The organism is Streptomyces tamarix (assembly GCF_032423885.1).
Classification (GTDB): Bacteria; Actinomycetota; Actinomycetes; order Streptomycetales; family Streptomycetaceae; genus Streptomyces; species Streptomyces tamarix.
In genome coordinates this window covers 1-56,812 of record NZ_JAWCTQ010000023.1, presented here as the reverse complement: position 1 = coordinate 56,812, position 56,812 = coordinate 1, and the positions used below count along the sequence as shown (strand labels likewise).

General features: G+C 73.4%; 51 protein-coding genes (1 of these 51 cut by a window edge). 19 read left to right on the top strand and 32 right to left on the bottom strand.

The window, feature by feature from the left end:
- Together RND61_RS18980 and RND61_RS18975 are read right to left on the bottom strand one after the other, a co-directional pair.
- Positions 1 to 756: the 5' portion of an aldehyde dehydrogenase family protein gene (locus RND61_RS18980; protein WP_315879187.1), read on the bottom strand. Its footprint begins 645 nt before the window's first position; 756 of the gene's 1,401 nt are visible here — the first part of the coding sequence; it begins with the start codon at positions 754 to 756; the stop codon falls past the left edge of the window.
- 7 nt (positions 757 to 763) lie between these two features.
- Positions 764 to 2,140, bottom strand: a complete 1,377-nt coding sequence (locus RND61_RS18975) for a glutamine synthetase family protein (RefSeq protein WP_315879186.1) — start codon at positions 2,138 to 2,140, stop codon at positions 764 to 766.
- A gap of 78 nt (positions 2,141 to 2,218) precedes the next feature.
- On the opposite strand from RND61_RS18975, the gene RND61_RS18970 reads away from it, so the two are divergent.
- From RND61_RS18970 to RND61_RS18960, 3 genes are all read left to right on the top strand, one after another.
- A complete protein-coding gene (locus RND61_RS18970) occupies positions 2,219 to 2,941 on the top strand; it encodes a FadR/GntR family transcriptional regulator (protein ID WP_315879185.1) in 723 nt (240 codons plus the stop codon).
- Between the two features lie 132 nt (positions 2,942 to 3,073).
- Positions 3,074 to 4,585 carry an ethanolamine permease gene (gene eat / locus RND61_RS18965; RefSeq protein ID WP_315879184.1) on the top strand — a complete coding sequence of 504 codons (1,512 nt, stop codon included), beginning with the start codon at positions 3,074 to 3,076 and terminating at the stop codon, positions 4,583 to 4,585.
- Entirely contained in the window at positions 4,582 to 5,304 is a 723-nt protein-coding gene (locus RND61_RS18960; protein WP_315879183.1) for a gamma-glutamyl-gamma-aminobutyrate hydrolase family protein, read from the top strand. The genes eat and RND61_RS18960 overlap by 4 nt, the downstream gene beginning before the upstream one ends.
- Before the next feature lie 182 nt (positions 5,305 to 5,486).
- Here RND61_RS18960 and RND61_RS18955 read toward each other — a convergent pair whose 3' ends face one another.
- A complete protein-coding gene (locus RND61_RS18955) occupies positions 5,487 to 6,389 on the bottom strand; it encodes a LysR family transcriptional regulator (protein WP_315879182.1) in 903 nt (300 codons plus the stop codon).
- Positions 6,390 to 6,459: 70 nt separating this feature from the next.
- Between RND61_RS18955 and RND61_RS18950 the strand changes: the two genes are divergently transcribed.
- Complete coding sequence (locus RND61_RS18950) at positions 6,460 to 7,626, top strand: TDT family transporter (RefSeq protein ID WP_315879181.1); 1,167 nt, start codon at positions 6,460 to 6,462, stop codon at positions 7,624 to 7,626.
- Here the strand turns inward: RND61_RS18950 and RND61_RS18945 are convergent.
- Both RND61_RS18945 and RND61_RS18940 read right to left on the bottom strand, forming a co-directional pair.
- A complete protein-coding gene (locus RND61_RS18945) occupies positions 7,553 to 8,272 on the bottom strand; it encodes a helical backbone metal receptor (RefSeq protein ID WP_315879236.1) in 720 nt (239 codons plus the stop codon). The genes RND61_RS18950 and RND61_RS18945 overlap by 74 nt on opposite strands.
- On the bottom strand, positions 8,272 to 8,829 hold the full coding sequence (locus RND61_RS18940) for a helix-turn-helix domain-containing protein (protein WP_315879180.1): 558 nt from the start codon (positions 8,827 to 8,829) through the stop codon (positions 8,272 to 8,274). The genes RND61_RS18945 and RND61_RS18940 overlap by 1 nt, the downstream gene beginning before the upstream one ends.
- Before the next feature lie 137 nt (positions 8,830 to 8,966).
- Between RND61_RS18940 and RND61_RS18935 the strand changes: the two genes are divergently transcribed.
- From RND61_RS18935 to RND61_RS18925, 3 genes are all read left to right on the top strand, one after another.
- Positions 8,967 to 9,875, top strand: coding sequence for a 5'-3' exonuclease (locus RND61_RS18935; protein ID WP_315879235.1), 909 nt, complete (start codon positions 8,967 to 8,969; stop codon positions 9,873 to 9,875).
- A 49-nt stretch (positions 9,876 to 9,924) separates the two neighbouring features.
- Positions 9,925 to 10,764 carry a siderophore-interacting protein gene (locus tag RND61_RS18930; RefSeq protein WP_315879179.1) on the top strand — a complete coding sequence of 280 codons (840 nt, stop codon included), beginning with the start codon at positions 9,925 to 9,927 and terminating at the stop codon, positions 10,762 to 10,764.
- A 206-nt stretch (positions 10,765 to 10,970) separates the two neighbouring features.
- Positions 10,971 to 12,527 carry a hypothetical protein gene (locus RND61_RS18925; protein ID WP_315879178.1) on the top strand — a complete coding sequence of 519 codons (1,557 nt, stop codon included), beginning with the start codon at positions 10,971 to 10,973 and terminating at the stop codon, positions 12,525 to 12,527.
- Positions 12,528 to 12,638: 111 nt separating this feature from the next.
- On the opposite strand, the gene RND61_RS18920 is transcribed toward RND61_RS18925, so the two are convergent.
- Positions 12,639 to 13,289, bottom strand: coding sequence for a MerR family transcriptional regulator (locus tag RND61_RS18920; protein ID WP_315879177.1), 651 nt, complete (start codon positions 13,287 to 13,289; stop codon positions 12,639 to 12,641).
- 122 nt (positions 13,290 to 13,411) lie between these two features.
- On the opposite strand from RND61_RS18920, the gene RND61_RS18915 reads away from it, so the two are divergent.
- Together RND61_RS18915 and RND61_RS18910 are read left to right on the top strand one after the other, a co-directional pair.
- A complete protein-coding gene (locus tag RND61_RS18915; RefSeq protein ID WP_315879176.1) occupies positions 13,412 to 14,401 on the top strand; it encodes a hypothetical protein in 990 nt (329 codons plus the stop codon).
- On the top strand, positions 14,398 to 14,838 hold the full coding sequence (locus tag RND61_RS18910) for an ABA4-like family protein (protein WP_315879175.1): 441 nt from the start codon (positions 14,398 to 14,400) through the stop codon (positions 14,836 to 14,838). The genes RND61_RS18915 and RND61_RS18910 overlap by 4 nt, the downstream gene beginning before the upstream one ends.
- Before the next feature lie 57 nt (positions 14,839 to 14,895).
- Here RND61_RS18910 and RND61_RS18905 read toward each other — a convergent pair whose 3' ends face one another.
- The 11 genes from RND61_RS18905 to RND61_RS18855 form a co-directional block, all read right to left on the bottom strand.
- The gene (locus RND61_RS18905) at positions 14,896 to 17,724 is read right to left on the bottom strand and encodes a DEAD/DEAH box helicase (protein WP_315879174.1); all 2,829 of its coding nucleotides are present in this window, start codon (positions 17,722 to 17,724) and stop codon (positions 14,896 to 14,898) included.
- Between the two features lie 193 nt (positions 17,725 to 17,917).
- On the bottom strand, positions 17,918 to 18,862 hold the full coding sequence (gene tatC, locus RND61_RS18900; protein WP_315879173.1) for a twin-arginine translocase subunit TatC: 945 nt from the start codon (positions 18,860 to 18,862) through the stop codon (positions 17,918 to 17,920).
- Positions 18,863 to 18,948: 86 nt separating this feature from the next.
- Positions 18,949 to 19,230: a Sec-independent protein translocase subunit TatA gene (gene tatA / locus RND61_RS18895; RefSeq protein WP_315879172.1), complete on the bottom strand. Its 282-nt coding sequence runs from the start codon at positions 19,228 to 19,230 to the stop codon at positions 18,949 to 18,951.
- Positions 19,231 to 19,369: 139 nt separating this feature from the next.
- Positions 19,370 to 19,609, bottom strand: a complete 240-nt coding sequence (locus RND61_RS18890) for a hypothetical protein (RefSeq protein ID WP_315879171.1) — start codon at positions 19,607 to 19,609, stop codon at positions 19,370 to 19,372.
- Between the two features lie 18 nt (positions 19,610 to 19,627).
- Positions 19,628 to 19,900, bottom strand: coding sequence for a hypothetical protein (locus RND61_RS18885; RefSeq protein ID WP_315879170.1), 273 nt, complete (start codon positions 19,898 to 19,900; stop codon positions 19,628 to 19,630).
- A gap of 82 nt (positions 19,901 to 19,982) precedes the next feature.
- Positions 19,983 to 20,939, bottom strand: a complete 957-nt coding sequence (locus RND61_RS18880; RefSeq protein ID WP_315879169.1) for a helix-turn-helix transcriptional regulator — start codon at positions 20,937 to 20,939, stop codon at positions 19,983 to 19,985.
- 58 nt (positions 20,940 to 20,997) lie between these two features.
- Positions 20,998 to 21,984: a helix-turn-helix transcriptional regulator gene (locus RND61_RS18875; protein ID WP_315879168.1), complete on the bottom strand. Its 987-nt coding sequence runs from the start codon at positions 21,982 to 21,984 to the stop codon at positions 20,998 to 21,000.
- A gap of 191 nt (positions 21,985 to 22,175) precedes the next feature.
- Positions 22,176 to 22,547, bottom strand: a complete 372-nt coding sequence (locus tag RND61_RS18870; protein ID WP_315879167.1) for an FKBP-type peptidyl-prolyl cis-trans isomerase — start codon at positions 22,545 to 22,547, stop codon at positions 22,176 to 22,178.
- Between the two features lie 42 nt (positions 22,548 to 22,589).
- Positions 22,590 to 23,579, bottom strand: coding sequence for an FKBP-type peptidyl-prolyl cis-trans isomerase (locus RND61_RS18865; protein WP_315879166.1), 990 nt, complete (start codon positions 23,577 to 23,579; stop codon positions 22,590 to 22,592).
- A gap of 187 nt (positions 23,580 to 23,766) precedes the next feature.
- The gene (gene pafA, locus RND61_RS18860) at positions 23,767 to 25,128 is read right to left on the bottom strand and encodes a Pup--protein ligase (protein ID WP_315879165.1); all 1,362 of its coding nucleotides are present in this window, start codon (positions 25,126 to 25,128) and stop codon (positions 23,767 to 23,769) included.
- Between the two features lie 9 nt (positions 25,129 to 25,137).
- Positions 25,138 to 26,421, bottom strand: a complete 1,284-nt coding sequence (locus RND61_RS18855; protein ID WP_315879234.1) for an MFS transporter — start codon at positions 26,419 to 26,421, stop codon at positions 25,138 to 25,140.
- 155 nt (positions 26,422 to 26,576) lie between these two features.
- Between RND61_RS18855 and RND61_RS18850 the strand changes: the two genes are divergently transcribed.
- The gene (locus RND61_RS18850) at positions 26,577 to 27,605 is read left to right on the top strand and encodes a LacI family DNA-binding transcriptional regulator (RefSeq protein ID WP_315879164.1); all 1,029 of its coding nucleotides are present in this window, start codon (positions 26,577 to 26,579) and stop codon (positions 27,603 to 27,605) included.
- Positions 27,606 to 27,669: 64 nt separating this feature from the next.
- Here RND61_RS18850 and prcA read toward each other — a convergent pair whose 3' ends face one another.
- The 6 genes from prcA to arc all read right to left on the bottom strand — a co-directional run bounded on the left by prcA (position 27,670) and on the right by arc (position 33,578).
- Positions 27,670 to 28,437, bottom strand: a complete 768-nt coding sequence (gene prcA, locus RND61_RS18845) for a proteasome subunit alpha (protein ID WP_315879163.1) — start codon at positions 28,435 to 28,437, stop codon at positions 27,670 to 27,672.
- A gap of 35 nt (positions 28,438 to 28,472) precedes the next feature.
- Positions 28,473 to 29,318, bottom strand: coding sequence for a proteasome subunit beta (prcB, locus tag RND61_RS18840; protein ID WP_315879162.1), 846 nt, complete (start codon positions 29,316 to 29,318; stop codon positions 28,473 to 28,475).
- Complete coding sequence (locus RND61_RS18835; RefSeq protein WP_315879161.1) at positions 29,270 to 29,446, bottom strand: endonuclease domain-containing protein; 177 nt, start codon at positions 29,444 to 29,446, stop codon at positions 29,270 to 29,272. The genes prcB and RND61_RS18835 overlap by 49 nt, the downstream gene beginning before the upstream one ends.
- 232 nt (positions 29,447 to 29,678) lie before the next feature.
- Positions 29,679 to 29,897, bottom strand: a complete 219-nt coding sequence (locus tag RND61_RS18830) for a ubiquitin-like protein Pup (RefSeq protein WP_023589517.1) — start codon at positions 29,895 to 29,897, stop codon at positions 29,679 to 29,681.
- 141 nt (positions 29,898 to 30,038) lie between these two features.
- Entirely contained in the window at positions 30,039 to 31,550 is a 1,512-nt protein-coding gene (gene dop, locus RND61_RS18825; RefSeq protein WP_315879160.1) for a depupylase/deamidase Dop, read from the bottom strand.
- A gap of 261 nt (positions 31,551 to 31,811) precedes the next feature.
- Positions 31,812 to 33,578 carry a proteasome ATPase gene (gene arc, locus RND61_RS18820; RefSeq protein WP_315879159.1) on the bottom strand — a complete coding sequence of 589 codons (1,767 nt, stop codon included), beginning with the start codon at positions 33,576 to 33,578 and terminating at the stop codon, positions 31,812 to 31,814.
- 254 nt (positions 33,579 to 33,832) lie between these two features.
- On the opposite strand from arc, the gene RND61_RS18815 reads away from it, so the two are divergent.
- Positions 33,833 to 34,144 carry a ferredoxin gene (locus tag RND61_RS18815; RefSeq protein ID WP_315879158.1) on the top strand — a complete coding sequence of 104 codons (312 nt, stop codon included), beginning with the start codon at positions 33,833 to 33,835 and terminating at the stop codon, positions 34,142 to 34,144.
- A 7-nt stretch (positions 34,145 to 34,151) separates the two neighbouring features.
- Here RND61_RS18815 and RND61_RS18810 read toward each other — a convergent pair whose 3' ends face one another.
- The 3 genes from RND61_RS18810 to RND61_RS18800 all read right to left on the bottom strand — a co-directional run bounded on the left by RND61_RS18810 (position 34,152) and on the right by RND61_RS18800 (position 37,144).
- Complete coding sequence (locus tag RND61_RS18810) at positions 34,152 to 34,724, bottom strand: hypothetical protein (RefSeq protein ID WP_315879157.1); 573 nt, start codon at positions 34,722 to 34,724, stop codon at positions 34,152 to 34,154.
- Between the two features lie 223 nt (positions 34,725 to 34,947).
- Positions 34,948 to 35,835, bottom strand: a complete 888-nt coding sequence (locus RND61_RS18805; RefSeq protein WP_315879156.1) for a tRNA (adenine-N1)-methyltransferase — start codon at positions 35,833 to 35,835, stop codon at positions 34,948 to 34,950.
- Positions 35,836 to 35,890: 55 nt separating this feature from the next.
- Entirely contained in the window at positions 35,891 to 37,144 is a 1,254-nt protein-coding gene (locus RND61_RS18800) for a site-2 protease family protein (protein ID WP_315879155.1), read from the bottom strand.
- A 116-nt stretch (positions 37,145 to 37,260) separates the two neighbouring features.
- Here RND61_RS18800 and RND61_RS18795 point away from each other — a divergent pair, with 116 nt between their 5' ends.
- Both RND61_RS18795 and RND61_RS18790 read left to right on the top strand, forming a co-directional pair.
- Complete coding sequence (locus RND61_RS18795) at positions 37,261 to 38,121, top strand: RecB family exonuclease (protein WP_315879154.1); 861 nt, start codon at positions 37,261 to 37,263, stop codon at positions 38,119 to 38,121.
- A gap of 9 nt (positions 38,122 to 38,130) precedes the next feature.
- Entirely contained in the window at positions 38,131 to 38,802 is a 672-nt protein-coding gene (locus tag RND61_RS18790; RefSeq protein WP_189537148.1) for a response regulator, read from the top strand.
- Positions 38,803 to 38,892: 90 nt separating this feature from the next.
- Here RND61_RS18790 and RND61_RS18785 read toward each other — a convergent pair whose 3' ends face one another.
- The 4 genes from RND61_RS18785 to metH all read right to left on the bottom strand — a co-directional run bounded on the left by RND61_RS18785 (position 38,893) and on the right by metH (position 47,015).
- Positions 38,893 to 40,482, bottom strand: coding sequence for an ABC transporter substrate-binding protein (locus tag RND61_RS18785; protein ID WP_315879153.1), 1,590 nt, complete (start codon positions 40,480 to 40,482; stop codon positions 38,893 to 38,895).
- Positions 40,483 to 40,520: 38 nt separating this feature from the next.
- Positions 40,521 to 42,122, bottom strand: coding sequence for an ABC transporter substrate-binding protein (locus tag RND61_RS18780; RefSeq protein ID WP_315879152.1), 1,602 nt, complete (start codon positions 42,120 to 42,122; stop codon positions 40,521 to 40,523).
- A gap of 473 nt (positions 42,123 to 42,595) precedes the next feature.
- A complete protein-coding gene (locus tag RND61_RS18775; protein WP_315879151.1) occupies positions 42,596 to 43,297 on the bottom strand; it encodes an HAD family hydrolase in 702 nt (233 codons plus the stop codon).
- Between the two features lie 202 nt (positions 43,298 to 43,499).
- Complete coding sequence (gene metH, locus RND61_RS18770) at positions 43,500 to 47,015, bottom strand: methionine synthase (protein WP_315879150.1); 3,516 nt, start codon at positions 47,013 to 47,015, stop codon at positions 43,500 to 43,502.
- A gap of 239 nt (positions 47,016 to 47,254) precedes the next feature.
- Here metH and RND61_RS18765 point away from each other — a divergent pair, with 239 nt between their 5' ends.
- The 5 genes from RND61_RS18765 to RND61_RS18745 all read left to right on the top strand — a co-directional run bounded on the left by RND61_RS18765 (position 47,255) and on the right by RND61_RS18745 (position 53,225).
- A complete protein-coding gene (locus RND61_RS18765) occupies positions 47,255 to 48,019 on the top strand; it encodes an IclR family transcriptional regulator (protein WP_315879149.1) in 765 nt (254 codons plus the stop codon).
- A gap of 431 nt (positions 48,020 to 48,450) precedes the next feature.
- Positions 48,451 to 49,209 (top strand): MIP/aquaporin family protein, encoded by a 759-nt coding sequence (locus RND61_RS18760; protein ID WP_315879148.1) that lies wholly within the window; start codon positions 48,451 to 48,453, stop codon positions 49,207 to 49,209.
- Positions 49,210 to 49,254: 45 nt separating this feature from the next.
- Positions 49,255 to 50,787, top strand: coding sequence for a glycerol kinase GlpK (glpK, locus tag RND61_RS18755; RefSeq protein WP_315879147.1), 1,533 nt, complete (start codon positions 49,255 to 49,257; stop codon positions 50,785 to 50,787).
- A gap of 6 nt (positions 50,788 to 50,793) precedes the next feature.
- Entirely contained in the window at positions 50,794 to 52,404 is a 1,611-nt protein-coding gene (locus RND61_RS18750; protein WP_315879146.1) for a glycerol-3-phosphate dehydrogenase/oxidase, read from the top strand.
- A gap of 149 nt (positions 52,405 to 52,553) precedes the next feature.
- Positions 52,554 to 53,225 (top strand): FadR/GntR family transcriptional regulator, encoded by a 672-nt coding sequence (locus tag RND61_RS18745; RefSeq protein WP_315879145.1) that lies wholly within the window; start codon positions 52,554 to 52,556, stop codon positions 53,223 to 53,225.
- 31 nt (positions 53,226 to 53,256) lie between these two features.
- On the opposite strand, the gene RND61_RS18740 is transcribed toward RND61_RS18745, so the two are convergent.
- Both RND61_RS18740 and RND61_RS18735 read right to left on the bottom strand, forming a co-directional pair.
- On the bottom strand, positions 53,257 to 54,024 hold the full coding sequence (locus tag RND61_RS18740; protein ID WP_315879144.1) for an SDR family NAD(P)-dependent oxidoreductase: 768 nt from the start codon (positions 54,022 to 54,024) through the stop codon (positions 53,257 to 53,259).
- Positions 54,017 to 55,366: an enolase C-terminal domain-like protein gene (locus tag RND61_RS18735; protein WP_315879143.1), complete on the bottom strand. Its 1,350-nt coding sequence runs from the start codon at positions 55,364 to 55,366 to the stop codon at positions 54,017 to 54,019. The genes RND61_RS18740 and RND61_RS18735 overlap by 8 nt, the downstream gene beginning before the upstream one ends.
- A gap of 256 nt (positions 55,367 to 55,622) precedes the next feature.
- Between RND61_RS18735 and RND61_RS18730 the strand changes: the two genes are divergently transcribed.
- Positions 55,623 to 56,783, top strand: a complete 1,161-nt coding sequence (locus RND61_RS18730) for a PAC2 family protein (RefSeq protein WP_315879142.1) — start codon at positions 55,623 to 55,625, stop codon at positions 56,781 to 56,783.
- Positions 56,784 to 56,812: the final 29 nt, after the last annotated feature.

Sequence of the window (56,812 nt, the reverse complement as noted above, 5' to 3'; positions counted from 1 at the left end):
GAAGACGATGTTGGGGTTCTTGCCGCCGAGTTCGAGGGTGACGCGCTTGACGCGGGCGGCGCACGCGGCCATGACGCCCTTGCCGACGCGTGCGGATCCGGTGAAGACGATCTTGGCGACGCCGGGGTGTTCGACGAGGGCGGCGCCGGTGACGGGGCCTTCGCCGGGGAGCACCTGGAAGAGGTGTTCGGGCAGGCCGGCGTCGAGGGCGAGTTCGGCGAGGCGGAGCGCGGTGAGCGGGGTGGCCTCGGCGGGTTTGAGGAGGACGGCGTTGCCCGCGGCGAGGGCGGGGGCGGTGCCCCAGGCGGCGATCGGCATGGGGAAGTTCCAGGGGGCGATGACGCCGACCACGCCGAGGGGTTCGAGGAAGGTGACGTCGATCCCGCCGGGTACGGGGATCTGCCGGCCGGTCAGCCGCTCCACTCCCCCGGCGGCGTAGTCGAGGAGGTCGCGGACGTTGCCGGCCTCCCAGCGGGCGTTGCCGATGGTGTGGCCGGCCTCGCGCACCTCCAGGAGGGCCAGTTCCTCCAGGTGGTCGTCGACGGTGGTGGCGAAGCGGCGCAGGAGCCGGGCGCGGTCGGCGGGGGCGGCGGCGGCCCAGGCGCGCTGGGCGCGGGCGGCGCGGGCGACGGCGGCGTCCACGCCGGCGGCGGTGGTGGCGGGGACGGCGGCGACGCGGTCCCCGGTGGCGGGGTTCAGGACGTGGAGCTCGGTGGCGGGGTCCGGGACGTGGGGCCCGGTGGTCTCGGTGGTCAAGGCGGCCTCACATGCGTTCGAAGGAGCGGCGCAGTTCCCAGTCGGTGACGGCGGCGTCGTAGGCGGCGAGTTCGACGCGCGCCATGTTCAGGTAGTGGGCGACGACGTCGTCGCCGAAGGCGGCCCGGGCGAGGGCGCTGTCCTCCCACAGCGCGGCTGCCTCGCGGAGGGTGGTGGGGACGTGCGCGTGGCCGCCGGCGTAGGCGTTGCCGGTGCAGGGCGGGGGGAGTTCGAGGCGCTGCTCGATGCCGTGCAGGCCGGCGGCGACGAGTCCGGCGACGGCGAGGTACGGGTTGACGTCGCCGCCGGGGAGGCGGTTCTCGAAGCGGGTGGAGGGGCCGCGGCCGACGACGCGGAGGGCGCAGGTGCGGTTGTCGTGGCCCCAGGCGACGGCGGTGGGGGCGAAGGACCCGGGCTGGAACCGCTTGTAGGAGTTGATGTGGGGGGCGTAGAGGAGGGAGAACTCGCGGAGGGCGGCGAGCTGTCCGGCGAGGAAGTGGCGCATGAGGGGGGAGAGGGCGGCCGGGGTGCCCGGCGGGCCGTCGCCGGCCATGGCGCCGCGGCCGTCGGCGTCCCGGAGCGAGAGGTGGATGTGGCAGGAGTTGCCCTCGCGCTCGTCGTACTTGGCCATGAAGGTGAGGGAGACGCCTTCCTGGGCGGCGATCTCCTTGGCTCCGGTCTTGTAGACGGCGTGGTGGTCGCAGGTGGTGAGGGCCTCGTCGTAGCGGAAGGCGATCTCGTGCTGGCCGGGGCTGCACTCGCCCTTGGCCGACTCGACGGTCAGTCCGGCGCCGGCCATCTCGGTGCGGATGCGGTGCAGGAGGGGTTCGACGCGGCCGGTGCCGAGGATCGAGTAGTCGACGTTGTACCGGTTGGCGGGGGTGAGGCCGCGGTAGTGGGCGTCCCACGCCTGTTCGTAGGTGTCCTTGAAGACGATGAACTCCAGCTCCGTGCCGACGTGGGCGGTGTAGCCGCGGGCGGCGAGCCGCTCCAGCTGGCGGCGGAGGATCTGGCGGGGCGCGGCGGTGACGGGGGTGCCGTCGTGCCAGGCGAGGTCGGCGAGGAGGAGGGCCGTGCCGGGGTGCCAGGGGACGCGGCGGAGGGTGGCGGGGTCGGGGCGCAGGGCGAAGTCGCCGTAGCCGGTGGACCAGGAGGACATGGCGTAGCCGTCGACGGTGTTCATGTCGGCGTCGACGGCGAGCAGGTAGGCGCAGCCCTCGGTGCCGTGCTCCAGCACCTCGTCCAGGAAGAAGGGGGCCGCGAACCGCTTGCCCTGGAGCCGCCCCTGCATGTCGGGGAAGGCCAGGACGACGGTGTCGATCTCGCCGTTCGCGACGAGCGCGCGGAGTTCGCCGACGGGGAGCGGGGGTGTGCGGTCTGCCACGGGGTGGGTCCTCCTTGGGTCAGCCGGGAGCCATAAGGTATTGCCGGAGACCTTTGCTGGGAAGGGGACGTCACCGTGGTGGTGGAGCGGGCATCCGATCGGCTGACGCCGGTGCTGCGGCCGGTGCGCGCGGGCAACGGGTTCGAGGAGGCCCTGGAGCAGATCCTGCAGGTGGTGCGGCTCGGCCTGGTGCCCGCCGGGGAGCGGCTGCCGGCGGAGCGGGAGCTGGCGGAGCGGATGGGCATCAGCCGGGTCACGCTGCGCGAGGTGCTGAAGGTGCTCCAGGAGCAGGGCCTGGTGGAGAGCCGGCGCGGCCGGTACGGGGGGACGTTCGTGCTGCGCCCGGGCCGGGGGGCGGGCGGGGAGGAGCTGCGGCGGCGGACGGCGGCGGTCGACCTGGAGGACGTGCTGTCGTTCCGGGAGGTGCTGGAGACCGGCGCCGCGGGGCTGTGCGCGGCGCGGGGGTTGGGGCGCGGCGAGGCCGACCGGCTGCGGGCGGCGCTGCGGGCGACGCACGACGCGCCGCTGGACGACTACCGGCGGCAGGACACGCTGCTGCACCTGACGCTGGCGGAGCTGTCCGGCTCGCCGACGCTGACGGCGCAGTACGCGGCGGTCCGGGCGACCGTGAACGACCTGCTGGACTGCATCCCGCTGCTCGTGCGGAACCTGGAGCACGCCCAGCACCAGCACGACGCGCTCGTGGAGGCGGTGCTGGAGGGCGACGCCGACGGGGCGCGGGAGGTGGCGCGGGAGCACTGCGCGGGCACGGCGGCGCTGCTGCGCGGGTTCCTGGCGTGAGGAGCGCGGCGGGGGCGCGCGGGAGCACCGGCGCGGGGACGCGGGGCGGAGGGCTTGCGCCGACCGCACCGTGACGCAATGGTATGGGGTCATTCCATTGGGTCGGACCCGACGCGGGGAGCTGACGCTGCCATGACGCTGGAAGACACCCCGGGCCCTTCGGGCGCCCCGGGCACCCCGGGCACCTCTGGCGGCGAGGCGTCGCCGCCGCCCGGTACCGGTGACGGCTACCTGGAGCGCCGCGCGCTGCGGCGGGGCAGCGCCGGTTGGCTGCTGCTCACCGGGCTCGGCGTCGGGTACGTCGTCTCCGGGGACTACTCCGGATGGAACATCGGCCTCGCGAAGGGCGGCTTCGGCGGGCTCGCCGTCGCCACGGCCCTGATGGGCCTGATGTACGCGTGCCTGGTCTTCGCGCTGGCCGAGCTGTCGGCGATCCTGCCCGCCGCGGGCGGCGGCTACGGCTTCGCCCGGCGGGCGCTCGGCACCTGGGGCGGCTTCCTCACCGGCACGGCGGTCCTCGTCGAGTACGTCCTCGCCCCCGCCGCGATCTCCCTCTTCATCGGCGACCACGTCGAGTCGCTGGGGCTGTTCGGGCTGGAGTCCGCGTGGCCCGTGCACCTGGCGTGCTTCGTCGTCTTCGTCGGCATCCACCTGTGGGGGGTGGGCGAGGCGCTGCGCTTCAGCCTGGTCGTGACGGCGGTCGCGGTGGTGGCGCTGCTGGTCTTCGCGGCGGGCGCGCTCGGCGGGTTCCGGGTGGACCGGCTGAACGACATCCCGGTCGACGCGGGCGCGTTCGGCGCGGGTTCGTGGCTGCCGTACGGACTGCTCGGGATCTGGGCGGCGTTCCCGTTCGGGATGTGGTTCTTCCTCGGCGTGGAGGGCGTGCCGCTCGCCGCGGAGGAGGCGAAGGACCCGGTCAGGTCGCTGCCCAGGGCGCTGGCGCTGTCGATGGGCGTCCTGGCGGTGCTGGCCGTGGTGACGCTCCTCGCGGCGACCGGGGCGCGGGGCGCCGCCGCCGTGCAGGACGCGGGGAACCCTCTGGTGGTGGCGTTGGAGGGGGAGGGCGGGCCGACCGCGCTGAGCCGGTTCGTGAACTACGCGGGCCTGGCCGGCCTGGTCGCGTCGTTCTTCTCCCTGGTCTACGCGGGCTCCCGGCAGCTGTTCGCCCTGTCGCGGGCGGGCTACCTGCCGCGGTTCCTGTCGCTGACGAGCCGCCGCAAGGCGCCGTACCCGGGGCTGCTGGTCCTCGGCGCGACCGGTTTCGCGCTGGCGGCCGGCTCCGGCGACGGGGCGCGGATGCTGAACGTCGCGGTGTTCGGCGCTACCGTCTCGTACGCGCTGATGGCGCTGTCCCACATCGTGCTGCGGCGCCGCGAGCCGGGGCTGGAGCGGCCGTACCGGACGCCGGGCGGGGCGGTGACCTCCTCGGTGGCGCTGGTGCTGGCGCTGGCGGCGCTGGTGGCGACGTTCCTGGTGGACGCGGTCGCCGCGGGGCTCGCGCTCGGGGTGTACGCGGTCGCCACTGCCTACTTCGCGCTCTACAGCCGGCACCGCCTCGTGGCGAGCGCGCCGGAGGAGGAGTTCGCGGCGCTGGCGGCGGCCGAGGCCGAACTCGGCCGCGGGCGGACGGAGCGTCCCGCGTGAACCGGCCGCTCATCGGGGTGACGACGTACCTCGACTCCGCGAGGTGGGGCGTGTGGGAGCTGCCCGCGGCGCTGCTGCCGGCCGCGTACCCGCGGCTGGTCCAGGCGGCGGGCGGGCTCGCCGCGCTCCTCCCTCCGGACGGGCCGGACGCGGCGCCGGCGGCCGTGGCCCGGCTGGACGGGCTCGTGCTCGCGGGCGGCGCCGACGTGGAGCCCGTGCGGTACGGGGCCGCACGCGACCCCAGGACGGGCCCGCCGGCACCGGAGCGCGACGCGTGGGAGCTGGCCCTGGTCGGTGCGGCCCTGGCGGCGGGCGTCCCGGTGCTGGGCGTCTGCCGGGGCATGCAACTGCTGAACGTCGCCCTCGGCGGGACGCTGCTCCAGCACCTGGAGGGGCACACGGCCGGGGTCGGCCGGCTGGGGCGGCACGTGGTGGAGCCGGTGCCGGGGACGCGCTGTGAGTCGCTGGTCCCCGAGGCGGCGGAGGTCCCGACGTACCACCACCAGGCGGTGGAGCGGCTCGGCGCGGGGCTCGTCCCGTCCGCGTACGCGGGGGACGGGACGGTGGAGGCGGTCGAGTTGCCGGGCCGCTGGGTGCTGGGCGTGCAGTGGCACCCGGAGATGGGCGACGACCCGCGCGTGATGGCGGGGCTGGTGCGGGCCGCGTCGGCCCGGGCGGCCCGGGCGGCCCGGGGCCGAGCGGCCGAAGGCCGAGGCTGAGGAAGCCGGGACCGAAGGAGCCGGGACTGAGCGACCGAAGGCCGAGGAGCCTGGGCCGAGGGACCGAAGGCCGAGGAAGCCAGGGCTGAGGGAGCCGGGGCCGAGGGAGCCGAGGGAGCCGAGGCTGAGAGAGCCGGGGCCGAGGGGCCCGGCGTCGAGGGGCCGGGCCGCCCGTGAGCGGTTCAGCGGGCCCGCGACAGGGACAGCAGGTCGCGGGCCGGGCCCGTGGGGCGGGGGCCGGTCGGCCACACGGCGCGCAGGGCGCGGCGCAGGTCGGCGCCCTCGACCGGGACCTCCGCCAGGCGGCGGGAGGCCAGCTCCTCGGTGACCGCCAGTTCGCTCAGGACCGCCGGTCCCGCACCGCTCACGGCCGCCGCCTTCACCGCCGTCGTCGAGGCCAGCTCCATCAACGGCGCCGCGAGTCCGCCGTGCGCGGCCAGCGCCGAGTCGAGGACCTGCCGGGTCCCCGAGCCGTACTCGCGCAGCACCAGCGGCGTCCCGGCCAGCTCGGCGGGCGTGACCGGGGCGCGGCGGCGGGCCCAGCGGTGCGACGGCGCCGCGACGACCACCAGCCGGTCGCGGGCGACGACGACGCCCTCCAGCCCCTCCGGGACGGCGAGGCCCTCCACGTACCCGAGGTCCGCGTCGCCCGCGAGCAGCAGGGCGGCGACCGCCGCGGAGTTCCCCGCCTGCAGCGACACGGCCGTGTCGGGCCGCTCGGCGCGCAGGGCTATCAACCAGCCGGGCAGCAGGTACTCGGCGATGGTCATCGACGCGGCGACGCGCAGCCGCGAGTCGCGGCGGTCGCGCAGCGCCTGGGCGCCCGCGTCGAACGCCTCCGCCGCCTCGACGACGCGCCGCGCCCAGTCGGTGACGAGGGCCCCCGCGGCGGTGAGCCGGGAGCCGCGGGGCGACCGGTCGACGAGGGCCACGCCGAGCTGCCGCTCCATGGAGCGGATGCGGCCGCTGGCGGCGGGCTGCGTGATGCCGACCTCGCGCGCCGCCCGCCCGAGGCTGCCGTGCCGCGCGACGGCGAGCAGCAGCTCCAGGGCTCCGAGGTCGGGCACACGATGGGAGAGACTCATAAACCCAGCTTATGGGGCCATAGAGGCAAGGTGCCTGGTCGGGGGTGCTTCTCGCGGTCAGGGTGGGGCCATGGCCACCCTCGTCCAACCCCCGCCCCAGCCCCGGCCCCTCCCCCGGCCCCGCCTCCGCGCGGGTGCGGGGCCTGGCCCACGGACCGCCGGCGTCCGGCACCTCGGCCCCCACTACTACGCCGCCGTCATGGGCACCGCGATCGTCGGCACCGCGGGCACCGGCCTCCCCCTGCGCGTGCCGGGCCTGCGCACCGCCTGCACGGCGCTGTGGGCGCTGGCGCTGGTCGCGCTGGCCGTCCTGCTGGGCGCCCGCGCCGCCCACTGGGCGCGCCACCGCGACCAGGCGCGGGCGCACCTGCTGGACCCGGCGGTCGCGCCGTTCTACGGCTGTCTCGCGATGGCGCTGACCTCGGTCGGCGGCGGGGCGCTGCTCGTCGGGCGGGACTGGGTCGGCGCGGGCGCGGCGGTGGCCCTGGGGGCCGTGCTGTGGGCGGCGGGGACGGCGGCCGGACTGGCGGTGGCGGTCGGCGTCCCGTACCTGATGGTGGTGCGGCACCGCGTCGAGGGGGCGCCGCCACTGTGGCTGCTGCCGGTGGTCGCGCCGATGGTGTCGGCGGCCACCGGGCCGCTGCTGGCACCGCACCTGTCGGAGGGGCAGGCGCGGGGGACGCTCCTCGCGGCCTGCCACGCCCTGTTCGGGTTGAGTGCGCTGGCGGCGCTGCTGGTGCTCCCGCTGGTCTTCGGCCGGTTGGTGACGGCCGGCCCGCCCCCGGTCGCGGCGACCCCGGCGCTGCTGCTGGTCCTGGGCCCGCTGGGCCAGTCGGTGACGGCGGTCGGCGCCTTCGCGGACGCGGCGCCGGGCGTGCCGTACGCGCGGGGGGTCGCGGTGGCGTACGGGCTGCCGGTGACGGGGTTCGCGCTGCTGTGGCTGGCGCTGGTCGGGGCGCTGGTGGTGCGGGCGCGGCGGCGCGGGATGCGCTTCGCGATGACGTGGTGGGCGTTCACCTTCCCCGTCGGGACGTGCGTGACGGGACTGGAGGGGCTGGCGCGGCACACGGGCCTGGTGGTGCTCGACGGGGCGGCGGTGGCGCTGTACGCCCTGCTGGTCGCCGGGTGGCTGGCGGCGGCCTCGGGGACGGTACGGGGCCTGGTCAGCGGAACGCTGCTCGCAGGGCCCGGCCCAGCACCCGGGGCGCCCGGGCGAGGGACGGCCCGTACCAGGTGAGGTGCCGCCCGTCGACGAGCGCGGCGGGCAGCCCGCCGAACGCCTCGGGCCCGTCGTCGGCGGTGAACCGGTACGGCTCGTCGGGCAGGACGACCAGGTCGGCGCCGCGGGCGCGGAGCTCGTCGAGCGGGACGCGCGGGTAGCGCTCGGGGTGGTCCGCGTACACGTTGGCGACGCCGAGCCGGGCGAGGAGGTCGCCGGCGAACGTGTCCCGGCCGAGCACCGTCCAGGGCCGGCGCCAGACGGGGACGACCGCCCTGCGGGGCGGCCCGTCGGGGGCGGGCGCGGCCCAGGCCGCCTCGGCCTCGTCGAGCCAGCGGGGCCGGGAGGCGGCGCCGCAGGCGCGCAGGACCCGGTCCAGTTCGCGCAGCCCCTGCTCCAGGTCGCGGATCTCGGTGACGAGGACGTCGAGGCCGGCGGCGCGCAGGGCGGCGAGGTCCTCGGGGCGGTTCTCCTCCTCGTTGGCGACGACGAGGTCGGGGCGGAGCGCGACGACCGCGGCGACGTCCGGGTTCTTCGTGCCGCCGATCCGGGGCACGTCGAGGCCCGCCGGGTGGACGCACCAGTCGGTGCGGGCCACGAGGACGCCGGGCACGGTCACGGCGACGGCCTCGGTGAGGGACGGCACCAGCGACACGACCCGGATCACTGCTCCGCCGCCTCCATGTGGGGCGCCACCGACACGACGAGCACGCGCGTGCCCGGTCCGGAGGCGCGCCAGCGGTGGCGGACCCCGCCGGAGAGGTACAGCGTGTCGCCGCGCTCCAGCCGGTACGCGCGGCCCTCGGCCTCCACCTCCGCGGTGCCGTCGGCGACGTACAGCAGGGCGTCGTTGCGGAGGACCAGTTCACGGCCGGCGTCGTGCTCGCCGGTGAACTCGTCGGCGTGCATCTGGTGCTCGCCGCGCACCAGCGCCCGGACGCCGGCCGGCGCGCCCGGGTCGTCGGCGCGCGCCGCGGCCCGGACGACGTCGACCGTGCGGGCGGCGTCGCCCGCGTCGAGCAGTTCGACGGCGGTGGTCTTCAGCGCGTCGGCGATGCACTCCAGGGAACGCATGCTGGGGCGGGCGCGCTCGTTCTCGATCTGGCTGAGAAAGGGCACGGACAGGCCGCTGCGCTCGGCGACGGCGGCGAGGGTCAGCGACAGCGCCCTGCGCCTCCTGCGCACGGCCGCGCCGACCCGCGGTGTTTCCTTGTCGTCCATGTCTTCCCTCCCTTCCCTCCCTCTTCCGACAACCTTACGCAGCGCGGGTACGCCCGAGTAGCGCAAACGGCGGAAGCGCTGCGCCGGTTGTTCTGTCAGTGGCGTACGGCATCATGCGAGGGGTGACGCGACGCCTGATGCTCCTCGACACCGCTTCCCTCTATTTCCGGGCCTACTTCGGGGTCCCCGACTCGGTGCGCGCCCCGGACGGCACGCCGGTGAACGCCGTGCGCGGGCTGCTCGACTTCATCGCCCGGCTGGTGCGGGACCACCACCCGGACGACCTCGTGGCCTGCATGGACGCGGATTGGCGGCCTGCCTGGCGGGTGGAGCTGATCCCCTCGTACAAGGCGCACCGGGTCGCCGCGGCGACGGGGCCGGGCGTGCCGGACGAGGAGGAGGTGCCGGACGCGCTGTCGCCGCAGGTCCCGGTGATCGAGGCGGTGCTGGACGCGGTGGGCATCGCGCGCGCGGGGGCCGCCGGGTACGAGGCGGACGACGTGATCGGCACGCTCGCGGGCCGGGCGGCGGGGCCGGTGGACATCGTCACGGGCGACCGCGACCTGTTCCAGCTGGTGGACGACGCGCGCGGGGTGCGGGTGCTGTATCCGGTCAAGGGCGTGGGGACGCTCCAGGCGGTGGACGGGGAGTGGCTGCGCGGGAAGTACGGCGTGGACGGCCCGGGGTACGCGGACCTGGCCGTGCTGCGGGGCGACCCGAGCGACGGGCTGCCGGGGGTGCCGGGCATCGGCGAGAAGACCGCCGCGAAGCTGCTGGAGTCGTTCGGGGACCTGGCGGGGATCACGGCCGCGCTGGACGACCCGGCGGCGGGGCTGACCCCGGCACAGCGCCGGCGGCTGGACGGCGCGCGGGACTACCTGGCGGTCGCGCCGAAGGTGGTGCGGGTCGCGGACGACGTTCCGTTGCCGCCCCTCGACCCGGCGCTGCCGGCCGGCCCGAGGGACCCGGAGACCGTGCGCGCCCTGGCTGAAAGGTGGGGGTTGGGCGGGGCGCTGGAGCGACTGCTCTCCGCTCTTCCCCGATGAAGTGTTAGCTTAGGTATACCTAAGCTAACTACGTTTCGGGGAGTACGCCGTGGCCGATGAGCCGTCCCGCAGGACACCGAAGGCCCACGAGGCGCAGGTGGTGCGCACCGAGCGGATCGCTCCGCACATGGTGCGGATCGTGCTCGGAGGCGAGGGGCTGACCTCCTTCGCCACCAGCGGCTTCACCGACCACTACGTCAAGATCCTGTTCGCCCCGGAGGGCGTGGCGTACCCGGAGCCGTTCGACCTGGAGCGGATCCGCGAGGAGCTGCCGCGCGACCAGTGGCCGGCGCAGCGCACGTACACGGTGCGCGCCTGGGACCCGGTGCAGCGGGAGCTGACGGTCGACTTCGTGGTGCACGGCGACGAGGGGCTGGCCGGCCCCTGGGCGGCGCGGGCGCGGGTCGGCGAGACGGTCCGGTTCCTCGGCCCGGGCGGTGGGTACGCGCCGGACCCGGAGGCCGACTGGCACCTGCTGGTGGGTGACGAGAGCGCCCTGCCGGCGATCGCGGCGGCGCTGGAGGGGCTGCCGGACGGCGCCGCGGCGTACGCGTTCATCGAGGTGGGCGAGGCGGACGACGAGCTGAAGATCACCGCCCCGGCCGGCGCGGAGGTCCGCTGGCTGCCGCGCCGCGGCCGTCCGGTCGGCGAGGCGCTGGTCGAGGCCGTGCGGAACCTGGACTTCCCCGAGGGCGACGTCCACGCGTTCGTCCACGGCGAGGCGGGCGCGGTGCGGGAGCTCCGCCGCCACCTGCGCAAGGACCGCGGCGTCCCCCTGGAGCGCCTGTCGATCTCGGGGTACTGGCGCCTGGGCAAGTCGGACGAGGCGTGGCGCGCGGTCAAGCGCGAGTGGAACGCCCAGGTGGAGCGCGAGGAGCAGTCCGCCTGAGGCGGGGCCGCTCCCGCGCTCGTCCCACCTCGGGCCCGCACTCCCCCGTGCGGGCCCGAGTGGTGGGGGCGGGTACTCCGTCCGCCTTTCCCGGATGGCGCAATTGCCCGGTTTGCCTATTACTTGGAGCAAACCGCGCGCCCAGTCGGCGCACGACGACCGACACGGTGTGTGCCTCACCGGAGTCCGGCGAACGGAGCCACGCCATGACAACCGACGACCCCACGACCCGCGCCGCCGGGGCGGCTCCTGTCCGGGAGCAGCCGCCCGACCCCCAGGTCCCCGGGACCGGGGCCCCCGCCGCCCCGGCCGCCGTGCCCGCCGACGCCGCCCGCCGCGAAGCGCCGCCCACCGGCGCCGTACGCGCCGGGGCCGCGCGCCCGGGCGCCGCGCCGCCCGGCACCGCACCGGCCGGGACGTCGTACACGACCGGCACGTTCACCCCGGCGGCGTCCGCCGGGACCGCGCACCCGTACGGCGCGGCCGGCGACGGCGCGGCCGGCTCCCCGCGGTCCGGCGGCGACCGGTTCGCCGGTGGGGCCGCGCCCGCGGGCCACCCGCGCGCCGGGGCGGCGTTCGGGGGCCCCGCACCGGCGGACGCCGACGACACGGACGCCGACGTCGCCGGCACCGGCGGCGCGGGCGGCCCCCTCGGGCCCGCCGACCGGATCCCACTCGAGGACGTGCCGGGCGACGGCGCGCCCTCCCCCCTCGGCACCCCCTCCAGCCCCTTTGGCCCCGGCGGTCCCGGGGCGGCGGCCGACGCCGCACTCGTCGAGGCCGCACTCGCCGAGACGTCGGGCACGGGCACGGCCGACACAGTCGACACGGCCGACACGGCCGGCGCCGCCATCGGGGGCGGCGAGGACGGTGACGAGGACAGCGACGAGCGCATACGGACACTGATCTGGACGGCGGCCACGTACCGCCCGCTGGAGGAGGTCGCCGCGCTGGTGACCCAGCTCAAGCACACCAAGGCCGTCGACAGCCCCGCGGACGAGGCGCTGCGCGCGGCCGCGGTGGCCCGGCCCCTGGAAGAGGTCCGGCAACTGGTCGCGATGCTGAATGAGGCCGGTCACACGCTCGACGAGAACGACACGACCCTCCGCGCCGCGGCCGTCGGCAGGCCGGTCGAGGACGTCGTCCAGTTGGTGAGCATCCTCGGCACCGGCGACGGCCAGGGCGCGCCGCCCTCGCCGGGCACGCCGCCGGCCGGCTCCCCGTACGCGGGCGCGGCGGACGGCGGCGCCCAGCCGGTGCCGGAGAACCCCAACGTCCGCCCGCCCCGTTCCGTTTCGGCCGTGGCGGCGGCGGCGGAGGCGCCGGTCAGGGTCCTCGCGCCCGGTCCGGTCGACGAGGCCGCCGTCCCGCCGTCCCGGTCCGGGCTGCGCTGGCCCGCGGCGGCGGCCCTGTTCGCCTGCGGTGTCATCCACCTGCCCACGGACTTCGCGGGGCTGTGGTCCGGCGGGTACGCGGAGGCCATGGTCCTCGTCGTCGCCGTGCTCTGCCTGGTGCTCGGCGAGTGGCTGATCGTGCGGGACACCGTGCGCGTCTGGGGGTCCGCGGCCGCCCTGTCCGTCGGCGTCGTGGCCCTCCACGGGATGGCGGGCAGCAGCGGGGTCACCCTGCTGCAGAGCAGCCTGGGCCGCTCGTGGACCTGGGCGGGCGCCGCCGCGGTGGCGTGCGCCATGCTGACGGCCCTCCTGGCCGGTTCGGCGCTGCTGCGCCGGCAGCGGCAGCCCGGCGCGGCCGACGGCACCTGACGGGCGGCGCTCCCGGCCCGCCGCCCCGGCGGGAGAGCCGTTCCCCCGCGGCTCCCGCGCCCCCGCCCCCGCGGCGGGGGCGCTTCGCGTCGCCGGGCGCGGGGGCGGGGGTCAGGCCGTGGCGGGCGGTTCCCCGGTGCCGTACGCACGGGCCGAGGCGTCGACCTGGGCGAGGCGCCGCAGCGAGGTGAGGACCGCGTCGCCCAGGACCGTGCCGACCACGGCGCTCTCCACGACGTCCTCCCGCGCCACCTCCCGCGCCACGTACGCCACGTCGACCGCGGCGATCCGCTCCGCCGCCTCCGCGTACACGTCCAGCGACACCTCCGCGAACCGGTCGTGCCCCAGCCGGCCGAAGGCCGCGAGCGCGTCGGCCAGGGACCGGACCGCCGGGTTGTCGTCGTCCACGAGCCACCCCCGGCGGGCGATCAGCTCCCGGGCCTGCCGGCGGGCGGTGTCCCGCGCCGCGTCGTCCGGCCCGCCCTCGCGCGGCGCGATGTGGTCGTGCGCCGCGCCGAGCACCTCGTGCACCGAGCGGTCCGGGTCCTCGACCGCCTCCAGGACGTCCCGGATGGCCGCCACGGAGAGCCCGCCCACGTCGATGAGCGCCCGCACCAACCGCAGCCTGCGGACGTGCGACTCGTCGTAGCGGGCCTGGTTGGGGCTGCTCAGCTCCCCGGCGGGCAGCAGGCCCTCCCGTACGTAGTACTTGATCGTCGGCACCGACACCCCGGTCCTGCGGCTCAGCTCGCCCACGCGCACGCCAGTCCACCCTCTTCGTTCGGCTCCGCACCCCGCCCTTGCCAAGGCCACCCCCATCATAGATAGTGACGCTATCGGATAGCAGTAAGTCTCACTATCCATTCTGCTCCGGGGGTGTCCACATGTCGTTACCCACGCTCCACCGTCCTCTGCACCGTCCGCTCGTCGCCGTCTCCGCCGGGATGGCCGTCATGGCCGTCGTCTCGGCGTTCGGCCTCGTGCTGGACGACAGGCTGCTCCTCGGCGCGCCGATGTGGGCGAAGCCGTTCAAGTTCGCCGTGTCGTTCGTCGCCTACGGCCTGTCCCTCGCCTGGATGCTGTCCCTCCTCCCCCTCCGCAGCCGCGCGGGGCGGCGGACCGCCTCCTGGGCGGGCACGGTCGTCGCCGTGTCCTTCGTCGTCGAGATGCTCCTCATCGCCGGCCAGGCCGTACGCGGCAGGCGCAGCCACTTCAACTACGCCACCCCGTTCGACACGGCCGTGTACCTCGCGATGGGCGCGATCTCGGTCGTCCTCTGGTTCGCCACCCTGGCGGTCGCCGTCCTCCTCTTCCGCGCCCGTCTCGCGGACCGCGCCACCGTCTGGACGATCCGGCTCGGCACCGTCCTCGCCCTCGTCGGCGCGGCGTTCGGCCCGGTCATGTCCCAGCCGGCCCCCGGCCAGCGGCGCGGCGTCTCCGACGTCGTCGGCGCCCACAGCGTCGGCGTGGCGGACGGCGGCGCCGGGATGGCGCTCACCGGCTGGTCGACGACCGGCGGCGACCTGCGCGTCCCGCACTTCGTCGGCATGCACGCCCTGCAACTGCTCCCGCTGGTCCTGCTCGCGCTGCTCGTCCTCGCCCGGCGCCGCCCCCGGCTGGCCGACCCGCGGACGCGGCTGCGGCTGATGCTGGTCGCCTCGGGCGCGTACGCGGCGGTCCTGGCCCTGGTCGGCTGGCAGGCCCTGCGCGGTCAGCCGCTGATCCACCCCGACACCGCGACCCTCGCCGCCGCGGCGGCCATCGCGGTCCTCACCGCCGTCGGCGTCCTGGCGGCCCTCCGCGGGCCGGCCGCGCCCACCGCGCCCGCCCCCACCGCCGTCCCCAGCCGCCCCCGTCCGGAGCGCGTCCCGTGACCGAGACCCTCTTCGAGCTGGCGTTCCTGCTCGCCGCGCCCGTCTGGCTGTTGATGGTCCTCGCCCCCGGCCAGCCCCTCACGGACCGGATCGCCGCGTCCCCCCTGACCGCCGTACCGGTCCTGCTCGTCCACCTCGCGCTCGCCGCGCCCGTCGCGCCCGAGCTGTGGGCGGCCGTACGGCAGCCGGACCTGGAGGCGTTCCGCGCGCTGACCGCCCTCCCGGACGGGGCGGGGGCCGTGTGGGCGCAGGTCATCGCGTGGGACCTGCTGATCGGCCAGTGGATGTACCGGGAGTGCCGCCGGCTCGGAGTGCGCCCGCTCGTGTCGAGCCCCCTGCTGGTCCTGACGGTCCTCCTCTCCCCCGCGGCCCTGCTGCTCTTCCTCCCCCTGCGGGCGGCCCTGGCGGCCCGCCGCGACGCCGTGCCCGCCCGGTGACGGCGAAGGACCCGGCCGGGGGCGCCCCCGGCCGGGTCCTTCCGCGTCGTACGGCGGTCAGCCCACCGAGCTGTACGCGACGACCCCCCGCAGCAGCCCGTCGACCGCCTTGCGGGCGCTCTTGGCGACCGTGCTGTCCTTCTGCGGCGCGGCCGCCGCGATCTGGCCCAGCACGTCGATGACCTGCTTGCACCAGCGGACGAAGTCGCCGGCCGGCATCTCCGCCTCGCGCAGCACCTCGTCGAGGCCCTTCCCGGACGCCCACTGGTGCGCCGCCCAGGCGAAGCCGAGGTCCGGCTCGCGCTGCCCCACGCCCTCCGCCTGGTTGACCCGGAACTCCTCCTCCAGCGCGTCCAGCCGGCCCCAGATGCGGACCATCTCGCCCAGCGCGGCCTTGGCCCTGCCCGTCGGCACCTTCGGCGCGACCGCGTCGTCGGCCTGCCGCGCCTCGTACACCAGCGCCGACGCGCACGCGGCGAGCTCGGCCGGGTCCAGCCCCTCCCAGACGCGCTCGCGCAGGCACTCGCTGGCCAGCAGGTCCAGCTCGCCGTAGAGCCGGGCGAGCCGCTTGCCGTGCTCGGTGACCTCGTCGCCCCGCAGGTAGTCCATCTCGGTCAGCAGCGCCACGATCCGGTCGAACGTGCGGGCGATCGTGTTGGTGCGGCCCTCGATGCGCCGCTCCAGCTGCCGCGTGTCCCGCTGCAACCGGTGGTACCGCTCCGCCCAGCGGGCGTGGTCCTCGCGCTCGTCGCAGCCGTGGCAGGGGTGCGCACGGAGCGCGGAGCGCAGCCGGGCGATCTCCCGGTCGTCGACGGCGGCGGACCGCTGCTTGCGGTGCCGCTCCGGCACGATGTGCCCCGCCTTCGTCCGCAGCGCGGACGCCAGGTCGCGGCGCGACTGCGGGGAGCGCGGGTTGAACGAGCGCGGGATGCGCATCCGCTCCAGCGGCTCCACCGGCACCGGGAAGTCGATCGACGCCAGCCGCTTGACCTGCCGCTCCGCGGTGAGGACCAGCGGCCGGGGGCCGTCCTGGTGGTCGAAGCCGCGGTGCCCGTTGGACCGCCCGGCGGGCAGACCCGGGTCCAGGACCAGCGCCAACCCGGCGAACTTGCCGGTCGGCACGTGGATGACGTCCCCGGGCTTGAGCCGCTCCAGCGACGTGGCCGCCGCGGCGCGCCGCTGGGCCGCCCCCTGCTTGGCCAGCTCGTTCTCCCGGTCCTTCAGCTCGCGGCGCAGCCGCGCGTACTCCTCGAAGTCCCCGAGGTGGCAGGTCATGCCCTCCCGGTAGCCCTCCAGGCCCTCCTCGTTGCGCTGGACCTGGCGGGAGATGCCGACGACGGACCGGTCCGCCTGGAACTGCGCGAACGACGTCTCCAGCAGCTCGCGCGAGCGGTGCCGGCCGAACTGGTCGACCAGGTTGACCGCCATGTTGTACGAGGGCCTGAAGCTGGACCGCAGGGGGTACGTCCGCGTGCCGGCCAGGCCCGCGAGGTGCCCCGGGTCCATGCCGCGCTGCCAGAGCACCACGGCGTGGCCCTCGACGTCGATGCCGCGCCGGCCCGCGCGGCCCGTGAGCTGCGTGTACTCGCCGGGGGTGATGTCGGCGTGCTGCTCGCCGTTCCACTTGACGAGCTTCTCCAGCACGACCGACCGGGCGGGCATGTTGATGCCGAGCGCCAGCGTCTCCGTGGCGAAGACCGCCTTGACGAGGCCCCGGACGAACAGCTCCTCGACGACCTCCTTGAACGTCGGCAGCATGCCGGCGTGGTGCGCGGCGATGCCCCGCTCCAGCCCCTCCAGCCACTCGTAGTAGCCCAGGACGTGCAGGTCCTCGGTGGGGATGGACGCCGTGCGCTCCTCGACGATCTCGCGGACCCGGGCGCGGGCCTCCTCGTCGTTGAGCCGCAGTCCCGCGTAGAGGCACTGCTGGACGGCGGCCTCGCAGCCGGCGCGGCTGAAGATGAACGTGATCGCCGGCAGCAGCCCCTCGGCGTCGAGCCGTTCGATGACCTCGGGCCGGGCCGGTGTCCAGATCCGCGACCGCTGACGGCGCTCCCGCTCCCGGTCGGCCTCGCGGACCATCTTGCCGCGCCGCCGCTCGCGCGGGTCGTACGTGCGCGAGTTCTCCATGCGGGCGAGGCGGACCAGGTCGGGGTTGACCTCGCGGCGCGTGACGCCGCGGCCGCCGTGGTCGGTCTCCTCCTCGAAGAGGTCGTAGATCCGGCGCCCCGCCAGGACGTGCTGCCACAGCGGCACGGGACGGCTCTCGGAGACGATCACCTCCGTGTCGCCGCGGACCGTGTCGAGCCAGTCGCCGAACTCCTCGGCGTTGGAGACGGTCGCGGAGAGCGAGACGAGGGTCACGGACTCGGGGAGGTGGATGATCACCTCTTCCCAGACGGCGCCGCGGAAGCGGTCGGAGAGGTAGTGCACCTCGTCCATGACCACGTAGCCGAGGCCGCGCAGGGACTGGGAGCCCGCGTAGAGCATGTTGCGGAGCACTTCGGTGGTCATGACGACCACGGGGGCGTCGGAGTTGACGCTGTTGTCACCGGTGAGCAGGCCGACCTTGCCGGGGCCGTAGCGCTTGACGAGGTCGGTGTACTTCTGGTTCGACAGCGCCTTGATCGGCGTCGTGTAGAAGCACTTGCGGCCCTGTTCGAGGGCGAGGTGGACGGCGAACTCGCCGACGATGGTCTTGCCCGAGCCGGTCGGCGCGGCGACGAGCACGCCCTTGCCCGTCTCCAGGGCGCGGCAGGCCTCGATCTGGAACGGGTCCAGCTCGAAGTCGTAGAGGGAACGGAAGGCGTGGAGCGCGGTGGCCTCCTCGGCGGCCCGGCGCCGGGCCGCCGCGTACGCTTCCGCTGGTGTGAGGTCGTCTGTCATCTTGTTATCGAGCCTACCCGCCGCCGCCGACAGTCAGCTCGGCGTTTGTTCGACCTTGTTCAGGCGTTCATCGACGGGTCGCGAACGGCGTGTTCCACGGCTGCGCGGACGGCGTGTTCCACGGCTGCGTACGGTGAACGGCCGACCGCGCTGCGCGTGCGCGGTCGGCCGTTCGCCGTTCGGGTGCGGGGGCTCAGGTGACGTCGTCGTAGCCGTTGACGCGCCGGGCCGGGGTGGCCTCGACGTCCCCGCCGGCCTGCTCGGGCAGGGCGGGCGCGGCGACGGGTTCGACGGGGGCGATCGGCTCGGGCGTGAGGTCGAGGCTGGACGCCTCGTCGTCGTCCAGTTCGGGTCCCTGCTGCCGGCGCCGGCGGCGGTCGTTGAGCAGGGCGAAGCCGACGGCCGCGAAGTACAGCGCCGTGAGCGGCACCTGGAGCACGATCATGGACAGCGGGTCGGTGGGCGTGACGATCGCCGCGAAGATCGCGATGCCCATGACCATGCCGCGCCACCAGCCGAGCATCCGCGCACCGCTGACCACGCCGCCCATGTTGAGCAGGATGAGCAGCAGGGGCAGTTGGAAGGCGAGGCCGAAGGCGAGGACCAGCTTGATGGTCATGCCGATCATGTCGTCGACGGTGATGTAGTTCACCGAGCCGTCGACGCTGAAGCTGAGCAGCAGCGGCACCGCGTGCGGGAGGACCCAGTACGCGAGGTAGCCGCCGGCGAGGAACAGCGGCGTGCCGATCGCGACCGTGGAGATCGCGTACTTCTTCTCGTTCTTGTGCAGGCCCGGCGCGATGAACGCCCACAACTGGTACAGCCAGACCGGGGCGGACGCCACGAGGCCGGCCATGATGCCGACCTTGACGTACGTGGTGAACGGGGACGTGATGCCGATCTGCGAGAGCACGGCGCACTTGCCGGCCCGCGCGGCCGGATCCAGCTCGCTCGCGCACCGGGGCACGGGGGAGCTCAGGAACTCGGCGATGTCCTTGGAGAAGAACAGCGCCACGATCATCAGCGGGATGAAGGCCAGCAGGGACTTGACCAGCCGGTTGCGGAGCTCGCGCAGATGATCGACGAGGGGCATCCGCCCCTCGGGGTCCTTGGGCTTCTTGCGGGCAGACTTGAGCAACCCACGTCCTTATCTCGGAGGGTGGCCGGCCGTCCGGGCGGCCACCCGTGTGCCTGTGGTGAACCGTGAACCGCGCGCCCGGAGCGTCAGCCCTGGGCGGTCCGCTTGGGCTCCTCCACAGGGCGGGCGGACGCGACGTCACCGGGAGCGGCCTGGATGGTCCTGGGCGCGGCGGTCTGCTCGGCGGTGCCGGCCTGGGACGCGTCGTCCTTGGCGGCGCCGTCGTTCTTCATGGCGGCGGCCTCGCTCTTGAGGATGCGGGCGGACTTGCCCAGCGAACGGGCGACCTCCGGCAGCTTCTTCGCGCCGAACAGCAGCACGAAGATCCCCACGACGATGGCCAGATGCCAGATACCGACCTGACCCATGTTTCCCTACCTTCTGAACCGAGGTCCTGAACCGGAGCGGTGCGGACGCATGACCCTGCGGGCCGCCCGCGCGGGCATTCATCGTAACCCTCACGGGTAAACACGGGGCAATCCCCCGGCGTACCCCTGGTGCGAGGGGTTACCGGGGTGGTGTGCGGGGCGCGTCGGCCGGGGGCCGGCGGTGCGGCAGGGCGTCGCCGCTCCGCGCGAGGCCGACGGCGGCCCTCTCCAGTTCCTCCGCGGCACTGTTGATCCGCTGTGTGGTGCGCGTCACTTGACGGCCGAGGCGCTGGGCCTCGATGAACACCCGGACACCGAGGGCGCCGAGGACGGCGATCCCGAGGAACCCCAGGGCGACGGCGAGCATGGGCCAGAACATGGACAGAGCCTAGACCTGTCAGACGGTGGAGTGGAGCCGCAGCGTCCGCACCCCGCCGCCGGTGAGGAGTTCGACGATCCGCTCCCCGGCGGGCTTGCGGACCGCGGAGCCGCACTCGGGGCAGGTGAAGGAGTAGAAGGTGGTGCGCCGGCTGGCGCCGATGGCCAGCCGCAGGGAGTTCGGGGGCAGTTCGAACCGGGCTCGGCACTCGGGGCAGGCCGCCTTGAAGAGGACCGGGCGGCGCGCCTGCGGGACGCCGGGCGGCGAAGGCGTGTCTCCCCTGTCCCCCATGGCTTTCCTCTCCTCTTCCGGTGCGGCGCGGTCCCGGCGCGTGGTCCCGGTCCCGGACGCGGCGTCACTCCTGGACGCGGCGTCAGTCCTGGACGCCGTAGGCGGCGAGCGCCTCCCGCGCCGCGCGGCGCGCGCTCTCGGCGAGCGCCTCCGGGGCGGTGATGCGCCCGTCGCGCCCGAGGCGCAGGGCGAGCCGCCGCAGCGAGGCCGGGTCGGGGGTGCGCAGGGTGATGCGCAGCCCGCCGTCGGGCAGTTCCTCGGCGCTGTCGTGCGGGTAGTACTCGGCGACCCAGCGACCGCCGGGACCGACCTCGACGACGACCTCGGGGTCGTCGGCGGAGGGCTGGACGAGCCCCTCGGACAGGTCGCGCAGCTCGATCTCCGGGGGCGCGGACGGCTCGTCGAGGATCCGGATCTCCGCCACCCGGTCGAGGCGGAAGGTCCGCCGGGCCTCGGAGAGCCGGCACCACGCCTCCATGTACGTGTGGCCGACGGCGAACAGCCGGATCGGGTCGACCTCACGCTCCGTCAGCTCGTCGCGCGCCGGGGAGTAGTAGCGCAGCCAGAGCCGGCGCCGCTCGGAGATGGCCCGGTCGACCTCGGCGAAGACGCCGCCCTCGGACTCGAAGGTGACCGACAGCCGGGAGCTGGCGCCGGCCGCCTCCCCGGCGGCGGCCTCCAGTTTGGCGGTGGCCCGCAGCAGGGCATCGCGGTCGCTCTCCCGCAGTCCGGGGAGGGTGGCGACGGCGCGGGCGGCGACGAGCAGGGCGGTGGCCTCGTCCGCGGCGATGCGCAGCGGTTCGGCCACGTCGTCGGGGTTGTGCCACCAGATCTGCTCGCCGTCGGTGTCGATGTCGAGCAGGTCGCCGCCGCGGAAGCTGGTGCCGCACATGGGCAGGACGTCGAGGTCGGCGATCAGCTCGGCCTCGGTGATGCCGAAGGCGCGGGCCACGTCCCCGACGTGGGCGCCGGGGCGTTCCCGCAGGTAGGTCACCAGGGAGAGCATCCGCCTGGTCTGGTCGATCGCGTTGGGGGCCATCGCTCGCTCGTCCGTCCGTTTCCTTCGGCTTCCTTCGGCTTCCTTCAGCCTCTGCCGGTCAGCTGCCCTTGGCGACGGCGCGCAGCCGGTCCACCACGTCGGCGCGCAGGTCCGCGGGCCCCTGCACGACGACGTCGGGGCCGAACTCGACGAGCCAGGCGTCCAGGCCGTGCCCGTACGGGATCTCCAGCTCGTCCCAGCCGTCGCCGCACTCCCGCACGCTCAGCGCGCGGGCGCGCAGCGGGTAGCCGCAGTCGGCGCGCAGCCGGATCAGCGCCGTGCGGGTGGCGCTCTCGCCGGCCCAGCGCTCCACGGCCTCGCGGACGGTGGACACGTCCGGGACGGGCGCGGTGAAGGCGCCGGCGCGGGAGCGGACCTTGCCGGTAATGCGGGAGAGCCGGAAGACGCGCTCGGCGCCGCGGTCCCGGTCCCAGCCGGCGAGGTACCAGTGGCCGCGCCAGCACTCCAGGGTCCACGGCTCGACGTGCCGGGTCTCGGCGCGGGCGGCGTTGGACTTGCGGTACTCGAAGACGACGGGCCGGCGGTCGCGGCAGGCGAGCATCAGCGGTTCGAAGGCGGCCTCGCGGACCGGGATGCGCGGTTCGAGGGCGCCGGGCCGGTCGTCGTACGGGTCCTCCGCCTCGGGCATGCCGGCGGCGCGCAGCTTCTGCAGGGCGCCGCTGGCGGCTCCGGCGAGGCGGGCCTGCTGCCAGACCTTGGCGGCGAGGCCGAGGGCGGCGGCCTCCTCGGCGTCCAGTTGGATGGGCGGGAGGCGGTTGGAGTCGCGGCGGGCGAGGTAGCCGGTCTCGCCGTCCAGGTTCTCGACGGTCTCGATGACCAGCCCGAGCTCGCGCAGGTCGTCCTTGTCGCGCTCGAACATGCGGTTGAAGGAGTCGTCGGCCGGGGAGGGGCCGCCGTCACCGGGGCCGAACGCCTCGACGTACGCCTCGATGGAGCCGCGCAGCTCGCGCTTGCTGAGCGGCCGCCGCGTGCCCAGCAGGCACAGCGCGAGATTCATCAGCCGCTCGGCCTTGGCAATGGCCATCGACGCCCAGCACCTCTTCGTATGGAGTCCCTATCGCCCGATGACCGTACCGCTCCGGGCGCGTGTGGCCAAAGTCGCCGCCCGTTCGGGTCCCGCGCACCCGGCGCGGGGCGGGACGGGTGAGGGCCCGCGCCCGGTGGGTGCGGGCCCTCGGCCCGGTTCCGCCGCGCGGGGCGCGGCGGACGGCTGGATCAGACCGCGACGAGGTCGCAGACGAAGATCAGCGTCTCGCCCGGCTTGATCTTGCCGCCGGCGCCGCGGTCCCCGTAGGCCAGGTGCGGCGGGATGATCAGCTGGCGGCGACCGCCGACCCTCATGCCCTGGACGCCCTGGTCCCAGCCGGGGATGACCTGGCCGACGCCGAGCTGGAACTGCAGCGGCGTGCCGCGGTTCCAGGAGGCGTCGAACTCCTCGCCGGAGGAGAAGGACACACCGACGTAGTGGACCTTCACCATGTCGCCGGCCTTGGCCTCGGCGCCTTCGCCGACCCAGATGTCCTTGACCTCGAGATCCGCCGGCGGCTCGCCGCCCGGGAAGTCGACCTCGGGCTTGTCGATGCTCACGTCAGTGCTCCTGTTGATCGTTTGTGCACAACCCGCACAGTCTTACATCTTCGCCAGGATGTCGAGCGTGAAGACCAGGGTGGAGTTGGCCGGGATCTCACCGGACGCCTGGTCGCCGTAGCCCTTGTCCGGGGGCACGACCAGCATGACGCGGCTGCCGACCTTCTTGCCGGCGAGGCCCTCCTGCCAGCCCTTGATGAGCTGCTGGAGCGGGAAGGCGGCGAGCTGCTGGCGGGAGTAGCTGGAGTCGAACTCCTTGCCGCCGTTCCACAGCACGCCCTTGTACTGGAGCAGCAGCTTGTCGGTGGGCTGCACCTCCTCGCCGTCGCCCTCCAGGACGTACTTCGCGACGAGCTTCTTCGGCGCGGCGGCCTTCGGGACGGTGATCGCGGGTGCCTTGCCGTCCGTGTTCGTCCCGACCTCGGGCAGGGCCGCGTCGTCCTGCGGGACCTCCTTGCCCTTGGCGGAGGACTTGCCGTTGAAGGTCTCCTCGATGTCGATGACGAAGACCATCGTGTCCGTGCCCTTGATGTCGCCGCGGCCCTCGGAGCCGTAGCCCAGGGCCGGCGGGACGGCCATCTCGACGCGGCTCTTCGTCTTCTTGCCGGTCAGGCCGAGGCGCCAGCCGTCGATGACCGCGCCCTGCTGGAGCTGGATGACGAGGGGCTGCTTGCGGTCGTACGAGTTGTCGAAGACCTTCGCGGTGTCCCAGATCTGGCCCAGGTAGTGCGCCCTGACGTAGTCGCCCTCGGCGACCGGCGTGCCGGAACCGGCGATGACCGTCTTCACGGCCAGGTCGGCGGACGGCTTGCCGGAGCCCTTGGCGATGGTCGGCTTCTCGCCGAACGCGGCGCCGTCCGTGATGGCGGGCAGCGGTCCGTCCACGATCTTCGCGGACGCGCCCGACTCCGACGCCGACGCCGACGGGCTCTCGGCGACCTGGTCCTTGTCCTGGTCTGACTTGTCGTCGCCGCAGGCCGACAGGGTGAGCAGGCCGGCGGGCACGGCGAGGAGGAGGGAGCGACGACGCACGGGAAGCCTCGTATCTGGTCGGGGGTCGATCTTGCGGTTGGGTGCGCGCCACTCTACGGCGTGCGGGAGGTGCCGCACGAGGAACGTACGCGCCGCCCTTCGGCGTTCCCCCCGCCGGGGTGCGGGGCCCCACGCGTCGGGCCCCGCACCGGACGGCCGGTGCGGGGCCCGTGGCGCCGGGGCGCGCTCACATCCCGGCGATGAGCTTCTCCACCCGGTCGTCGACCGACCGGAACGGGTCCTTGCACAGCACCGTGCGCTGCGCCTGGTCGTTCAGCTTCAGGTGCACCCAGTCCACCGTGAAGTCCCGGCGCTGCTCCTGCGCGCGCCGGATGAAGTCGCCCCGCAGCCGCGCCCGGGTGGTCTGCGGCGGGACCGACTTCCCCTCGAAGATCTTCAGGTCGTTGCAGACGCGGGCCGCCTGCCCCTTCTTCTCCAGCAGGTAGTACAGGCCCCGCCGGCGGTGGATGTCGTGGTACGCGAGGTCTATCTGCGCGATCCTCGGGTGCGACATGGTCATGTTGTGCTTGGCCCGGTACCGCTCCAGCAGCTTGTACTTCATGACCCAGTCGATCTCGGTGCCGATCCGGTCCAGGTCCTCCGTCTCGATCGCCTCCAGCGTGCGGCCCCACAGCTCCAGGACCTGCGCCACCGTGCCCGTGCGGATGCCCCGCCGGTCGACGAAGTCGGCGGCCTTCTCGTAGTACTCGCGCTGCACCTCCAGCGCGGACGCCTCGCGGCCGCTGGCCAGGCGGACCTTGCGCCGGCCGGTGATGTCGTGGCTGACCTCGCGGATCGCCCGGATCGGGTTCTCCAGGGTGAGGTCCCGCATGACCGTCCCGGCCTCGATCATCCGCAGCACCAGGTCGGTCGCGCCGACCTTCAGCAGCATCGTCGTCTCCGACATGTTCGAGTCGCCGACGATGACGTGCAGCCGCCGGTACCGCTCGGCGTCGGCGTGCGGCTCGTCCCGCGTGTTGATGATCGGCCGGGAGCGGGTCGTCGCCGAGCTGACGCCCTCCCAGATGTGCTCCGCGCGCTGGCTCACGCAGTACACGGCGCCGCGCGGGGTCTGCAGCACCTTGCCCGCGCCGCACAGGAGCTGGCGGGTGACGAGGAACGGGATGAGGATGTCCGCGAGGCGCGAGAACTCCCCGTGCCGCGCCACGAGGTAGTTCTCGTGGCAGCCGTAGGAGTTTCCCGCCGAGTCGGTGTTGTTCTTGAACAGGTAGACGTCGCCCGCGATTCCCTCCTCGTGCAGGCGGCGTTCGGCGTCCACGAGCAGACCTTCGAGAATGCGCTCGCCCGCCTTGTCGTGCGTGACCAGCTCGGTCACGTTGTCGCATTCCGGCGTCGCGTATTCCGGATGCGAACCCACGTCGAGGTAGAGGCGGGCGCCGTTCCGCAGAAAGACGTTGCTGCTGCGGCCCCATGACACGACACGGCGGAAGAGGTAGCGCGCCACTTCGTCAGGAGACAGTCGGCGCTGTCCCCTGAACGTGCACGTGACGCCGTACTCGTTCTCCAGCCCGAAAATGCGGCGGTCCATGACAGAACATTACGCCTGACGGCCCCCGCTGAAACCGGGTTCGACGGTACCGTTTCGATCATTTTCCGATACACCTACCGCTTCTCCCGCTTCCGGCCCCGCCGTGGCCGCCGGGAGGGCCAGGGCCCGCCGGGTCGCCAGCAGCACCAGCAGGGCCGCCGCTCCCCCGGCCCCGGCCGCGCCGAAGCTCCACGGCACGCCCGCCAGCTCGACCGCCGGGCCCGCCACGGCCGTCCCCGCCGCCGTGCCGACCCCGAACGTCGTCACCAGCCAGGAGAACGCCTCCGTCACCGTGCCGCGCAGCGCGTGCCGGTCCACGACGACGAACGCGCAGGCGAGGGCCGGCGCCAGGAAGACGCCCGACACGGCCGCCAGCGCCGTCATCGCCACCACGCCGGGCGCCAGCGCCAGCGGCAGGTAGCCCAGGGCCAGCAGCCCCACCAGCACCCGCAGCCGCGCCTCGGGCTCCCCCGCCCACGGCCGCGCTCCGTACACCAGCCCGCCGGCCAGCGCGCCCAGCCCCAGCGCCGCCATCAGCGCCCCGTACACCGCGTCGCCCCCGTGGAGGTCCGCGTACGCCAGCGCCGCAACCGTGATCGAGCCCAGCGCCAGGCCCACGAAGAAGAACGCCCCCAGCAGCGCGAGCAGCCCGCGCGACCGCAGCGCGCCCAGCCAGTGCGCCTCGCGCGGCTCCGAACGCCACGCGCGCGAAGGGGCCGACGCGACCACCGACAGGGCGCCCAGGACGCCCACGGCGTTGACCACCAGCAGCGCGGCCGCCGGCGACCACAGCCACACCAGTACGGTCACCAGCAGCGGGCCGACCGTGAACATGACCTCCTGCGCCACGGCGTCCAGGGCGTACGCGCGGTGCACCCGGTCCTCGCGGCCCAGGACGCTCGGCCACAGCGCCCGCAGGCCGCCCTCCAGGGGCGGCGTGAAGAAGCCGGCCACGACCACCGCCGCGAACGCCACCGGCAGCGACCCGATCCCGGCCGCCGCCAGCCACACCATGCCCAGCGCCGAGAGGAGGGCCGCCGGGAGCTGCACGCGGGGCTGCCCGCGCAGGTCGACGGCCCGCCCCAGCAGCGGCTGCCCCGCCGCCGTCGCCAGCCCGTACGCGGCGGCGAGCCCGCCCGCGAGGCTGTAGCCGCCGCCCTCCGCCCGGGTGAACAGCGCGATCGCGATGTGCGCCGTGCCGTTGGGAAGCCGGCCGACCAGCGTGCCGACCAGCAGCCGCAGCGCGTGCGGAGCCCTGAGTATGTCGGCGTACCCGCCGCCCGACGCAGCCATCGCCTGCTCCTCCTCCCGGCGCTCCGCCGGGGTTTTACGTATAACGTCCTGCGTCATACGTACCATGTCGGCAGCCGCGGGTCCACCCGCGCACCCCTGACCGGCCGCCCCGCACCGTGCGGCGGCCCCGGACGAACCCACGGAGGCGGACGCGCGTGAAGGCCCCGGAACCACTCGGCGGGCCCCGCCCCACCAGCCGCGACGTCGCCAGCGCCGCCGGCGTCTCGCAGGCCACCGTCTCCCTCGTCCTCGGCGACAAGTGGCGCGGCCGCGTCTCCGAGCGCACCGCCGGGCTCGTCCGCGACACGGCCCGCCGGCTCGGCTACCGCCCCAACCTCGCCGCCCGCAGCCTCCGCCTCGGCCGCACCCGCACCGCGCTCCTGGTCGTCCCCGCCCTCACCAACGAGTTCTTCGCGCGCGTCTACGCCGGTGCCTCCGCCGTCGCCGCCCGCCACGACTTCGGCGTGGTCCTCTACCCCTCCCCCCAGGGCACCGGCCCCGCCAAGGACCCCTTCGCCTCCGCCCGCGCCGCCCTCGACGGCGTCATCGCCTCCTCCATGGCCACCGACGCCCTGGACGCCTTCCGCGGCACCGACCTGCCGCTCGTCATGCTCGACAGCGACCCGGCCGACCAGGACTGTGCCGCCCGGGTCAACCTCGACATCGCCGACGGCATGCGCCAGGTGACGGATCATCTCCTCGCCCTCGGGCACCGCCGCTTCGTCCACCTCGCGTCCGCCGTGCCGTCCTGGACCTTCGACGTCCGCGCCACGGCGCTCGCCGCCGCCCTCGGCGACCGCCCCGGCACCACCGTGCGCACGGTCCCCGCCCCCCTCGACGTGGCCGGTGCCCGCGAAGCCGCCACCCGCGCCCTGGCCGCGCCCGGGCCCCGCCCCACCGCCCTCGTCTGCGACGACGACCTCATCGCCGCCGGCGCCTGCAAGGCCGCGCGCCGCCTCGGCCTGCGCGTCCCCGAGGACGTGTCCGTCACCGGCTTCGACGACCTCGCCCTCGCCACCGCCGTCGAACCCGAGCTCACCACCGTCGGCCTCCCCGCCGAACGGGTCGGGGAACGCGGCATGGAGGCCCTCCTCGCCGTCCTCGACGGCCGCACGCCGCCCCGCGGCGACCTGCCCGTCGCCCTGCGCGTCCGGGCCTCCACCGCCCCGCCGCCGCGCTCCTGACACGCGAAAGCCCCGGCCCGCCCCGTGAGGCGGACCGGGGCTCGCAAGCCACCGGACGCGGCGGTTACTCCTCGGAGCCCTCCGGGTCCTCGGCCTCGTCGCCCGCGGCGTCCGTCGGAGCCGTCGCCGGCTCCTGCGCCGCCAGCAGTCGCGCCAGCTGCCGGCCCACGATCCGCTTGAACTTGCGCGACTGCGGACGCGTGCGGTCCAGCACGGCCACCTCCAGGCGCTCCGCGGGGATCTCCCGCTCGCTGCCGCTCGTGTCCCGCGACAGGGCCTGCACCGCCAGCTTCAGCGCCTCCGCCAGCGACATCCCGTCGCGGTGCCGCTGGTCCAGGAAGCTGCCGATCTGCTCGGCGTTGCCGCCGACGGCCACCGAACCGTGCTCGTCCACGATCGAGCCGTCGTGCGGCAGCCGGTAGATCTGGTCGCCCTCCGGCGACGTCCCCACCTCGGCGACGACCAGCTCCACCTCGTACGGCTTCTCCCCCGCGCTGGAGAAGATCGTGCCGAGCGTCTGCGCGTACACGTTCGCCAGCCCGCGCGCCGTCACGTCGTCGCGGTCGTAGGTGTAACCCCGCAGGTCCGCGTAGCGCACACCGCCGATCCGCAGGTTCTCGTACTCGTTGTACTTGCCGGCCGCGGCGAAACCGATCCGGTCGTAGATCTCGCTGAACTTGTGCAGCGCGCGGGACGGGTTCTCGCCGACGAAGACGATGCCGTCGGCGTACTGCATCACAACAAGGCTCCGGCCCCGCGCGATGCCCTTGCGGGCGTATTCCGCCCGGTCGGCCATGGCCTGCTGGGGTGAGACATAGAACGGCGTCGACACCGGCTATCCGTCCCTTTCTGTCAGTGGCGAGAACATCAGAGCAGCTCGGCGCGCGGGCCGTCCGGCTGGTCCATCCGGCGCTCCAGCACGGCACGCGACACGTCCGACGCCTCCGCCTCCGTCAGCCGGCGGAAACCGTCCTCCGTGATCACCGTGACGATCGGGTAGATCCGGCGCGCCACGTCCGGCCCGCCCGTCGCCGAGTCGTCGTCCGCCGCGTCGTACAGCGCCTGCACCACCAGCGTCAGGGCCTGCTGCTCGGTGAGGTCCTCGCGGTAGAGCTTCTTCATCGACCCGCGCGCGAACAGCGAGCCCGAACCCGTCGCCGCGTACCCCTGCTCCTCGGAGCGGCCGCCCGTGACGTCGTACGAGAAGATCCGACCCTTCTCGCGGTCCACGTCCCAGCCGGCGAACAGCGGGATCACGGCCAGGCCCTGCATGGCCATGCCCAGATTGCCGCGGATCATCGTGGAGAGCCGGTTCGCCTTGCCCTCCAGGGAGAGCTGGGTGCCCTCGACCTTCTCGAAGTGCTCCAGCTCCAGCTGGAACAGCTTGACCATCTCCACGGCGAGGCCCGCCGTACCGGCGATGCCCACGGCCGAGTACTCGTCGGTCGGGAAGACCTTCTCGATGTCGCGCTGCGCGATCATGTTGCCCATGGTGGCGCGCCGGTCGCCGGCGAGGACCACGCCCCCGGGGAACGTGGCGGCGACGATCGTCGTACCGTGCGGGACCTCGATCGCGCCCTGCACGGCGGGCAGCGTCCGGCGCCCGGGCAGCAGTTCCGGCGAGTGCTCGGCCAGGAAGTCCATGAAGGACGAGGATCCGGGCGTCAGGAAGGCAGCTGGTAGACGCCCGGTGCTACGGGTGTTGGCTTCCACGAGTTCCCCTCCACGTGTGCGGCGGCCCGCCTGATGACGCTGGGGCCATCTGTCAGCTTGCCGATGACCGAATTGCAGTTGAAGCACAGTACGCCACGGACCTTACCCGCACCGCGGCGGTGATCCACATGCTGCGGGGACGCGGCCGGACCGGCCGCGCGGACCCGCCCCGCTCCCCGGCGGGCGCGGCCCCCGGTGGCGCCGTACGGCCCCCCGGGGGACGCCTTCCGTCCGGATCCGGGGCGCCCGGCCCTCCGCAGGCGGACGCCGCGCGCGGCCCGTCCTCGCCGCACCGCGCGCGGCGCCTCGCCCCCCGTCTCTCTCACCGACCCCCGCTTGTGATTCGAAGGTCAGACGGCCTTACTGGCCGCCCTTTTGCACGAAGGAACGCACGAAGTCCTCGGCGTTCTCCTCCAGCACGTCGTCGATCTCGTCCAGGACGGAGTCCACGTCGTCGCTCAGCTTCTCGTGGCGCTCCTTGAGGTCCTCCGAGGCCTGCGCCTCGGGCGCCTGGTCCTCGACCTCTTCGGTGGAGCGCGTGGCCTTCTGCTGGCCGCCGCCGGTGTCCTTGGTCGCCATATCCCTCACCCCGCTCGGATTGCCCGCTTGGTCAGGTGTCTCAAGATCAGACCCTACAAGCCCGGTCTGACATCGGCCCTGTCTTTCTCGACGTCCGGGGCCACTTCCATGATTCCCTGCGGTGGCCCCTTGAAGCGCTTCTCAGCCGCCCGAAAGGACCCGGACCAGCTCCTCGGCCGTGCGGCAGCGGTCCAGGAGCTCCTTCACGTGCTCCCGGGTCCCCCGCAGCGGCTCCAGCGTGGGCACCCGCTGCAGGGAGTCGCGGCCGGGGAGGTCGAAGATCACCGAGTCCCAGGACGCCGCCGCCACGTCGTCCGCGTACTGCTCCAGGCAGCGGCCGCGGAAGTAGGCCCTCGTGTCCTCCGGAGGCTGCCTCTCGGCCCGCTCCACGTCCGCCTCGTCCAGGAGGCGCCGCATGCGCCCGCGGGCCGCCAGACGGTTGTACAGGCCCTTCTCGGGGCGCACGTCGGCGTACTGGAGGTCCACGAGGTGGAGGCGCGCGGCGTCCCAGCCGAGGCGGTCGCGGCGCCGGTACCCCTCCATGAGCTCCAGCTTCGCCACCCAGTCCAGTTCGCCGGCGAGGCTCATGGGGTCGCTCTCCAGCCGGCCGAGCGTGTCCTCCCAGCGGGCGAGGACGTCCACGGTCTGCTCGTCCGCGTCGGAGCCGAAACGGTTCTCGACGTACTTGCGCGCGAGCTCGCAGTACTCCATCTGGAGTTGTACGGCGGTCAGCGTCCGGCCGTTGCGGAGCGTGATCAGCCGCTGGAGCGTCGGGTCGTGCGAGACCTGGTGGAGCGTGCGCACGGGCTGGTCGAGGGCGAGGTCGACGGTGATGAAGCCGTCCTCGATCATCGACAGGACGAGCGCGGTCGTGCCGAGCTTCAGGTAGGTGGAGATCTCCGAGAGGTTCGCGTCGCCGATGATCACGTGGAGGCGGCGGTACTTCTCGGCGTCGGCGTGCGGCTCGTCGCGCGTGTTGATGATGGGCCGTTTGAGTGTCGTCTCCAGCCCGACCTCGACCTCGAAGTAGTCCGCGCGCTGGCTGATCTGGAAGCCGTGCTCCTGGCCGTCCTGGCCGATGCCGACGCGGCCGGCGCCGGTGACGACCTGGCGGGAGACGAAGAAGGGCGTGAGGTGGCGCACGATGTCCGAGAAGGGGGTCTCCCGCTTCATCAGGTAGTTCTCGTGCGTGCCGTAAGAGGCGCCCTTGTTGTCGGTGTTGTTCTTGTAGAGGTGGATGGGCTGGGCGCCGGGGAGCTGGGCGGCCCGTTCGGCGGCCTCGGCCATGATCCGCTCGCCGGCCTTGTCCCACAGGACGGCGTCGCGGGGGTTGGTGACCTCGGGGGCGCTGTACTCCGGGTGGGCGTGGTCCACGTAGAGGCGGGCGCCGTTGGTCAGGATGACGTTGGCGAGGCCGATGTCCTCGTCGGTGAGCTGGCTGGAGTCGGCGGCCTCGCGGGCGAGGTCGAAGCCGCGGGCGTCCCGCAGCGGGTTCTCCTCCTCGAAGTCCCAGCGGGCGCGGCGCGCCCGGTGCATCGCCGCCGCGTAGGCGTTGACGATCTGGGACGAGGTGAGCATGGCATTGGCGTTCGGGTGACCGGGGACGGAGATCCCGTACTCCGTCTCGATGCCCATTACTCGCCGTACGGTCATGCGGCCCTCCTTGCCCGGCGCCGTCCCCGCGCGGGAACGGCGCCCGAGTACCGGTTCTCCGATGCGTGTGCGGTGCCCGACCCCGCACTGCGCGATTCGGCGGTACGGATGAGCCTAGAGCGCCTTTGCGCTGGGGGGGAGATCAATTGTGTCATTGCTCCGGTGTGGTCCGTATCTGGCGGTATCCCGTGGAACGCAGCCGGCTGCGGATGTCCTCCCCTTCCGGGGTCCGGGGACATCCGCAGCCGGTTCTGCGCGCTCCTACAGGTACTGGCCGGTATTCGCCACCGTGTCGATGGAGCGCCCGGTGTCCGCGCCCTGCTTTCCGGTGACGAGGGTGCGGATGAAGACGATCCGCTCGCCCTTCTTTCCGGAGATGCGGGCCCAGTCGTCCGGGTTGGTGGTGTTGGGCAGGTCCTCGTTCTCCTTGAACTCGTCCACGCACGCCTGGAGGAGGTGGGAGACGCGGATGCCCTTCTGGTTCTGGTCGAGGTACGCCTTGATGGCCATCTTCTTCGCCCGGTCGACGATGTTCTGGATCATCGCACCGGAATTGAAGTCCTTGAAGTACAGGACTTCCTTGTCGCCGTTGGCGTACGTGACCTCCAGGAACCGGTTCTCCTCGGATTCCGCGTACATCTGCTCCACGACCGACTGGATCATGGCCTGCGCCGCGGCCTCCTTGGAGCCGTTGTGCTCGGCGAGGTCGTCCGCGTGGAGCGGCAGCGACGGGGTGAGGTACTTGGCGAAGATGTCCTTGGCGGCCTCGGCGTCCGGGCGCTCGATCTTGATCTTCACATCGAGGCGGCCGGGGCGGAGGATCGCCGGGTCGATCATGTCCTCACGGTTGGAGGCGCCGATGACGATGACGTTCTCGAGTCCTTCGACACCGTCGATCTCGGCGAGCAGCTGCGGGACGATGGTGTTCTCCACGTCCGAGCTGACGCCGGAGCCGCGGGTGCGGAAGAGGGACTCCATCTCGTCGAAGAAGACGATGACGGGGGTGCCCTCCGACGCCTTCTCGCGGGCCCGCTGGAAGACCAGGCGGATGTGCCGCTCGGTCTCGCCGACGTACTTGTTGAGGAGCTCCGGGCCCTTGATGTTGAGGAAGTAGCTCTTGCCGGCGGGCTGCCCGGTGACCTCGGCGACCTTCTTCGCAAGGGAGTTGGCGACGGCCTTGGCGATGAGCGTCTTGCCGCAGCCGGGCGGGCCGTACAGCAGGATGCCCTTCGGGGGCCGGAGCTCGTGCTCCTTGAAGAGGTCGGGGTAGAGGTACGGGAGCTCGACCGCGTCGCGGATCAGTTCGATCTGGTTGCCCAGGCCGCCGATCTTGTCGTAGTCGACGTCCGGGACCTCTTCGAGGACGAGTTCCTCGACCTCGCTCTTGGGGATGACCTCGTAGACGTAGCCGGATCGGGGATCGAGCAGGAGGGCGTCGCCGGGCCGGATGGTGACGTCCAGCAGGGGCTCGGCGAGCCGTACGACTCGTTCCTCGTCGGTGTGGCCGATGACCAGGGCGCGCTCGCCGTCCTCGAGGATCTCCTTGAGGGTGACGATGTCCCCGGCGCGCTCGAACTCCATGGCCTCGACCACGTTGAGCGCTTCGTTGAGCATGACTTCCTGGCCCCGCTGGAGCTGGTCGAGCTCGACGCTGGGGCTGACGTTCACGCGGAGCTTGCGGCCACCGGTGAAGATGTCGCACGTGCCGTCCTCGTTGGCCTGCAGGAAGACGCCGAAGCCGGCCGGTGGCTGGGCAAGGCGGTCGACCTCCTCCTTGAGGGCCACGATCTGGTCGCGGGCCTCACGGAGTGTGTTGGCGAGCCGCTCGTTCTGCGCGGACACGCCGGCCAGGTTGGTCTGCAGCTCGACGATCCGCTCTTCGAGAATCCTCGTGTGTCGCGGAGAGTCGGCGAGCTTGCGTCGCAGGACGGCGATTTCCTGCTCGAGATAGGCAACCTGGCCGGCGGGGTCATCAGACCCCCGCCCCGGCCGGATGCCGCGGTTGATGTCGTCGTCGTGGGCTGCCACGGTCCTCACCTCCTCCAAGGGGAGCTGGACGCTTCCAGACCCTACCTGCGTGGGTGGAGATTGAAACCCCTAGATCACAAAGACTCTCGAGGTGTGTCCGATCTTCACCCTTGCGCTCTCCCCCACCTCAAGGGAATACCCACCCATCAACATCGGAAAGCGGCCGGTTGTATCGTCGTCAGTGGCCAACACCCGTCAGGGCGGGCCGGACTTACTTCTCGACGCTTCACCCGAGGCAGGAAACGGCAGGGCATATGACCGCGCAGCACGAGGCCCCCACCACGGCCGCCGGAGAGGCTCTGGAGGTCTGGATCGACCAGGATCTCTGTACCGGGGACGGGATCTGCGCCCAGTACGCGCCCGAGGTGTTCGAGCTCGACATCGACGGACTGGCCTACGTCAAGAGCGCCGACGACGAACTGCTCCAGGAGCCGGGCGCGACCACGCCGGTGCCGCTGCCGCTGCTGCAGGACGTGGTGGACTCGGCCAAGGAGTGCCCCGGCGACTGCATTCACGTACGGCGGGTTTCGGACAGGGTCGAGGTGTACGGCCCGGACGCCGAGTAGCCGTCCGTCAGCCGTGGGTGGCGGTGGCGCGGAGGAACGCGCCGCCGGACCACCGCCATTCGGCGGCCTCGCGCTCGTCGGGGCAGCAACGGGGGACGTCGGGGGACGAGTAGCCGAGCAGGGTCGCCATGACGACGCCGTCACGCACGGCGAGGTCGCCGACGGAGAGGGCGTCCGCGGGGTCGACGAGGGTCGCCACGACGCGGGCGGCCCCGGTCCCTCCGGCCCCGCGGGTGAGGACGTACAGGCCGTGGGGAGGGGTGCCGGAACCGGCCTGGCAGTGGGCCGCGGCGACGGTCTCGGGCCGGCCGTCGCCGTCCAGGTCGCCGGTGGCCGTCCTGGGCACGACCGTGGGGGCTCCGGCGCAGGTCAGCGGGTAGGTCGCGGTGGCCGCGTCGGGGGCGGGGGCGCCGGCGGCGGAGGCCGGTCGGGCAGGCGCCGCGGGGTCGGTGGCGAGGGCCGGGCCGGGCTGTACGAGGCCGGCCAGGGCGATGACGCAGGCCGTGGCGGCGGCGGTCGCGAGCCAGTGCGCGGGGCGGGCGTGGGTGTGCGCGAGGTCCGGGACGGCGGAGGTCTGCACGCGGGCTGTCTCCTGTGGTCGTGCGGTGGCGGTGGGTGGCGCCGCCGGGAGTGGCCAGCATCGTGCCACACGTCACAGGTGCCCGGAACCGGGGGGGTGGCCGCCATGTCGGTCGGCGGGTACGGGCGTCGTGCGCCGCTCGGGTGAACGCGGCGGCACCGCCGGGGAGTTTCCCGTCCGGCGGGGGAACTCCTCGGCGGCGCCGCCGTGTTGCGGGTGGGGGTCAGCCCTTGTTGGGGCCTTCGTAGTCCTCGCCGTAGGCGCCCTTGGCGGGGCGGCGGCGGCGCATGGGCGGCTCGACGCCGTCCGCGAGACGCCGGGCGGTCACGAGGAAGCCCGTGTGACCGATCATGCGGTGGTCCGGGCGGACGGCCAGGCCCTCGACGTGCCAGTTGCGGATCATCGACTCCCAGGGCTGCGGCTCGGCGTAGCAGCCGATCTCGCGGATGGACTCGACGGTCCGGGCGAGCTGGGTGGTCGTCGCGACGTAGCAGCAGAGGATGCCGCCGGGGACGAGGGCCTTGGAGACCGCCTCCAGGCACTCCCAGGGGGCGAGCATGTCCAGGATGACGCGGTCGACGTCGGTGTCGGTGAGGTTGTCCTGGAGGTCGCCGACGGTGAGCTGCCAGGCGGGGTGGGGGCCGCCGAAGTAGCGCTCCACGTTCGCCTTGGCGATCTCCGCGAAGTCCTCGCGGCGCTCGTAGGAGTGGAGCATGCCGCTGTCGCCGATGGCGCGGAGCAGGAAGCTGCTGAGCGAGCCCGAGCCGACGCCGGCCTCCACGACGCGGGCGCCGGGGAAGATGTCGGCGAAGGCGAGGATCTGGCCCGCGTCCTTCGGGTAGACGACTGCGGCCCCGCGGGGCATGGACAGGACGTAGTCGGGGAGCAGGGGGCGCAGCGCGAGGTAGGCGACGTTTCCCGTGGTACGGACAACACTGCCCTCGGGGGCGCCGATCAGCTCGTCGTGCGGGAAGGAACCCTTGTGGGTGTGGAAGTTCTTCCCGGCCTCGAGCGTGAACGTGTAGTGGCGTCCCTTGGGGTCGGTGAGCTGGACCTGGTCCCCGACCTTGAAGGGCCCGCGACGGCGGGCGGCACCGGTCGGTTCGGACATGTGACCAGGGTACCCGGCGGTGGCGGGGGCCCCGACCACGGTGCCGGGGCCGAGGTCAGCGGGGAGTGGTGCCCGGGCGGGCCATGGCCTGGACGAAGGCGCGCTCGACGTCGGCGGTGGACAGCACGCCGTACACCTCGCCGGTGTCCTCGACGACGAGGTACTCGGTGGCGGGGGTCTCGCGGAGCTTGTCGAGGAGGGCTTCGCCGGCGAGGTCGGCGGGGACCCGCATGCCGTCCGTGAGGTCCTGGGCGAGGCCGCTGACGGCGACCCAGGGGCGGCGGTGCTGGGGGACGCCGACGATGGCGGCCTCGCGGACGAGGGCGGTCGGCTCGCCCTGGCCGTCGACGACGACGAGGGCGCGGGCGCCGGCCTCGTTGGCGCGGCGGAGCGCCTCGGAGAGGGGGGTGTCGGGGGGTACGGGGACGGCGCGGCGGGTGAGGGCGCGGGCCCGCAGGTCGGGGAGGCGTTCGCGGAGGCGGGCCATGCGGAGGCTGTTGCCGGCGCCGGTCCAGATGATCGCGGCGAGGATGGCGGCGAGGAGCGCGTCCATGACCGTGTCCATGCCGTTGAGGTCGCCGGTGTCGCCGAGGGCGCCGGTCTGGGTGAGCAGGGGCAGGCCGACGAGGACGGCGACGGCGAGGGCGCGGCCGACCCAGGCGGCGGCGACGGTGCCGCTCATGGGGTTGCCGGTGACCTTCCAGACGACGGCGCGGAGCATGCGTCCGCCGTCGAGGGGGAGGCCGGGCAGGAAGTTGAAGGCGGCGACGATCAGGTTGGAGATCATCAGGCCGGCGAGGAGGACGCCGGGGACCGTGCCGGGCTCGACGGCGTGCAGGCCGGCGTAGAAGACGCCGGCGAGCAGGAGGGAGAGGAAGGGGCCGACGAAGGCGAGGACGAATTCGCGGCCCGGGGTCTCGGACTCCTTCTCGATCTCGGAGACGCCGCCGAAGAACTGGAGCTGGATGCGGCGGACCGGGAGCCCGAAGCGGAGCGCGGCGACGGTGTGGGCGAGCTCGTGGACGAGGACCGAGGCGTAGAAGGCGACGGCGAAGAACAGCGAGACCAGGTAGCGGGCGCTGCCCAGCTCGGGCAGGACGCGGTCGAGCTGGCCGCCGAAGACCCAGGTGATGAGGGCGGCGACGAGGAACCAGCTGGGGGCGACGTAGACGGGCACGCCGAAGATCCGGCCCATGAGCAGGCCGCCGCCGGGCCCGTCGGCGCGGCGCTTCCTGTCGGGGCCGGGGGCGTCTGCGGCGGGCTCGGACCGCGGGCGCGTGCCCTCGCCGCTCTCGTCGTCCTGGTTCACGGGTTCCCTTCGGCGTGGGGGTGGTGGGGCGTCTCCCGCTCGATCACGCGGTGTGCGGTGGTCTGCCGTCGATGGTATGCCGACGGCTGTCGGTGGCGGGTCGTAGGGTCTGAGTCATGACTTCGAGTCCGCAGGCGCCCGTGTCGCTCTCGCCGTCCCGTGCCGGCGACTTCATGCAGTGTCCGCTGCTGTACCGGTTCCGGGTGATCGACAAGCTGCCGGAGAAGCCGAGCCCGGCGGCGACGCGGGGCACGCTGGTGCACGCGGTGCTGGAGCGCCTCTTCGACGACCCGGCGGCGGAGCGTACGGTTCCGAAGGCACGGGCGATGGTCCCCGGGCAGTGGGACCGGCTGCTGGAGGCGCGTCCGGAGCTGGCGTCGCTGTTCGAGGACGACGCGGACGGGCAGCGGCTGGCGCGCTGGCTGCGGGAGGCCGAGGACCTGGTCGAGCGGTGGTTCACGCTGGAGGACCCGACGCGGCTGGAGCCGGCGGAGCGGGAGCTGTTCGTGGAGGCGGAGCTGGAGTCGGGGCTGCGGCTGCGGGGCGTGATCGACCGGGTCGACGTGGCGCCGTCGGGCGAGGTGCGGATCGTCGACTACAAGACGGGCAAGGCGCCGCGTCCGGAGTACGGGGACGCCGCGCTGTTCCAGATGACGTTCTACGCGCTGGTCGTGTGGCGGCTGAAGGGGGTGCTGCCGCGGCGGCTGCAGCTGGTGTACCTGGGCAGCGGCGACGTGGTGACGTACGACCCGGTGATGGCGGACCTGCGGCGGGTGGAGCGGAAGCTGCTGGCGCTGTGGGAGGCGATCCGGGAGGCGACGGAGACGGGCGACTGGCGGCCGCGGCCGACGAAGCTGTGCGGCTGGTGCGACCACCAGGCGTTCTGTCCCGAGTTCGGGGGGACTCCCCCGGTCTACCCGCTGCCGGTGCGACCGGCCGGGTCGGGGCAGAATGGGCCGGGTCCAGCGATCCCTTAAGGAGTGCCCGTGGCCATCCGCGTCCTACTGGTCGACGACCAGCCGCTGCTGCGTACCGGTTTCCGGATGATTCTGGAGGCGGAGCAGGACCTCGCGGTGGTGGGTGAGGCCGGGGACGGCCTACAGGCGCTCGAACAGGTGCGGGCGCTCCAGCCGGACGTGGTGCTGATGGACGTCCGGATGCCCCGGATGGACGGGGTGGAGGCGACGCGGCAGATCACGGGGCCGGGGCGGGACGGGCCGGCGAAGGTGCTGGTGCTGACCACGTTCGACCTGGACGAGTACGTGGTGGAGGCGCTGCGGGCGGGGGCGAGCGGGTTCCTGCTGAAGGACGCCCCGGCGAACGAGCTGGTGCAGGCGATCCGGGTGGTGGCGGCCGGCGAGGCGATGCTGGCGCCGAGCATCACGCGGCGGCTGCTGGACAAGTACGCGGGGCACCTGCCGTCGGGGGACGAGCCGGTGCCGGACGCGCTGAACACCTTGACGGAGCGCGAGGTGGAGGTGCTGAAGCTGGTGGCTCGGGGGCTGTCGAACGCGGAGATCGCGGCGGACCTGTTCGTGTCGGAGACGACGGTGAAGACGCACGTGGGCCACGTGCTGACGAAGCTGGGCCTGCGGGACCGGGTGCAGGCGGCGGTGTACGCGTACGAGAGCGGCCTGGTGCGGCCGGGCGCGCAGTAGCCGGCCGCCGCCCCGCGCGGGGCGGCACGGGGACGGCGCCCCGCGCGGTGGGTCCGCGGGGGCGCCGGCGCCGTGCGGGCGGAGCGGGCGTCAGCCCTTCTTGATCTCCCAGAACCGGAACACGGTGGACGCGTCGAGGGTCCACTCCAGACCGGTGATCGTGTTGTGGGCGACGGCGTACTGCTTGGCCTGCCAGAGCGGGAGGAGGGGGACGTCCTCGGCGACGAGGTCCTGGAGCCGGTCGAAGTCGTCCTGGGCGGAGCTGCGGTCGGCGGCCGCCGCGGTGTCCGGGATGATCTCGCCGGTGATCCTGTCGTTCTCGTAGTGGTTGCCGAGGACGTTGCCCTCGCCGAAGAACGGCTGGGTGAAGTTGTCCGGATCCGGGTAGTCGGGGACCCAGCCCTTGATGTACACGCCGTACTTGCCGGCCTTGATGTCCTTCTCGTACTGGTCGTACTCGACGGACTTCACGTCGGCCTGGAACAGCCCGCTGTCGTTGAGCTGCTTGGCGATGGCCTCGACCTGCTCGTCCGTGCCGGGGCCGTAGCGGCTGGGCGTGGAGTAGAGGGTGATCTCGACCTTGTCCTTGATGCCCTCCTCCTGGAGGGCCTTCTTCGCGAGGTCGGGCTGCGGGCGGTCGCCGTAGCGGTCGAAGAAGGCGGTGTTGTGGCCGAGGATGCCGGCGGGGACGATCGAGTACAGCGGGGTCGCCGTGGACTGGTAGACGTCCTGGACGAGCGCCTGGCGGTCGACGAGGTGGGCGATGGCCTTGCGGACGCCGAGCTTGCCGGCGACCGGGTCCTTCATGTTGAAGACCAGGTGCTGGACCTCGGCGCTGGAGCCCTCGATGACCTCGATGCCCTTCTGGCCGGCCGTCGGGGAGCCGTTGAGCTTCTGGATGTCGTCGGCGGCGAGGCCGCGGTAGGCGACGTCGACGTCGCCCTTCGTCAGACCTTCGGCCAGGGCCTTGCGGTCGCCGTTGTAGAACTTCAGGGTGATGCCGTCGTTCTTGACCTTGGCGGCGCCCTGGTACTCCGGGTTGACGGAGAAGACGGCCTTCTCGTCGCTGAAGGACTCCAGCTTGTACGGGCCGGAGCCGACGGCCTTGCCGTCGGTGCGGAGGCCGTCGGCCGGGTACTCGCGGTGGTCGACGATGGAGCCGGCGCCGGAGGCGATCTTGCTGGGGAAGGTGGCGTCGGGCACCTTGAGGGTGAAGACGACGGTCCTGTCGTCGGGGGCCTCGATCTTGTCGATGGTGGAGAGGAGCGGGCCGGGCCCGTTCTCGTCGTCGATCTTCAGGGCGCGCTCGAAGGAGAACTTGACGTCCTCGGCGGTGAGCGGGTTGCCGTTGCTGAACTTCAGGCCGTCGCGGAGGGTGCAGCGGTAGACGGTGCTGGCGCCCTTGTCGAACTCGCACCTCTCGGCGGCTTCCGGCTGGGGCGTGGTGGCGCCCTTGGGGAAGCTCAGCAGGGACTGGAAGACGTTGTTGAACAGCAGCCAGGAGCCGGGGTCGTACCCGGTGGCGGGGTCGGTGGCCAGGACCTCGTCGGACATGCCGACGACGATCGTCCCGGCGCCGTCACCGGCACCGGCGTCCTTGTCGGTGCCGCAGCCGCTGAGCGTGGCGGCCGCGAGTCCCGCGGCGAGCGGGGCCGTCAGCCACTTGTTGTGTGCCTTCACTGGAACCTTGCCTCTGGATCTCTTCGGTACAGCAGGGGTCAGGCGTTTCCTCGGCCGAGCTCCCAGAGCTGGAGGTCCGAGGAGGTGTTGAGGGCCCATTCGACGCCGGTGAGGGTGTCGCGGGAGGCGACGTACTGCTTGCCCTGCCAGAGCGGGAGGACCGGGACGTCGTCGGCGACGATGTCCTGGAGCCGCTTGAAGGACGGGGCCGCGGCGGCGCGGTCGGCCTCGCGGCGGGAGGCGGGGATGAGCCGCTCGCGGGCCTCGGCGTTGGCGTAGGGCGTGTTGAGGAAGTTGTCGGCGTCGAGGAACGGCGCGACGTAGTTGTCCGGGTCCGGGAAGTCGGGGAACCAGCCGAGGCCGTAGGCGGCGTAGTCGCCGCGCTTCTGGGCGGGTCGGAAGGCGGACCACTCGACGCCCTGGACGGTCACGTCGAACAGGCCGCTCTCGTTGAGCTGGTCGCGCAGGGCGGCGAACTCCTTGGCGGTCGCGGCGCCGTAGTGGTCGGTCGTGTAGTGCAGGGTCAGCTCGACCGGGGTGTGGACACCGGCGTCGCGCAGGATGCCGGCGGCCTTGTCGCGGCTGGGCTCGCCGTACTTGTTGAAGAACGAGTTGCTGTGGGCGACGATCGTCGAGGGGATGAGGGAGTACAGCGGCGTCGCGGTGGGGCCGTACACGTTCTGGGCGATGCGGTCGCGGTCGACGAGGGCGGCCACGGCCTGGCGCACGGCCTTGTCCTTGACGGGGGGCGCCTCGGTGTTGAAGGCGAGGTAGCGGATCTCCAGGCCGGGGACCTCGGTGAGCTTGACGCCTTCCCGGGGGCGGGCGTCGAGCTCCTTGATCTGCTCGGGCTCCAGGGTGCGGGTCATCATGTCGATGTCGCCGGCCTCCAGCGCCTCGCCCATGGCGTCGGCGTCGGCGAAGGAGCGCAGCTCGACGCCGTCGTTGCGGACCTTGACGTCGCCCTTGTAGTGGGGGTTCCTGGTGAAGGCGACGCTGACGAGGCGTCCGTCGCGGACCTCGGGCTTCATCGTGTACGGGCCGGAGCCGTCGACCTGGAAGCCCTCGCGGAGCTCGGTGGCGCCGTACTTGTCGCTGCTGACGATGCCGGCGACGGGCGTGGCGAGCTTGTACGGGAAGGTGGCGTCGGGCGTCTTCAGGTGGAAGACGACCTCGCGGTAGCCCTTGGCCTCGACCGTGTCGATGTTGGAGAGGAGTCCGGCGGCGCCGTTGTCGGACTTGATGGCCAGGACGCGCTCGATGGAGTACGTGACGTCGCGGGCGGTGACGGGCTTGCCGTCGGAGAAGACGAGGTCCTCGCGGAGCAGGCAGCGGTAGCTCTCGCTGGCGCTGTCGGTGAACTGGCACTGGGAGGCCGCGTCGGGGACGGGACGGCCGCCGCCGCGCGGGATGCGCGTCAGGGTCTGGACGGTCTGGCGCAGCACGTTCCAGACGCCGGTGTCGTACGCGTAGGCCGGGTCGAAGGGGGCCGGGGAGTCCGGGGAGGCGGCGAACCGGTCGGTGGTCCCGACGACGATGTCGCTGCCTCCGGCGGCCCCGCCCGTCTCGGTGCCGCAGGCGGCGAGGAGGGGGGCCAGCAGTCCGGCGATCGCCGGCAGCGCCAAGGTCTTGCGGTTCATGGGGGTCGTACTCCTGGTCCGGCACGGGGTGGTGCGTGTGCGGAGCCTCCGCCGCGGGCGCCCGGTGGGGCGCGGCGATCGGGCCGGGTACGAACGATCGGTCCCGTGTTCACCACCGCTTTGTGGCGGCGGCGGCACGGGGAAAGTGCGGCGGGGTGCTCGCCGGAAAGATTAGTGGCATCGCCACTAATCCCGGACCGGCGCGGAGTTGAGGGGTCATCAGAAATCGATCTTCGACCGTGACCGTACGGCTCGAACGCGCCGGAATGTTTCGTACACGGCCTGATGAATCCGGACACATGGGCACGCCTGAAGCACCCCGATCCGGACGGGTGTGCGGTTGCGGGCGCCTGGGCGGCGCCACGCTGCGTGACCAAGGTCACGTGAGGCGGCTTTCCGGGCCGTCACGGAAAAGGCATGCTCCGGCGCCGAGAGTTTTTCCCCAATTCACCGGGACACGCTGGGTGCGCGGCTCAGTCCATTCCCGTGATCAAAGCGCGCAGAAAGCGGAGATCCACTTCTTCGAGGGAGCCGACGACGACCCGGCCGTCGGCGGGCGCGATGGGGGCGAGGGACGGGACGGCGACGACCCGGCAACCGGCCGCCTCGGCGGCGGCGACCCCGGTGGCCGTGTCCTCGACCACGGCGCACCGGGCCGGGTCGGCGCCGACGCGGCGGGCGGCGAGGAGGTACGGGTCGGGGTGCGGCTTCGTCCGGGGCACCTCGTCTCCGGCGACCGTGAGGGTGAAGTGGTCGGCGCCCAGGGAGCACAGGACGCGGTCGATGATCCGGCGGTGGGAGGCGGAGACCAGCGCCGTGGGCACGGCGTGCTCGGACAGCTCGGCCAGGAGTCTGGCGGCGCCGGGCATGAGGGGGACGCCGTCGTCGATGCGCTCCTCGAACCGGTCGTTGAGGAGCGTGGTCAGCTCGGGGAGGGTGATGTCGGCGCCCGTGGCCTCGATGAGGTAGCCGGCGCTGCGGGCCATGGGCCCGCCGACGACGATGTCGCGCCAGGACTCGTCCAGCTCGTGGCCGAGCTCCCGGAAGACCGCGGCCTCCACGTCCCACCAGAAGCCCTCGGTGTCGACGAGCGTGCCGTCCATGTCGAGGAACACGGCCTGCAGGGCCGACCCGTCGGCCGTTCGGGTCAGGGACGCGGGGACCGTACTGGTCATCGGCACACCTCCGTGGGGACGAGAAGGCCGGTCGCGCCCCCTGCCGGGACTCCCGGCGGGGATACGCGACCGGCCTGCTGTGGACCGACCAGTGTACGACGCCCCGCACCGGCGCGCCCCGCGGCGGACGCGGCACGCCGGTCGGGCCGGCGGGCGCTGCCGGGCGCACCGGGCGCCACCGGGGTCAGCGGGGTCAGCGGGGTCAGCGGGCGTTGAAGTACTTCGCCTCCGGGTGGTGGATGACGATGGCGTCGGTGGACTGCTCGGGGTGGAGCTGGAACTCCTCGGAGAGGTGGACGCCGATCCGTTCGGGCCGCAGCAGGTCCGCGATCTTGGCGCGGTCCTCCAGGTCGGGGCAGGCGCCGTAGCCGAGGGAGAAGCGCGCGCCGCGGTACTTGAGCGCGAACATGTCCTCGACGTCGGCGGGGTCCTCGCCGGCGAAGCCGAGCTCGGCCCGGACGCGGGCGTGCCAGTACTCGGCGAGGGCCTCGGCGAGCTGGACGGACAGGCCGTGCAGCTCCAGGTAGTCGCGGTAGGCGTCGGAGGCGAACAGCTCGGCGGTGGCCTCGCCGATGCGGGAGCCGACGGTGACGACCTGGAAGCCGACGACGTCGGTCTCGCCGGACTCCTCGGGGCGGAAGAAGTCGGCCAGGCAGAGGCGACGGCCGCGGCGCTGGCGGGGGAAGGTGAAACGGGTGCGCTCGTTGCCGGCCTCGTCGAGGACGATGAGGTCGTCGCCCTTGGACACGCAGGGGAAGTAGCCGTAGACGACGGCCGCTTCGAGCAGGTTGCGCGTCTGGAGCTGGTCGAGCCAGCCGCGCAGGCGGGGGCGGCCCTCGGTCTCGACGAGCTCCTCGTACGAGGGGCCCTCGCCGGTCCGGTTCTGCTTGAGGCCCCACTGGCCCTTGAACAGGGCGCCCTCGTCGAGCCAGCCGGCGTACTCCTTGAGCTGGACGCCCTTGATGACGCGGGTGCCCCAGAACGGCGGCTCGGGCACGGGGTTGTCGGTGGCCACGTCGGAGCGGACGCCGGTCTCCGGCTCGGGCTCCTCGACGGAGGCGGTGGCGCGGACGCGGCGCTGCCGCAGTTCGGGGAGCGCGGCGCCGGGGACGCCCCGCTTGACGGCGATGAGGGCGTCCATGAGGCGCAGGCCCTCGAAGGCGTCGCGGGCGTAGCGGACCTCGCCCTGGTAGATCTCGTGGAGGTCCTGCTCGACGTAGGCGCGGGTGAGGGCGGCGCCGCCGAGGATGACGGGGTACTTGGCGGCGAGGCCGCGCTGGTTGAGCTCCTCCAGGTTCTCCTTCATGATCACGGTCGACTTGACGAGGAGTCCGGACATGCCGATGACGTCGGCCCGGTGTTCCTCGGCGGCTTCGAGGATCGCGGAGACGGGCTGCTTGATGCCGAGGTTGACGACGGTGTAGCCGTTGTTGGACAGGATGATGTCGACGAGGTTCTTGCCGATGTCGTGGACGTCGCCGCGGACGGTGGCGAGGACGATGGTGCCCTTGCCCTCGGTGTCCGCCTTCTCCATGTGCGGTTCGAGGTGGGCGACGGCGGTCTTCATGACCTCGGCCGACTGGAGGACGAACGGCAACTGCATCTGGCCGGATCCGAACAGGTCGCCGACGACCTTCATGCCGTCCAGGAGGGTGTCGTTGACGATGTCGAGGGCCTTGCGGGTGCGCAGGGCCTCGTCGAGGTCGGCTTCGAGCCCGTTCTTCTCGCCGTCGATGATGCGGCGCTTGAGGCGCTCCTCCAGCGGGAGGGCGGCGAGCTCCTCCGCCTTGCCGGCCTTGAGGGACTTGGCGGTGGCGCCCTCGAACAGCTCCATGAGCCTCTGGAGGGGGTCGTAGCCCTCCCGGCGGCGGTCGTAGATCAGGTCGAGGGCGGTGGTGACCTGCTCCTCGTCGAAGCGGGCGATCGGCAGGATCTTGGAGGCGTGGACGATCGCGGAGTCGAGGCCGGCCTTGACGCACTCGTCGAGGAAGACGGAGTTGAGCAGGATGCGGGCGGCCGGGTTGAGGCCGAAGGAGATGTTGGACAGGCCGAGGGTGGTCTGCACGTCGGGGTGGCGGCGCTTGAGTTCGCGGATGGCCTCGATGGTGGCGATGCCGTCCTTGCGGGACTCCTCCTGGCCGGTGCAGATGGTGAAGGTGAGGCAGTCGACGAGGATGTCCTCCTCGCGGATGCCCCAGTTGCCGGTGAGGTCGGCGATCAACCGCTCCGCGATCTCGACCTTCTTCTCCGCGGTGCGGGCCTGGCCCTCCTCGTCGATGGTGAGGGCGATGAGCGCGGCGCCGTGCTCCCGGGCGAGGCCGGTGACCTTGGCGAAGCGGGACTCGGGGCCGTCGCCGTCCTCGTAGTTGACGGAGTTGATGACGGCGCGCCCGCCGAGCTTCTCCAGGCCGGCGCGCAACACCTCGACCTCGGTGGAGTCGAGGACGATGGGCAGGGTGGAGGCGGTGGCGAAGCGGCCGGCGAGCTCCTCCATGTCCGCGACGCCGTCGCGGCCCACGTAGTCGACGCACAGGTCGAGCATGTGGGCGCCCTCGCGGATCTGGTCGCGGGCCATCTCGACGCAGTCGTCCCAGCGACCTTCGAGCATGGCCTCGCGGAACTTCTTGGAGCCGTTGGCGTTGGTCCTCTCGCCGATCGCGAGGTACGAGGTGTCCTGCCGGAACGGCACGCTCTGGTAGAGGGAGGCGGCGCCCGGCTCGGGGCGCGGGTCGCGGGGCGCGGGGGCGAGGCCGCGTACGCGTTCGACGACCTGGCGCAGGTGCTCGGGGGTGGTGCCGCAGCAGCCGCCGACGAGCGACAGCCCGTACTCGCGGACGAAGGTCTCCTGGGCGTCGGCGAGCTCGGGGGCGCCGAGCGGGTAGTGGGCGCCGTCCTTGCCGAGGACGGGGAGGCCCGCGTTGGGCATGCAGGAGAGGGGGACGCGGGAGTGGCGGGCGAGGTAGCGCAGGTGCTCGCTCATCTCGGCGGGGCCGGTGGCGCAGTTCAGACCGATCATGTCGATGCCGAGGGGTTCGAGCGCGGTGAGCGCGGCGCCGATCTCCGAGCCGAGGAGCATGGTGCCGGTGGTCTCGACGGTGACGGAGACGATGAGCGGCACGTCGACGCCGAGGGCCTCCAGGGCGCGGCGGGCGCCGAGGACGGCGGCCTTGGTCTGGAGGAGGTCCTGGGTGGTCTCGACGAGGAGGGCGTCGGCGCCGCCGGCGACCAGGCCCTCGGCGTTGCTCTGGTAGGCGTCGCGGAGGGTGGTGTACGGGGCGTGGCCGAGGGTGGGCAGCTTGGTGCCGGGGCCCATGGAGCCCAGGACCCAGCGCTGCCGGCCGCTGGCGGCGGTGTGCTCGTCGGCGACCTCGCGGGCGATGCGGGCGCCCGCCTCCGAGAGCTCGTGGACCCGGTGGGCGATGTCGTACTCGGCGAGGGCGGCGAAGTTGGCGCCGAAGGTGTTCGTCTCGACGCAGTCGACGCCGACGGCGAAGTAGGCGTCGTGGACGGCGCGGACGATGTCGGGCCGGGTGAGGTTGAGGATCTCGTTGCAGCCTTCGAGGTTCTCGAAGTCGTCGAGGGTGGGGTCCTGAGCCTGGAGCATCGTGCCCATGGCTCCGTCGGCGACGACCACTCGCGTGGCGAACGCGTCACGGAGCGCGGCTGCTCGGGCGCCACTGTCGGCGGACGTGGGGGAAGGGGTCGGCAACGAGGCCATGGAGATGCTCCCTGAGGTGCGACGGCTGTCGGCTTTGCGTCTCCGGGGGGAGGCGCACGTCGTCAGCGTAGCCGCCATCCACCGGGGCGGACACGCCGTCCCATGTGACGGACGGCATGCTTGGCGGGGTCGAAGACCGGCCAGGTGGCGCGTACACCGTCTCGTCGTGTGGCCGGAGGTCGGCAACGACCGATACTGTTCAGCATTGTCGAACCGTGGAGTGAAGGAGCAGGCCGGGGATGGCGAAGAACATCCAGTCGCTTGAGCGGGCGGCGGCGATGCTGCGGTTGCTCGCGGGCGGAGAGCGCCGGCTGGGTCTCTCCGACATCGCCTCGTCGCTCGGCCTGGCCAAGGGGACGGCCCACGGCATCCTGCGCACGCTGCAGGCGGAGGGGTTCGTCGAACAGGACGCGGCGTCCGGCCGGTACCAGCTCGGAGCGGAGCTGCTGCGGCTCGGCAACAGCTACCTGGACGTGCACGAGCTGCGGGCGCGGGCGCTCGTGTGGACGGACGACCTGGCCAGGTCGAGCGGCGAGAGCGTGCACCTGGGCGTCCTCCACCAGCACGGGGTGCTGGTCATCCACCACGTCTTCCGGCCGGACGACAGCCGCCAGGTGCTGGAGGTGGGCGCGATGCAGCCGCTGCACTCCACGGCGCTGGGGAAGGTGCTGTCGGCGTACGACCCGGTGGCGCACAGCGAGGCCGTGGAGGTGGAGCGCAAGGCGTTCACGTCCCGCACGGTCACGGCGCTGGACGACTTCGAGGAGCTGCTGGACCTGACGCGGGCGCGCGGCTGGGCCGCGGACGTGGAGGAGACCTGGGAGGGCGTCGCGTCGGTGGCGGCGCCCATCCACGACCGGCGGCGGATGCCGGTGGGGGCCGTGGCCATCACCGGGGCCGTCGAGCGGATCTGCGACCGGGGCGAGCTGCGCCCGGAGCTGGTCACCGCCGTGCGCGCGTGCGCGCGCGCCGTCTCGCGCGATCTGGGCGCCGGGCGCTTCTGACCCCGGCGCCCCCGCGCTCCACCATCCCCGCCCCCCCACTCCTCCGCCCCGCCGCTCCCGCGCCCGGGCCGCCCGCCGCCCGGCCGCGCCGGCACCCCGGTCCCCTCCGCGGCCTCGCGTCCGCCCTCCCGGGGCACCCGCCCTCCACCCCGCCCCACCGGCCCGCGCCGCCCGGACGTGGCGGCCGGACGTGGCGGCCGTACGCCACGGGCCCGGTAACGATCGGGTTTCCGAGGCGCGAAGCCTTGACGTGCCCTTGACCCGGGGACAAAACTGCCGTCCATCGGTCGGCATTGTCGAACACCTACCGGAAATACACGCTAGAGTGTGGCAACGCCAGGAGGCCGGCACCGCCCTCACCCCGAGGGCACGGACCACCGGAGGGACCCGGGGTTCGCCTTTCCCCTGGACGAAGGACAAAGGAGTCGCGGGTGTCCAGCTCCGACATCTTCATCGGCGAGACCATCGGTACCGCCGTGCTCATCCTCCTCGGCGGGGGCGTCGTCGCCGCCGACGTGCTCAAACGCTCGAAGGCGCAGAACACCGGCTGGCTCGCCATCACCCTCGGGTGGGGCTTCGCGGTCATGACCGCCGTCTACATGACCGGTTCCCTCTCCGGCGCCCACCTGAACCCGGCGGTGACCGTCGGCATCGCCCTCAAGGACGGGGAGTGGGGCGACGTCCCCTTCTACTTCGCCGGCCAGCTCCTCGGCGCCATGATCGGCGCCGCGCTCGTGTGGGTGGCCTACTACGGCCAGTTCCAGGCCCACCTGACCGACCCGGAGACCGCCTCGAAGCCCGCCGTCGAAGGCCCCGGCCCGGTGCTCGGCGTCTTCTCCACCGGCCCCGAGATCCGCAACGTCTGGCAGAACCTCGCCACGGAGGTCCTCGGCACCCTCGTGCTCGTCCTGGCCGTCCTCACCCAGGGCCTCAACGAGGGCGGCAAGGGCCTGAACGCCCTCGGCGGCCTGATCGTCGCCCTCGTCGTCGTCGGCATCGGCCTGTCGCTCGGCGGCCCGACCGGTTACGCCATCAACCCGGCGCGCGACCTCGGCCCCCGCATCGTGCACGCCCTGCTGCCCCTGCCCAACAAGGGCGGTTCCGACTGGGGTTACGCCTGGATCCCCGTCGTGGGCCCGCTGATCGGCGCCGCCGCGGCCGCGGGCGTCTACTCCCTCGCGTTCGCCTGAGCCCAGCCGACCCGACCCGACCACCGACTCCGAGGAGCACACCCCATGACCGCCACGGCCTCCCGCGGCACCGGCCCCTTCATCGCCGCCATCGACCAGGGCACCACCTCCAGCCGCTGCATCGTCTTCGACCGCGACGGGCGCATCGTCTCCGTCGACCAGAAGGAGCACCGGCAGATCTTCCCGAAGCCCGGCTGGGTCGAGCACGACGCCGCCGAGATCTGGACCAACGTCCAGGAGGTCGTCGCCGGCGCCATCGAGAAGGCCGGCATCACCGCCGCCGACGTCAAGGCCATCGGCATCACCAACCAGCGCGAGACCACGCTGTTGTGGGACAGGAACACCGGTGAGCCCGTCCACCACGCGATCGTCTGGCAGGACACCCGCACCGACGCGCTGTGCAAGGAGCTCGGCCGGAACGTCGGCCAGGACCGCTTCCGCCGCGAGACCGGCCTCCCGCTGGCCTCCTACTTCGCCGGCCCGAAGGTCCGCTGGCTCCTCGACCACGTCGAGGGCCTGCGCGAGCGCGCCGAGCGCGGCGAGATCCTCTTCGGCACCATGGACTCCTGGGTCATCTGGAACCTGACCGGCGGCGTCGACGGCGGCCGGCACGTGACCGACGTCACCAACGCCTCCCGCACCCTGCTGATGAACCTCCACACGATGGAGTGGGACGACAGGATCCTGCACTCCATGGAGGTGCCCGCCGCGGTCCTCCCGGAGATCCGCTCCTCCGCCGAGGTGTACGGGCACGTCAAGGGCGGGGTCCTGGACGGCGTCCCCGTCGCCTCCGCGCTCGGCGACCAGCAGGCGGCCCTGTTCGGGCAGACCTGCTTCGCGGAGGGCGAGGCCAAGTCGACGTACGGCACCGGCACCTTCATGCTGATGAACACCGGCGACAAGGTGATCAACTCGTACAGCGGGCTGCTCACCACCGTCGGCTACCGGATCGGCGACGACAGGCCGGTCTACGCCCTGGAGGGCTCCATCGCCGTCACCGGCTCGCTCGTCCAGTGGATGCGCGACCAGATGGGCCTCATCAGCACCGCGGCCGAGATCGAGACCCTGGCCCTGTCCGTCGAGGACAACGGCGGCGCCTACTTCGTGCCGGCCTTCTCCGGGCTGTTCGCCCCGTACTGGCGCTCCGACGCCCGCGGCGTGATCGCCGGCCTGACCCGGTACGTCACCAAGGCGCACATCGCCCGCGCCGTGCTGGAGGCCACGGCGTGGCAGACCCGCGAGATCACCGACGCCATGACCAAGGACTCCGGCGTCGAGCTGTCCGCGCTGAAGGTCGACGGCGGCATGACCTCCAACAACCTGCTGATGCAGACCCTCTCGGACGTCCTGGACGCGCCCGTCGTGCGCCCGATGGTCGCCGAGACGACCTGCCTCGGCGCGGCCTACGCCGCCGGCCTGGCCGTCGGCTTCTGGCCCGACACCGACGCGCTGCGGGCCAACTGGCGGCGGGCCGCCGAGTGGACCCCCCGCATGGACGCGGAGACCCGCGACCGCGAGTACAAGAACTGGCTCAAGGCCGTCGAGCGGACCATGAGCTGGATCGAGGACGAGGAGTAGAGCGACATGACCACCCTGCAGAGCGTCCCCGCCCTCGGGACGCACCCGGCTGCCGGCACCCTGCCGAGCCGCGCCGAGACCCGGGAACTGCTGTCCAGGGCGACCTACGACCTCCTGGTCGTCGGCGGCGGCATCCTCGGGATCTCCACCGCCTGGCACGCCGCCCAGTCCGGGCTGCGGGTGGCCCTGGTGGACGCCGGCGACTTCGCCGGCGCCACCTCCTCCGCCTCCTCCAAGCTGCTCCACGGCGGTCTGCGCTACCTGCAGACCGGCGCGGTGAAGCTGGTCGCGGAGAACCACTTCGAGCGCCGCGCGGTCTCCCGGCAGGTCGCCCCGCACCTGGCGAACCCGCTCACCTTCTACCTCCCGGTGTACAGGGGCGGGCCGCACGGCGCGGCGAAGCTCGGCGCGGGCGTCTTCGCGTACTCGGCGCTCTCCGCCTTCGGCGACGGCGTCGGCCACCTCCTCGGCCCGGCGAAGGCCGCGCAGGACGTGCCGGAGCTGCGCACCGACGGCCTGAAGGCCGTCGCCGTCTACGGCGACGACCAGATGAACGACGCCCGGATGGCGCTCATGACGGTCCGCGCGGCCGTCGAGGCGGGCGCCACCGTCCTCAACCACGCCGCCGTCACCGGCCTGCGGCTCACCCGGGGCCGCGTCACCGGCGCCGACCTGGTCGACCGGCTCGACGGCACCGAGTTCGGCGTCGACGCCCGGCTCGTGCTCAACGCGACCGGCCCGTGGGTCGACCACCTCCGCCGGATGGAGGACCCGAACGCGGCCCCGTCCATCCGCCTGTCGAAGGGCGCGCACCTCGTCCTGAAGCGGACCTCGCCGTGGCGGGCCGCGCTCGCCACGCCGATCGACAAGTACCGCATCACCTTCGCCCTCCCCTGGGAGGACATGCTGCTGCTGGGCACCACCGACGAGGAGTACGAGGGCGACCCGGGGGACGTCGCGGTCGAGGAGAAGGACATCGCCCAGATCCTGGACGAGGCCGCCTTCTCCATCCGCGACCGGCAGTTGGACCGCTCCTTGATCACGTACGCCTTCGCCGGTCTGCGGGTGCTGCCCGGCGGCCCCGGCGACACGTCGAAGGCGAAGCGCGAAACGGTCGTCACCGAGGGCCGGGGCGGCATGCTCTCGGTCGCCGGCGGCAAGTGGACCACGTTCCGCCACATCGGCCGCACGGTCATGAACAAGCTGGCCGCGCTGCCCGGACGGCCGCTCGCCGACGACATGGAGCCGATCGCCCGCCTGCCCAAGAAGCTCCCGCTGCCCGGCATCGCCAACCCGAACGCGGTCGCGCACCGGCTGCTCGTCGACGGGGGGACGCCCGGCCCCCGCATGGCCGCCGACACCGCCCGCCACCTGGCGACGCACTACGGCTCGCTGTCGTTCGACATCGCGCGCATGGCGTACGAGGACCCGGCGCTGGCGGCGCGCATACACCCGGACGCCCCGGAGATCTGGGCGCAGGTCGCCTACGCCCGCGACCGCGAGTGGGCCGAGACGGCGGACGACGTGCTGCGCCGCCGTACGACGCTGACGATCCGCGGCCTGGTCACGGACGAGATCCGCGACCGGGTCGAGGCCATGCTGGCCGAGCGGCCCTGACCCTCCCCGGGCCCCCGGCTCCCCCGGCCGGGGGTCCGTCCCGGCAGGGGTCCGGCCGGGCGAGGGGGGCGGCTCCTGCGCGAGCCGCCCCCCTTGTACGCTCGCACAGCTCACACATCGGATGTCTGAGAGGCAGTGAGGGGCGCGCCATGGCCGTGACCGACGAGGCGATCGAGAAGATCAAGGAAATGATCGTCTCCGGCGCGCTGCGCCCCGGGGACCGGCTGCCCAGGGAGAGCGAGCTCGCCGCGGAGCTGGGCCTGTCCCGGAACTCGCTGCGCGAGGCGGTGCGCGCGCTGTCGCTGATCCGTGTCCTCGACGTCCGGCAGGGCGACGGCACGTACGTGACGAGCCTGGACCCGCGGCTGCTGCTGGAGGCGCTGAGCTTCGTCGTGGACTTCCACCGCGACGACACGGTGTTGGAGTTCCTGGCGGTGCGCCGCATCCTGGAGCCCGCGGCGACCGCGATGGCCGCGCACCGGATCGGCGCGGCCGACCTGGACGTGCTGGAGGCGGCGCTGGACGCGCTGGGCGCCGAGCCGTCCGTGGACGACCTGGTCGCTGCGGACCTGGACTTCCACCGGCGGATCGTGGGCGCGTCGGGCAACACCGTGCTGTGCTCGTTGCTGGACGGCCTGTCCGGGCCGACGACGCGGGCCCGGGTCTGGCGCGGGCTCACCCAGGAGGACGTCGTGGGCCGGACGCTGTACGAGCACCGGGCGATCCTGACCGCGCTGCGGGACCGGGACGCCGAGGCGGCCCGGTCGTGGGCGACGGTGCACATCGCGAGCGTCGAGCAGTGGCTGCGGGCGGTGCTCTGAGCCCGCCGGTGTCACGTGGCCGGGCGCGGCGTCACGTGGCCGGGCGCAGCCGCAGGCCCTGCATGCCGCCGTCGACGGCGAGCGCGGTGCCGGTGACGGACGCGGCGGCGGGACTCGCCAGGTAGGCGACGGCGGCGGCGACCTCCTCGGCCGTGACGAGCCGGCCCATCGGCTGGCGGGCTTCGAGGGCGGCGCGTTCGGCGGCCGGGTCGGGGGCGCGGTCGAGGAGCCGGGTGACCCAGGGCGTGTCGGCGGTGCCGGGGTTGACGCAGTTGACGCGGATCCCGTCGCGGACGTGGTCGGCGGCCATGGCGAGGGTCAGGGAGAGCACGGCGCCCTTGGAGGCCGAGTAGAGGGCGCGCTGCGGCAGTCCGGCGGTGGCGGCGACGGAGCAGGTGTGGGTCACCGACACCGCGCCGGGCCGCTCGGCGGCGGCGCGCCGCAGGTGGGGCAGGGTGTGCCGGGCGGTGCGGACGAGGCCCATGAGGTTGACGTCGAGGACGCGGTGCCACTCCTCGTCCGTCTGGTCCTCGACGGTGCCGACCGCGCCGATCCCGGCGTTGCCGACGACGGTGTGCAGGGACCCGAACGCGGCGACGGCGGCGGCGACCGCCTCCCGCACTCCGGTGTCGGAGGTCACGTCGGCGGTGAGGGCGAGCGTCCCGCCGGGCGCGCCCGAGGTGTCCCGGTCGAGGACGGCGACGCGGGCGCCGCGGGTGAGGAGTTCGCGGGCGACGGCGGCTCCGATGCCGGAGGCGCCGCCGGTGACGAGCGCGTTCAGTCCGTCGAGGTCACGCACGGCGGGTGTCCTTCCTGTCCTGCCAGACCGGTCCGTCCGGGTAGCGGTGGGCGGTGAGCGACTCGGGGCGCATCCGGGCGGAGAACCCGGGCGCGGTGGGGGCGGCGTACCGTCCGGCGCGGACGGTGACCGGGTCGGTGAAGTGCTCGTGGAGGTGGTCGACGTACTCGACCACCCGGTCCTCCAGGGTCCCGGACACGGCGACGTAGTCGAACATGGCGAGGTGCTGGACCAGTTCGCACAACCCCACTCCCCCGGCGTGCGGGCAGACGGGCACCCCGTACTTGGCGGCGAGGAGCAGGATGGCGACGTTGTCGTTGACCCCGGCGACGCGGGCGGCGTCGATCTGCACGAAGTCGACGGCGCCGGCCTGGAGGAGCTGCTTGAACAGGACGCGGTTGGCGCCGTGTTCGCCGGTGGCGACGGGGACGGGCTGGCCGGCGCGGATGGCGGCGTGGCCGAGGACGTCGTCGGGGCTGGTGGGCTCCTCGATCCAGTACGGGTCGTACGGGGCGAGTTCCGCGAGGCGCCGCAGCGCTTCGGGGACGTCCCAGCGCTGGTTGGCGTCGAGGGCGATGCGGATGCCGGGGCCGACGGCGGCGCGGGCCAGTGCCAGGCGGCGCACGTCGTCGCCGGGGTCGGCGCCGACCTTCAGCTTGATCTGGCCGAACCCCTCCTCGACGGCCTGCCGGGCGAGGCGGACGAGGGTCGCGTCGTCGTAGCCGAGCCAACCGGGGGAGGTCGTGTAGGCGGGGTAGCCCTCGGCGCGGAGGCGGGCGGCGCGTTCGGCACGGCCGGGTTCGGCGGCGCGGAGGAGGGCGAGGGCCTCGTCGGGGGTGAGGGCGTCGGTGAGGTGGCGGAAGTCGACGAGGGAGACCAGCTCCTCGGGGCTCATCCGGGAGAGGAACTCCCAGACGGGCAGCCCGGCGGCGCTCGCGGCCAGGTCCCAGGCGGCGTTGACGACGGCGCCGGCCGCCATGTGGACGACGCCCTTCTCCGGGCCGAGCCAGCGAAGCTGCGAGTCGTGGGTGAGGTCCCGGTGCAGGGCGGCGAGGTCGGCGGCGGTCCGGGGCGCGGGACGGCCGAGCACGTACGGGCGCAGCGCCGCGATGGCGGCGGCGGTGACGTCGTTGCCGCGGCCGATGGTGAACGCGAAGCCGTGGCCGTCCGGCCCGCGGTCCGTGCGCAGGACGACGTAGGCGGCGGAGTAGTCGGGATCGGGGTTCATGGCGTCGGAGCCGTCGAGGTGCTCGGAGGTGGGGAAGCGGACGTCGTGGACCTCGACCGCGGTGACGGTGGGCGGGGCGTCCGCGGTGTCCGGTGGGTGCGCCGTGTGTGCCATGCGTGCGGTACCTACCCTCGTGACATCGGATCTTTGAACAGTCCTCCGATGTATAGCGGCGCCCTGTCGAGACGTCCACCCCTTTCATCGCGTTCGAGGCCCCTTACCTCGGATGAATTCCGGGTGTTCCGAGGTCACCGCAGGGGTAGTCGTGGGAGGCCGGCACAGCACCCGGTCGTGTGCAAGTGGCTGCGGGCAGGGGTCCCGAACGCCGTAAGGTTGGTTCGTACGGACGGAACTTCGGAAGGAGGCCTGGGTGATCGAGCTCGAGGGGGTTCCCGAGCTGATCGACCCGGTCATGGTGGCCGCGTTCGAGGGCTGGAACGACGCCGGCGACGCCGCCTCCACCGCGGTCGCGCACCTGGAACGGGAGTGGAAGGGCGAGGTGTTCGCGGCGCTCGACGCCGAGGACTACTACGACTTCCAGGTCAACCGGCCCACGGTGTGGCTGGACGGCGGGGTGCGGAGGATCACCTGGCCCACCACCCGGCTGTCCGTGGTCCGCGTCGGCGGCGAGAAGCCGCGCGATCTGGTGCTGGTCCGCGGCATAGAGCCGTCGATGCGCTGGCGCTCGTTCTGCAACGAGCTGCTGGGCTTCGCCCACGAGCTGGGCGTGGAGATGGTCGTGATCCTCGGCGCGCTGCTCGGCGACACCCCGCACACGCGGCCGGTCCCGGTCAGCGGCGTCACGTCCGACCCGGACCTGGCGCGGCGGATGGAGCTGGAGGAGACCCGGTACGAGGGGCCGACGGGCATCGTCGGCATCCTCCAGGAGGCGTGCACGCACGCGGGTGTCCCGGCGGTCAGCCTGTGGGCGGCGGTGCCGCACTACGTGTCGCAGCCGCCCAACCCCAAGGCCACGCTGGCCCTGCTCAACCGGCTGGAGGACCTGATCGACCTGCGCATCCCGCTCGGCGAACTGGCCGAGGACGCCCGCGCCTGGCAGCTCGGCGTGGACCAACTCGCCTCCGAGGACAGCGAGGTGGCCGAGTACGTGCAGACGCTGGAGGAGGCGCGGGACACGGCCGAGCTGCCCGAGGCGTCGGGCGAGGCCATCGCCCGCGAGTTCGAGCGGTACCTGCGGCGGCGGGACGGCGGCCCGGGCACGGGCCCCGCGGCCGGACCGGGCGCGGCGGGCGGCCCCGGTGCCGGGCAGGCCGGGCTGCCCGGGGCGGCGGGCCACCCCGCGGAGGGCGGCGACGGCTCGTACCTGCGCGACCCGTCCGGCGGGCGCGCGCGCCCGCCGAAGCCCCCCAGGCGCGGAGTCGGCGACCGGCCGGACGAGGCCCGGGGCGGACAGGACGGCGGCCGGGACGGCGGCTCCGACAGCGCCTCTGAGGGCGGCTCCGAGGGCGGCTCGGACAGCGGCTCCGGGGAGGGCCCCGGGAACGGTGGCCGCGAGGGCTCGGCGGAGTAGGACCCGGCGGTTCACGGCGGGGCGGCACC

Excerpts from the sequence above, each read along its gene's own strand:
- RND61_RS18745 (WP_315879145.1), top strand. The coding sequence starts at position 52,554 with ATGGCCGTGACCGACGAGGCGATCGAGAAGATCAAGGAAATGATCGTC.
- RND61_RS18875 (WP_315879168.1), bottom strand. The coding sequence starts at position 21,984 with ATGGCCATTGCCAAGGCCGAGCGGCTGATGAATCTCGCGCTGTGCCTG.
- RND61_RS18775 (WP_315879151.1), bottom strand. The coding sequence starts at position 43,297 with ATGACCAGTACGGTCCCCGCGTCCCTGACCCGAACGGCCGACGGGTCG.
- RND61_RS18780 (WP_315879152.1), bottom strand. The coding sequence starts at position 42,122 with ATGAACCGCAAGACCTTGGCGCTGCCGGCGATCGCCGGACTGCTGGCC.
- RND61_RS18885 (WP_315879170.1), bottom strand. The coding sequence starts at position 19,900 with ATGGGGGACAGGGGAGACACGCCTTCGCCGCCCGGCGTCCCGCAGGCG.
- RND61_RS18815 (WP_315879158.1), top strand. The coding sequence starts at position 33,833 with ATGACCGCGCAGCACGAGGCCCCCACCACGGCCGCCGGAGAGGCTCTG.
- RND61_RS18830 (WP_023589517.1), bottom strand. The coding sequence starts at position 29,897 with ATGGCGACCAAGGACACCGGCGGCGGCCAGCAGAAGGCCACGCGCTCC.
- glpK (WP_315879147.1), top strand. The coding sequence starts at position 49,255 with ATGACCGCCACGGCCTCCCGCGGCACCGGCCCCTTCATCGCCGCCATC.
- RND61_RS18940 (WP_315879180.1), bottom strand. The coding sequence starts at position 8,829 with ATGGACGACAAGGAAACACCGCGGGTCGGCGCGGCCGTGCGCAGGAGG.
- RND61_RS18890 (WP_315879171.1), bottom strand. The coding sequence starts at position 19,609 with ATGTTCTGGCCCATGCTCGCCGTCGCCCTGGGGTTCCTCGGGATCGCC.
- RND61_RS18925 (WP_315879178.1), top strand. The coding sequence starts at position 10,971 with ATGACAACCGACGACCCCACGACCCGCGCCGCCGGGGCGGCTCCTGTC.
- RND61_RS18750 (WP_315879146.1), top strand. The coding sequence starts at position 50,794 with ATGACCACCCTGCAGAGCGTCCCCGCCCTCGGGACGCACCCGGCTGCC.
- metH (WP_315879150.1), bottom strand. The coding sequence starts at position 47,015 with ATGGCCTCGTTGCCGACCCCTTCCCCCACGTCCGCCGACAGTGGCGCC.
- RND61_RS18915 (WP_315879176.1), top strand. The coding sequence starts at position 13,412 with ATGTCGTTACCCACGCTCCACCGTCCTCTGCACCGTCCGCTCGTCGCC.
- RND61_RS18735 (WP_315879143.1), bottom strand. The coding sequence starts at position 55,366 with ATGGCACACACGGCGCACCCACCGGACACCGCGGACGCCCCGCCCACC.
- pafA (WP_315879165.1), bottom strand. The coding sequence starts at position 25,128 with ATGGACCGCCGCATTTTCGGGCTGGAGAACGAGTACGGCGTCACGTGC.
- RND61_RS18880 (WP_315879169.1), bottom strand. The coding sequence starts at position 20,939 with ATGGCCCCCAACGCGATCGACCAGACCAGGCGGATGCTCTCCCTGGTG.
- RND61_RS18765 (WP_315879149.1), top strand. The coding sequence starts at position 47,255 with ATGGCGAAGAACATCCAGTCGCTTGAGCGGGCGGCGGCGATGCTGCGG.
- RND61_RS18795 (WP_315879154.1), top strand. The coding sequence starts at position 37,261 with ATGACTTCGAGTCCGCAGGCGCCCGTGTCGCTCTCGCCGTCCCGTGCC.
- eat (WP_315879184.1), top strand. The coding sequence starts at position 3,074 with ATGACGCTGGAAGACACCCCGGGCCCTTCGGGCGCCCCGGGCACCCCG.
- RND61_RS18805 (WP_315879156.1), bottom strand. The coding sequence starts at position 35,835 with ATGTCCGAACCGACCGGTGCCGCCCGCCGTCGCGGGCCCTTCAAGGTC.
- tatA (WP_315879172.1), bottom strand. The coding sequence starts at position 19,230 with ATGGGTCAGGTCGGTATCTGGCATCTGGCCATCGTCGTGGGGATCTTC.
- RND61_RS18955 (WP_315879182.1), bottom strand. The coding sequence starts at position 6,389 with ATGAGTCTCTCCCATCGTGTGCCCGACCTCGGAGCCCTGGAGCTGCTG.
- RND61_RS18935 (WP_315879235.1), top strand. The coding sequence starts at position 8,967 with ATGCTCCTCGACACCGCTTCCCTCTATTTCCGGGCCTACTTCGGGGTC.
- RND61_RS18905 (WP_315879174.1), bottom strand. The coding sequence starts at position 17,724 with ATGACAGACGACCTCACACCAGCGGAAGCGTACGCGGCGGCCCGGCGC.
- RND61_RS18950 (WP_315879181.1), top strand. The coding sequence starts at position 6,460 with ATGGCCACCCTCGTCCAACCCCCGCCCCAGCCCCGGCCCCTCCCCCGG.
- dop (WP_315879160.1), bottom strand. The coding sequence starts at position 31,550 with ATGACCGTACGGCGAGTAATGGGCATCGAGACGGAGTACGGGATCTCC.
- RND61_RS18855 (WP_315879234.1), bottom strand. The coding sequence starts at position 26,421 with ATGGCTGCGTCGGGCGGCGGGTACGCCGACATACTCAGGGCTCCGCAC.